This window comes from Mycobacterium sp. MUNTM1, from assembly GCF_054660795.1.
In genome coordinates this window covers 57252-113519 of record NZ_BAAGDE010000010.1, presented here as the reverse complement: position 1 = coordinate 113519, position 56268 = coordinate 57252, and the positions used below count along the sequence as shown (strand labels likewise).

Here is a 56268-nt window from a genome sequence, read left to right as displayed (position 1 = left end):
GGAACATCCCGACCCGCAACTGGTTGCGGCCGAGTTTGCGGTACGGCTCGGTGTCGACGACGCCGTTAGCCCGCAAGATCTTCGCCACGGCCGCGGCGTCGACCTCGTCGGCGAAATCGATGGTGCCCACCACCTGCGAGCGCAGCTTCGGGTCGGTGACGAAGGGCGTGGTGTAGGGCCGCTCCTCGGCCCAGGAGTACAACCGGCCCGACGAGTCCGCCGTGCGCTTGACGGCCCAGTCCAGCCCGCCGTTGCCCAGCATCCAGTCGACCTGCTCGGCCATCAGCGCCAGGGTGCCGACCGCCGGGGTGTTGTAGGTCTGGTCCTTCAGGCTGTTCTCCACGGCGATCGGCAGCGACAGGAAGTCGGGCACCCAGCGGCCGGAGGCGGCGACGGACTCGACCCGGGCCAGCGCGGCCGGGCTCATGATCGCCAGCCACAGGCCTCCGTCGCTGGCGAAGTTCTTCTGCGGCGAGAAGTAGTAGGCGTCGGTCTGCGCGATGTCGACCGGCAGGCCGCCGGCGCCGGAGGTCGCGTCGATGGCGATCAGCGCGTCGCCGGAATCGGCGGGCCGGGCGATGGGCACCGCGACGCCGGTGGACGTCTCGTTGTGCGCCCAGGCGATCAGGTCGACCGAGGGGTCGCTCTGCGGCTCGGGGGCGCTGCCGGCGTCCGCCTTGATGACGACGGGGTCGCCGACGAAGGGGTTCTTGGCGACGGCGGAGGCGAACTTGGAGCTGAACTCGCCGAAGGACAGGTGCAACGACCGCTTGTCGATCAGGCCGAAGGCCGCGGCATCCCAGAACGCTGTCGCGCCGCCGTTGCCCAGGATGACCTCGTAGCCCTCGGGCAGCGAAAACAGGTCGGCGAGCCCGGACCGCAGCCGACCCACCAGATTTTTGACCGGCGCCTGCCGGTGCGAGGTGCCGAACAGTGGGGCGGCGGTCGTGCTCAGCGCCTGCAGCTGTTCGGGCCGTACCTTCGACGGGCCACACCCGAAGCGGCCGTCGCGGGGTTTGATGTCAGCGGGGATCTGGAGCTGGTCAGCCATGCTCATCAGGGTAGTGAGCCGACCTGACGGGTCGGTGCGGCGGCCCGACCGCGGGCCCCCAGCGCACGGGCAAAAGGCCTGCTCGGGTCACCTTGAACGTTTGGCCGGGTGTGATCTGGGGCATAAAAAATTCATGACCACCGGTCAGGTCACAGTGCCGGGACGGGGTCTAGTGAATATCCGGTACCTGCGGTACTGTCTGGACATAGCACGTCCAAATGTAAACCTCGTTGGGGAGGCCTGGATATGGCTAGGACGCGATTAGTCCGGCGTTGGCGAAGCAACATGGAAGTGCGCGACGACGCCGAATACGTCAACATGCTTGCCACACTGTCCGAGGGGTCGGTGCGGCGCAACTTCAATCCGTACACCGATATCGATTGGGATTCACCGGAATTCGCCGTCACGGAAAACGATCCGCGGTGGATTCTGCCGGCGACCGACCCGCTGGGCCGGCATCCCTGGTATCTGGCGCAGTCGGACGAGCGCAAGATCAAGATCGGGATGTGGCGCCAGGCCAATGTGGCCAAGGTGGGGCTGCACTTCGAATCGATCCTGATCCGGGGCTTGATGAACTACACGTTCTGGGTGCCCAACGGCTCGCCGGAGTACCGGTACTGCCTGCACGAGTCGGTCGAAGAGTGCAACCACACCATGATGTTCCAGGAGATGGTCAACCGGATCGGCGCCGACGTGCCGGGCATGCCGCGGGTTCTCAAGTGGCTTTCGCCGCTGGTTCCGCTGGTGGCCGGCCCGCTGCCGGTGGCGTTCTTCATCGGCGTGCTCGCCGGCGAGGAGCCCATTGACCACACGCAGAAAAATGTTCTGCGCGAGGGCAAGTCGCTGCACCCCATCATGGAGCGAGTGATGGCGATCCACGTGGCCGAGGAGGCCCGTCACATCTCGTTCGCCCACGAGTTCCTGCGCAAACGGGTGCCGGAGTTGACCAAGCGGCAGCGGTTCTGGACCGCGCTGTACCTGCCGTTGACCATGAAGGTGCTCTGCCGCGCAATCGTGGTGCCGCCCAAGGCGTTCTGGCGTGAGTTCGACATCCCGCGGGATGTCAAGAAGGAACTGTTCTTCCGGTCGCCGGAATCGCGAAAGTGGCTGAGCGACATGTTCGGTGACGTGCGGATGCTGGCTTACGACACCGGCCTGATGGAGACGCGCTCGGCGCGGTTGATGTGGCGGCTGTGCAAGATCAACGGCAAGCCGTCGCGGTACCGCAGCGAACCGCAGCGCCAGCACCTGGCCGCGGTCCCGGCCGCTTAATAACTGCGAGTCCCTATATGCCGCACGTTATTACCCAGTCGTGCTGTAACGACGGGTCCTGTGTTTTCGCATGCCCGGTGAATTGCATTCACCCGACACCGGACGAGCCCGGCTTCGCCACGTCGGAGATGCTCTACATCGATCCGGTGGCGTGCGTGGACTGCGGCGCCTGCGTGAGCGCATGCCCGGTCGGCGCCATCGCGCCCGACACCCGGCTGGACTCCAAGCAGCTGCCTTTCATCGAGATCAACGCATCCTTCTATCCGGACCGGCCGAAGGGCGAGAAGCTGCCGCCGACGTCAAAGCTGGCCGCGGTGATCCCGGCGGCCGAGGTGCACGCCCGCCGCAGGCCGCTGACGGTGGCCATCGTCGGGTCGGGGCCGGCGGCGATGTATGCCGCCGACGAACTGCTGACCCAGCGGGACGTCTGCGTGAACGTCTTCGAAAAGCTACCCACGCCTTACGGTTTGGTGCGGGCTGGGGTGGCGCCGGATCACCAGAACACCAAGCGGGTCACCCGGCTGTTCGACAGGGTGGCCAGTAATCGCCGGTTCCGGTTCTATCTCAACGTCGAGGTCGGCAACCAGCTGAGCCACGCGGACCTGCTGGCTCATCACCACGCCGTGCTGTATGCGGTCGGTGCGCCCAATGACCGCCGGCTGGACATCGAGGGCATGGGACTGCCGGGGACCGGGACGGCAACCGAATTGGTCGCGTGGATCAACGGGCATCCCGACTTCGACGATCTGCCAGTCGATCTCAGCCACGAGCGGGTGGTGATCGTGGGCAACGGCAACGTCGCCCTCGATGTCGCCCGGCTGCTCACCTCTGATCCCGACGACCTGGCGCGCACCGACATCGCCGACCACGCGCTGGCGGCCTTCCGGGGCTCGGCGGTGCGCGAGGTGGTGATCGCCGCCCGGCGCGGACCCGCTCAATCGGCGTTCACGTTGCCCGAGCTGATCGGGCTCACCGGCAGCTCCGAGGTGGTGCTCAGCGCCGCCGACCATCAGCTGGTGACGGCCGACCTCGCGACCGCGTCGGACGCCTTGACCAGGCGCAAGCTGGAGATCTTGAGCACGCTGGGCGACGATTCGACGCCGTCGGACCGACCCAGGATCAGGCTGGCGTACCGGCTCACCCCGGGCCGGGTGCTGGGCGATCGGCGCGCCACCGGCATCGAGTTCTCCGTCACCGGCTCCGAGGAGACGCGCCTTCTGGAGACGGGTCTGGTGCTGACGTCGATCGGCTACCGCGGCAAGCCGATTCGCGATCTGCCCTATGACGAATCGTCGGGCGTGGTGCCGAACGACGGTGGCCGCGTCATCGACCCCGCCTCCGGGCGGCCGGTGCCCGGCGGGTACGTCGCGGGCTGGATCAAGCGGGGCCCGAGCGGCTTCATCGGCACCAACAAGTCCTGCTCGTTGCAGACTGTGCACGCCCTGGTCGCGGATTTCAACGCCGGCAAGCTGACCGATCCGATCGCCAAACCCGACGCGTTGGCGCGGCTGGTGCGCGAGCGCCAGCCCGACGCGATCGACGCGGCGGGCTGGCGCGCCATCGACGCCGCCGAGATCGCACGCGGCAGCGACGACGGCCGGCCCCGCAACAAGTTCACCGACGTGTCCGCCATGCTCGCCGCGGCGGCCGCCGCGGAACCGGCGCCGCCACAACGACGCCGGCTGCTCGATCGGCTGCTCGGCTAGTCCTGATGGTGGCGACCCGCTGCGCCCGGCGACGCCGCGCTTGCGATCGTCACTAGCCTGCTCCCTGCCCCGACATCGCCGCCGAGATCTCTTCCATGCTGACCTCGCGGACCGGCTGCCCCATCGACCAGTGGTGGCCGAACGGGTCGGCGACCATCCCGTAGCGGTCGCCCCAGAACTGGTCATCCAACGGGGTCACCACGGTGGCACCGGCGTCCAGCGCCCGCTGGAAGCCGGCGTCCACGTCGGTGACGGTCAGGTGGATCGTGACGGGGGTGCCGCCCAGCGACGTCGGCGTCATCGACTTGCCGCCACAGACCTCCGGGAAGTCGTCGTTGAGCATCACCGTAAAGCCGTTGATGCGCACCGCGGCGTGCACCAGTTTGCCGTCGGGACGCGGCACGCGCCCGATTTCCTGGGCCCCGAAAGCCTTGACGTAGAAATCGATTGCCGCGGCGGCGTCGTCGACCACCAGGTGCGGGGACAGTGCCGGTTCGATGTTGATCGCCATGCTGGTTCTCCTTGCTGTCGCGTTCGCCCGTGAGGGATCACCGATATTGACCATGCGTCGCGGCAATTCTCATCGCGCCGCGGCTCATCACACCGGGTTGAAGCTGTTGATCAGCCAGGTCCCGTTGACCTTGGCGAGGCCGACGCTCACCGAGCTGGACGTGGTGGTCGGTGCGGACTGGTCGGCCGACGTTGTCGTCTGTGAGACGAAGACGAGGATGCTCGCCGCGTTGGTGGCCAGGCTTTGAACCCCGGCGCGCTGCACGGTGGCCCTGGTGGTCAGCCGCTTCTGCCGCGCGGTGGGGGCGACCACCTGGCTGGTGAACTGCCGGTAGTAGGTGAGGAAATCGCCGGTCAGCAGCGCGCTGGCGGCGTTGAAGTCCTGTTCGAGCGTGTCCGGTGAATAGCTCAGCACCTTCACCGTTCCCGCGCTCGCGGCCTGGGTGGCGACCTGGCGGTCGACGAGCTGATCCGCCACGGGCGGTGGTCGTCGGCTTTTCAGCTGCATTTCCCAGGCGCCGAGCGCATCGACGCCGACCGTGGCGACGGCGAGGGCGACTACGGCCGCCCACCACATGATGCGTCCCGCCAGAGCCGATCTCATGTCACGAACTCGACCTTGGACACCTTGTAGGTGTCGCCGACCTTTTCGACGCGCATCGCCAACCGCCAGTTCCGTGGTTCTTGCGCCGCGCCGTTGCTGTTGGTGATCTTTGCCGTCGCGGCTACCAGGACCTGGGCCGTGGTTCCGCTGATCGACTCGAGCGCCACGGCGTTCGCGGTCCCTTGGGTGGACACGTTGGAATCCATGACCGTCTTGGTGAAGTCTTCGCGTCTGGCCAGAAAGTCGTCGTGGAATTCGCCGATCGACCCGTCGACGATGCGCTGGATGTCGCTGTCGGCGGATTTCGAGCTCAGGCTGGTGAGCCAGCCCGCGAATTGTTTGGCGTAGTCGACGTACGGCTGCCACTGCGGTGCCGCGGTGGACGGTTGCGGAGGCGGACGCAAGACCTGTGCGGCGGCGAATGCGCCGGCACACAGCAGCAGCACCGTGAGGACCAGCGGCACCAGCACCGCGGTGAGCGTTCTGCGCCTGGGTACCGGTGCCGCCGCCGGATAGGGCGGCATCGGGGGCCACGGGCCGGCGGTCAGGATCGGCGGTGCACCCATCGCGGCCGCGCCCGCCGGCCACGGCGCGGCCGGCGGGTTCCAGTGCACGGCAGCGGTGTTGACCGACTCGCCGAGCGCCTGGGCGAAGTCGGCGCAGCGCGAAAAGCGTTGCGCGGGATCCTTGCTCATCGCCTTCGACAGCACCGGGTCCAGCGGCGCCAGGTCGGGCCGCCGCTGCGCCAGCAGCGGTGGTGGCGCGTTGAGGTGGTTGGCGATGACCGCCGCCGGGCTGGTGTCCGCGAAAGGAGCGACACCGGTCAGCAGGTGAAAAGCTGCGGCGGCCAACGCGTATTGATCGGCACGCCCGTCGAGGGCGCCACCCATCAGCTGTTCGGGCGCCGCGTAGCTGGCCGTGCCCGCGCCATCGGTCGTCATCAATCCGTTGATGTCATCGGCTTTTCGGGCAAGGCCGAAGTCGGACAACAGGATTCGGCGTGGTTCTGCATCGGATCCGGTCAGCAGAATGTTTCCGGGTTTGACAGCACGGTGCAGCACTCCGCGTCGGTGACCGTGGTCGAGCGCGGCCGCGACGGCCGTGACGATCTCCAGCACCGCGCGGGTGGCCATGCCGTGCGGGTGGCGTTCGCGCAACAGGCGCCCGGCGTCGGTCCCCTGCACGTAGTCCATCGCGATCCATAGCCGGCCGTTGAATTCCCCACGGTCGTGTATGGCAACGATATTGGGGTGCCGCAGCGCGGCAGCCAGGTCCGCGTCCCGCTCGAAACGTTCCCGAAAACCGGCCTCACCGGTCAACGACGCGGACAAGATCTTGAGCGCGTCCAGCCGTGGCAACCGGGGATGCCGCGCCACGTAGACGTCGGCCGTCGCGCCCGAGCCGAGTAGCCCCTGAATGGTGTAGCCGGCGAACTCGGCACCATCCCCCAACGTCATTCACCGATACTACTGAGTGAACACCACTACGGGGTGCGCCGCTCGAACGGCTCAGGCGTTGGTGAGACTGCGGTCCCAGCCCTCGACGGATTCCGGGCTGCGCGGGCCGGGGCCCACGTAGATGGCCGACGGCCGGACCAGCTTGCCCAGCCGCTTCTGCTCGAGGATGTGCGCGCACCACCCTGCGGTGCGGCCGCAGGTGAACATCGCCGGCATCATGTTGGCCGGCACCCGCGCGAAGTCCAGCATCACCGCGGCCCAGAACTCGACGTTGGTCTCGATCGCCCGGTCCGGACGGCGCTCGCGCAGCTCGGCCAGCGCCGCCTGCTCCAGCGCGACGGCGACCTCGTGGCGCGGGGCGCCCAGCCGTTCGGCGGTGGCGCGCAGCACCCGGGCCCGCGGGTCCTCCGCGCGGTAGACCCGATGGCCGAAGCCCATCAGCTTGTCGCCGCTGTCCAGGATCTTCTTCACCAGGGCACGCGCGTCGCCGGTGCGCTCGACTTCTTCGAGCATCGGCAGCACCCGCGCCGGCGCCCCACCGTGCAGCGGGCCGCTCATCGCCCCGATCGCCCCGGACAACGAAGCCGCCACGTCGGCGCCGGTCGAGGCGATCACCCGCGCGGTGAACGTCGAGGCGTTCATCCCGTGCTCGGCGGCCGAGACCCAGTAGGCGTCAATAGCTTCGACGTGGCGTGGGTCCGGCTCGCCCTGCCACCGCGTCATGAAACGGGCGGTGACCGTCTCGCATTCGTCGATGACCCGCTGCGGCACGGCGGGCTGGTAGATGCCGCGCGCGGACTGCGCGACGTAGGACAGCGCCATCACCGACGCCCGGGCCAGCTGGTCGCGGGCGACGGAGTCCTCGGTGTCCAGCAGCGGCTTGTATCCCCAGATCGGGGCCAGCATCGCCAGGCCCGCCTGCACGTCGACGCGGACGTCGCCGGTGTGGATGGGCAGCGGGAACGGCTCGGCGGGGGGCAGCCCGCGGCCGAACTTGCCGTCGACCAGCAGCGCCCACACGTCACCGAAGGTGACCTGCTGGGTGACCAGGTCTTCGATGTCGACGCCGCGATAGCGCAGCGCACCGCCGTCTTTATCCGGCTCGGCAATTTCGGTGGTGAAGGCGACCACGCCCTCGAGGCCGGGGACAAAGTCTTCGGGTACCACAGTCATACCGAAAATTCTCGCACCCCCTGATCGGGCCGACGCTACCGGCCGGTAGCAAGCGCCGGTAGCGTTGGCGCGATGGCAGGAACAGACGACGAGCACCTGCAAAGAATGCGTGTGGAGTACGGGTCAGTGGAAAAAGACGGCAGTCCGGATCTCGACGCGGATTGGCTGCGCGACGGCTGGGTTTCGTTGTTGCGCAAATGGATCGACGACGCCGAACGCTCGGGTGTGGCCGAACCCAACGCGTTGGTGCTGGCCACCGTCACCGCCGACGGCCGGCCCGCCAGCCGATCGGTGCTGTGCAAGAGCGTGGACGAGACCGGGATCACTTTCTTCACCAACTATGACTCGGCCAAGGGCGAGGACCTGGCGGCGACGCCCTACGCCTCGGCGACGTTCCCCTGGTACCGGCTCGGCCGTCAGGTCCACGTCCGGGGTCCGGTGAGCAAGGTCACCGCGCAGGCCACCGCGGACTACTGGTCCAAGCGGCCGCGCGGATCGCAGCTGGGCGCCTGGGCGTCGCACCAATCGCAACCGATCGCGTCACGGGCGGCCCTGCTCGACCAGCTGGAGGAGGTGACCGCCCGCTTCGCCGACCGCGAGCAGGTTCCGGTCCCGCCGGGCTGGGGTGGCTATCTCATTGCGCCGGAACTCGTCGAGTTCTGGCAGGGCCGGGAAAATCGATTGCACAACCGCATCCGCATAACCGGAGATCGGGTGGAGCGCCTGCAGCCCTAACCCGCTGATGATGCACGTCGCGCGGCGGCGTGTCGGGATCGATTGTTGGCGTGACCAGCGGACTCGACCCCGGGCAGGCGCCTCATCCTCATAACGACTACCTTTTGCAGTAAGCACCAAGTCAGCAGCCATATCAGCCAGAGCGCAAAGGGGTTCTCGTGGCAGACACCGACGACACCGCCACTTTGAAGTACCCGGGTGGCGAGACCGACCTGCAGATCGTCAGCGCCACCGACGGCGCCGACGGCATCGCGCTGGGCTCGCTGTTGTCCAAGACCGGCTACACGACGTTCGACAACGGGTTCGTCAACACCGCCTCGTGCAAGAGCTCCATCACCTACATCGACGGCGACGCGGGCATCCTGCGCTACCGCGGCATCCCGATCGAGCAGCTCGCCGAGAAGTCGACCTTCATCGAGGTGAGCTACCTCTTGATCTACGGCGAACTGCCGAGCAAGGAGCAGCTGGCCGACTTCACCAAGCGGATCCAGCTGCACACCATGCTGCACGAGGACCTGAAGCGATTCTTCGACGGCTTCCCGCGCAACGCCCACCCGATGCCGGTGTTGTCCAGCGCCGTCAACGCGCTGTCCGCCTATTACCCCGACTCGCTCGACCCGATGGACACCGAGGACGTCGAGCTGTCCACGATCCGCCTGCTGGCCAAGCTGCCGACCATCGCGGCCTACGCCTACAAGAAGTCGGTCGGCCAGCCCTTCCTCTACCCGGACAACTCACTGTCGCTGGTGGAGAACTTCCTGCGCATGACGTTCGGACTGCCCGCGGAGCCCTACGAGGCGGACCCCGAAATCGTTCGGGCGCTGGACATGCTGCTCATCCTGCACGCCGACCACGAACAGAACTGTTCGACGTCGACGGTCCGGCTGGTCGGGTCGTCGCAGGCCAACCTGTTCACCTCCATCTCCGGAGGCATCAACGCGCTGTGGGGCCCACTGCACGGCGGCGCCAACCAGGCCGTGCTCGAGATGCTCGAGAAGATTCGCCAAAGCGACGACGACGTCAGCGAATTCGTGCGCAAGGTCAAGAACCGCGAAGAAGGCGTGAAGCTGATGGGCTTCGGCCACCGCGTCTACAAGAACTACGACCCACGCGCCCGCATCGTCAAGGAGCAGGCCGACAAGATCCTGGCCAAGCTGGGCGGCGACGACGACCTGCTCGACATCGCCAAGCAGCTCGAAGAGGCGGCGCTGACCGATGACTACTTCATCGAGCGCAAGCTCTACCCGAACGTCGACTTCTACACCGGTCTGATCTACCGGGCGCTGGGCTTCCCGACCCGGATGTTCACCGTCCTGTTCGCGCTGGGTCGGCTGCCCGGCTGGATCGCGCACTGGCGTGAGATGCACGACGAGGGCGACAGCAAGATCGGCCGTCCGCGCCAGATCTACACCGGCTACACCGAGCGCGACTACGTCACCATCGACGCGCGCAAGTAGTCGATCCGCAAGCACAGCCGCTAGCGCAGCGAGGCCAGCACCGCCATCGCGGCGTTGTGCCCGCCGATGCCCGACACCGCTCCGCCGCGGCGAGTGCCCGAGCCGCACAGCATGATTCGTTCGTGCGCGGTGGCCACGCCCCATTGCCGCGCCGGGGTGTCCAGCGGCTCGTCGTCCTCGGCGAACGGCCACGCCAGGCCGCCGTGGAAGATGTTGCCGCCGCTCATGCGCAGGGTGCGCTCCAGATCCAGCGTGGTGGTGGTCTCGAGGCACGGCCGGCCCTGGGCGTCGGTCAGCAGCAGGTCTTGAATCGGTTCGGCCAGAACGGAATTCATCGACGCCAACACGTCATCGGTCAGCTGATTGCGCAGCGCGTCGGGATCGGTTCCGTCGAAAAGCGAATGCGGGGTGTGTAGACCGAACACCGTCATCGTCTGCGCGCCCGCGTCGCGCAACTCGTCGGACAGGATGCTGGGGTCGGTCAGCGAGTGGCAATAGGCCTCGCACGGCAGAGGATTCGGCGGTCGACCACCGGCGGCCTGCGAATAGGCCGTGTCCAGTTGCGTCCAGGTCTCGTTGACGTGAAACGTCCCGGCGAAGGCCTGTTCGGGCGTGACGGCGCGGTCGCGCAGCCGGGGCAGCCGCGCCAGCACCATGTTCACCTTGACCTGCGCGCCGGCGGCCCCGGGCGGCGGTTGCTCGCCGAGCAGCCCGGCCAGGACCGTCGGGGTGACGCCGGCCAGGACGAACCGGGCCCGAATCAGGTGGTCTTCGCCGCCGCTGCGATAACGCACCTCCCCGATGGGATCGACAGCGTAAACCTCTGCGCCGGTGGTGATTTCGGCGCCGTGACCCATCGCGGCCGCAGCCAGGGCCGTGGTCACCGCGCCCATGCCGCCGATCGGGACGTCCCAGTCTCCGGTGCCCCCGCCGAGCACGTGATACAGGAAGCAGACATTCTGCGTCAGCGACGCGTCATCGAGGCGGGCGAACGTGCCGATCAACGCGTCGGTCGCCACCACGCCGCGCACCACGTCGTTGCGCACCGCGTCGGCGATCGCGTGTCCGATCGGGTTATCGATCAACGCCTGCCACGCGGCCGCCGCGCGGCGATCGCCGCGTTCCGTCACCTGCCGGCGGGCCGACTTGCGGGTGCGCAGCGGTTCGAGCAATGTCGGCCACAGTGGTTCGGTCACCAGCCGGCAGCGTTGGTAGAAGTCGGCGAACCCCCGCGCATCCCCGGCCGCCCCGATGGCGGCGAAGGTGTCACCGGACGATCCGATCAGCAGCCCGCCGCGGCCGCCGGTCGCCGGGTCGGGGGTGTACGACGAAAACGGCCGCCGGGCCAGTCGCACGTCGGCGCCCAGATCTTTCACGATGCGCGCGGGCAGCAGGCTGACCAGATAGGAGTAGCGCGACACCCGAACGCCGACACCGTCGAAGGCCTGCGCCGAGACGGCGGCGCCGCCGGTGTGTTCCAGCCGTTCCAGCAGGCGCACCCGCAGACCCGCGCGGGCCAGGTAGCCGGCCGCGACGAGGCCGTTGTGGCCGCCTCCGATGATCAGGGCGTCGACGTCGGCCGCGTGATCGCTCAGCTCAGGTAGCCCTCGACCTCGTCGGGCGGGCGCACCTCCGCCTCCCGTGGGTCGCCGCCGGTCTCGCGCAGTGCCCGGCGCTGCCGCAGCAGGTCCCAGCACTGGTCGAGTTCGACCTCCACCCGCTGGAGCCGGTCGTGCTCCTCCGACGTGTCGATGTCCCCGCGCTGCAGCTGGGCACGCTGGGCTTTCTCCTCGGCGACCAGCTCACGGATGACCGCCAGGGTGTCGTTGTCGGTCGGTTTACTGCCGTTGGCCATCGCTCCAGTGTGCCCGACTCGGGAGGGGGTGAATCGGTAGGCTGCATATCGCCTGGCAAATGCGGGCGACATGAGGGAGGGCCGTCGTGAGGATCAAACGGCCCGGCCTGGCCTGGCTGATCGCGCTGGTGGTCATCCCGCTTCTGATCGCCGCAATCGGCTACGAAGTGTCGGCACGATCGCCGTCCGGCCGCGTGTCTTCGGCGCCGTCGACCAGCGCTGGTGCGCCGAGGTTCTCGTTGGCGGCGTTCTCCATGCTCCGCAACGGCAACAGCGTCACCCTGACCGGAGACTTCCCCGACGAGTCCGCCAAAGCGGCGTTGCTGAAGGTGCTGACCGGCGCGCTGCCCCCCGGCCTCGACATCGTCGAGGAGATCCGCATCGATCCCGCCGTCGACGCCCTCGATTTCGCCAAGGCCAAACCCGTTTTCTCCGACAGCGCATCGATCGCCGATTTCGGCCTCACGGTCGGCGGCGACACCATCACGCTCGCGGGCACCGCGGCATCGCCCGAGCAGAAGAACACCATCGACACCGACGCCAAGCGCATCTGGTCCAACCTGAATGTCGTTGACAATCTTGTGGTTAACGCACCGGCGGCGTCGCCGCCGCCCGCCGCCGCGTCGTGCACCAACCTGCAATCGGCGATCAATACCCTGACCGACGGCGCGCTCACCTTCGACTCGAACATCGGCAGTCTGACCGCGTCGGACGAGCAGGTCCTGACCCGTGTCGCCGACAAACTCAAGGCGTGCCCGAACGCGCATGCGGCCATCAACGGCTACGCCGACAGCACCGGCAACACGAGCCTGAACGTGCCGTTGAGCGAGGAGCGCGCGCAAGCCGTCGCGGCATTCTTGGAAGCCCACGGCGTGCCCGGCGACCGGCTGAGCACCAACGGTCTCGGCTCGGCCAACCCGATCGCCCCCAACGGCACGGACGACGGGCGGGCCCAGAATCGCCGGGTCGAAATCGTGGTCAGCTAAGGAGATTCGGCGTGGACTTTCTGATCCAGTGGTTGTGGTACCTGCTCGCGTTCGTGGCGGGCTCGGCCGTCGCCTGGGCGATTGCCACGCTGCTCAACCGCCCGGGGAAGGGGGCCGGACGATGAGTCACGTGCACTGGTGGCTGTTCGGCCTGTCCTTCGGCCTGGGGCTGATGCTCACCCTCACGCTGCTGATGATCCGGGCCAAAAGCCAAGCGCCGGTGTCGAAGTCACCGAGCAACGGGGCGGCGGCGGAGCCCGCCACCACCGCGATCCCGGTCACCGAGAAGCGCACCACGACAATCCCGGTCACCCAACGGCGCACCACGAAGATCCCGGTCGCCCAGGAGACGCCGACCACCAAGATCCCGCCGTCGCCGCGCGCGCCGCACGGCCCGGGCTCGGCCGACGCCGCTCCCGACTAGCTTGGGCCGGGGAGGCGCAGCACCAGCCGCGCGCCACCCAGCGGGCTATTCTCCAGCGCCGCCGTCCCACCGTGCAGCTGAGCCTGTTGGGCCACCAGCGCCAGGCCCAGCCCCGACCCGGAATGGGAGGCGGTCGATCCGCGGGAAAACCGCTCGAACACCACCCGGCGCTCATCTTCGGGCACGCCGCTGCCGTTGTCGTCGATGGCGATCTCCACGCCGGCGCGCGAGCTGACCGCCGACAGCTGCACCTTGGTGGCGCCGCCATGCTTGACGGCATTGGCGATCGCGTTGTCGACGGTCAGGCGCAACCCGGCCGGCAACCCGACGATGATGCAGGTGGGTGAGGGCACCAGCGAAACGTCGACCCCCGGATAGATCCGGGTGGCGTCGTGGGCGGCGCGGTCGAGCAGCTCGGTGATGTCGACGGGAACGTGATCGTCGGACGTCGACAGTTCGCCCTGGGCCAGGCGCTCGAGGGCGGTCAGCGTGGCCTCGATCCGCAACTGGGTGCGGATGACGTCGCTGAGCACCTCTTTGCGCTGTTCGTCGGGCATGTCCAGGGTGGACAGCACCTCGAGGTTGGTGCGCATCGCGGTCAGGGGCGTGCGCAGTTCGTGCGAGGACACGGCGGCGAAGTCGCGGGCCGACGCCAGCGCGTCCTTGGTCCGGTCCTGTTCGGTCCAGATGCGCTGCAGCATCCCGCGCATGGCTTCGGCGATCTCGACGGCCTCGCTGGCGCCGCGCACCGCCACCTGCGGCCGCTCGTCGGCATCGATCGAGCGGGCTTGCTGGGCCAGGCGTTTGAACGGCCGCACCGCGAACGCCGCGAGCAGCCAAGCGAATACCGCCGCCGCGCCGATCGAGAGCGCGCAGATGAGGATCACCCGGCGATGCAGGTTGTTGGTCTGGGCGATCGTGTCGTAGTACGTCGCACCCACCGCCACCGTCGCCGGCTGTGGCGTGGCGACCTCCAAGGTTCGGACGCGATAGCGCACCCCGTTGATGTAGGTGTCGGCATAGCCGACGTCCAGCGGCGGCAGCGTGACGTCCGAGTTGGACTTGACCTGGCCGTCGCGCCGGACGGTGATGACGGTGTCCTGATCGTTGGGGGCGCGCGGGATGTCATCGAGGCCGCGGGGCAGGAACGGGATGGCGAAACCCGCCGCCTCATCCAGGCGGCGATCCAGGCGTTCCTTCCAGGCGCTGGTGATGCCGAACCACACGACCGCTCCCGCGATCACCACCACGATGGCCGTGCCGATGGCCGTCGCGACGGCGACCCGGGCCCGTAGCGATGGCGTACGGGTCAGAATCCGGGACAGGAACTTCATGGGTCGTTCGGGTTGGTTACTGCATGCGCAGTACGAATCCCACTCCGCGGACGGTGTGCAGCAGCCGGGGGCCACCGTTCGCCTCCAGCTTGCGGCGCAGATATCCGATGAACACGTCGACGACGTTGGTGTCGGCGGCGAAGTCGTAACCCCACACCAGCTCGAGCAGCTGCGCGCGGGACAGCACCGCCGTCTTGTGCTCGGCCAGCACCGCCAGCAGGTCGAACTCCCGCTTGGTCAGGTCGACGTCGACGCCGTTGACCCGGGCACGCCGGCCCGGGATGTCGACTTCCAGCGGCCCGACCGTGATGGTTTCCGAGGAGGACGTGGCGGTGGCGCCGCGGCGGCGCAGCAGCGCCTTGACCCTCGCGACCAGCTCGGCCAGCACGAAGGGTTTGACCAGGTAGTCGTCGGCTCCGGCCTCCAGGCCCGCGACCCGGTCGTCGACGGAGCTGCGGGCGGACAGCACGCAGACCGGGACGTCGTTGTCCATGGCGCGCAGCGCCGTGACGACGCTGACGCCGTCCAGCACGGGCATGTTGATATCGAGCACGATCGCGTCCGGGCGCGTCTCGGTGGCGCTGCGCAACGCCTCGGCGCCGTCGACCGCCGTCGACACCTCGAATCCGGACAGCCGCAGACCGCGTTCGAGCGACGCGAGCACATCGGAATCGTCGTCGACGACCAAGACGCGCGGTGAGCTAGCTCCAGTGTCCATGCCGCCCATTTTGCCTGATTGCCGACTATGGCTGTGGGAGGCTACACCGCTGTCTTACCCGGCGGGTTCGCGGCGATGCTCGGGCAATCCGATGTTGCGGTAACGCCGCAACCGGGCGGCCAGCCGCTCGGCGGCGGGCAGCTCGCGCAGAGCCTGCACCTCGACGGCGATGGCCCGCGACAAGCGCTGCGCGAACTCGACCGGCTCATCGGCGGCATCGGGATGCTCCGGCACGATCGCGTCGACAATCCCGGACTTCAGCAGATCGGCCGATCGAATGCCTTGCGCCGCGGCGAGTGCGGCGGCGTGCTCGGTGTCGCGGAACACGATCGCGCTCGCGCCCTCCGGCGGTAGCGGAGCCAGCCAGCCGTGCAACGCGGCCAGCACCCGATCGGCCGGCACCATCGCCAGCGCCGGCCCGCCGCTGCCCTGGCCCAGCAGCACCGACACCGTCGGGGTATCGAGCGTGACCAGCTCGGCCAGGCACTGCGCGATCTGCCCGGCCAGCCCGCCCTGCTCGGCTTCGGCCGACAGGGCCGGCCCCGCCGTGTCGATCACCAGCACCAGCGGCAGTCGCAGCTCGGCGGCCAGCGCCATGCCGCGCCGGGCCTCGCGCAGCGACGCGGGCCCCACCAACCCGCCCGTCAGCCGCTGCTGGCCCAGCACCACCACGGGCTGGCCGGCGAATCGGGCCAGCGCCAACAGTGTGGTGGCGGCCTCTCCCTGGCCGGTCCCGGACAGCAGCACCCGGTCGGTGGCGCCGTGCCGCAGCAACAGCCCCACCCCGGGCCGGTCGGGCCGCCGCGACGCCACCACCGAGTCCCACGCCGCGACGTCGGGCGTCGGTTCGGGCGGCGCCGGCGCGGGCAGCGGCGCGGGAGCGTCGGCGATGACGGTCATGGCCCGGTCGAGCGTGCGGCGCAGCTCATCGAGCCGGACGACGCCGTCGATCACGCCGTGCCGCTGCAGATTCTCCGCGGTCTGCACGCCCTCGGGAAAGGGTTCGCCATAGAGCAACTGATACACGCGCGGCCCGAGGAAGCCGATCAGCGCGCCCGGCTCGGCGACCGTCACATGACCGAGCGAACCCCACGACGCGAACACCCCGCCGGTGGTCGGATTGCGCAGATAGACCAGGTACGGCAAATGCGCCTGTTTGTGCAGCCGGACCGCCGCGGCGATCTTCACCATCTGCAGGAACGCGACCGTGCCCTCTTGCATGCGGGTGCCGCCGGAGCTCGGCGACGCCAACAGCGGCAGGCCCTCGGCCGTCGCCCGCTGCACGGCGGCGGTGATCCGCTCGGCCGCGGCCACCCCGATCGACCCGCCCAGGAAGCCGAACTCGCAGACCACCACGGCGACCCGGCGCCCGAACACGCGCCCCTCGCCGGTGAGCACCGATTCGTCCAGGCCCGTCGCTTCCCGGGCGCCGGCCAGCTCGCCGGCGTAGGACGCGCTGACCGGCACCGCGAGCGGTTCGCTGTCCCAGCGGATGAAGGAATTTTCGTCCAGCACCGCATCGCGGAGTTGACCAGCCGTAATGCGACTCACGTGACGAGGCTATATAGGGTGGCTGCCATGATCGGTGTTACCCAGGCCGAAGCCGTTATGACCATCGAGCTGCAGCGCCCCGAGCGCCGCAACGCCTTGAACTCCCAGCTGGTCGAGGAGCTGCGCGAGGCCGTGCTGAAGGCCGGCGACGGCTCCACCCGCGCGATCGTGCTGACGGGTCAGGGCACGGTGTTCTGCGCCGGCGCGGACCTGTCCGGTGACGCCTTCGCCGCCGACTACCCCGACCGGCTCATCGAGCTGCACAAGGTGCTCGACGCCACGCTGATCCCGGTGATCGGGGCCATCAACGGGCCGGCCATCGGCGCCGGCCTGCAGCTGGCCATGCAATGCGATCTGCGGGTCGTCGCGCCCGACGCGTTCTTTCAGTTCCCGACTTCGAAATATGGTCTGGCCCTGGATAACTGGAGCATCCGGCGACTGTCCTCGCTCGTCGGCCACGGCCGCGCCCGCGCGATGCTGCTCACCGCGGAGAAGCTGACCGCCGACGTGGCGCTGCAGACCGGGATGGCCAACCGCATCGGGACACTGGCCGACGCGCAGGCGTGGGCCGCCGAGGTCGCGGGCCTGGCGCCGCTGGCCATCCAGCACGCCAAGCGGGTGCTCAACGACGACGGCGCCATCGAAGAGGCGGGCCCGGTGCACAAGGAGCTCTTCGACAAGGCTTGGAGCAGCCAGGACGTCGTGGAGGCCCAGGTCGCCCGGATCGAGAAACGACCGCCGAAGTTCCAGGGGGCCTGACAACCATGCGGGGGACGCTACGGCTGGTCGCCGGTACGGCGTCGCTGGCGGCCGGTGGCTGGCTGATGCGGGCGCTGCGCGGCGCGCCCGACGCGCTCGGCGCCCACCCCGCCTCGATCGCGGCGGTGACGGCCGGGTCGCCGCACTACCGCGACGGCGTCTTCGTCAACCTCGAGCCGGCCTCCGACACCAAGATGGACCGCGAGCAGTTGCGGCTCGTCGCGTGGGAGTTGATCGGGAACCGGGGCGGCAGCAGGCCGAAGGGGCCGATCCCGCTGGCGTCGCCGGGGATTCTCGACGCCGACCCGAGCCGGCTGGCCGTCAGCTGGTTCGGCCATTCCACGGCGCTGCTGGAGATCGACGGCTACCGGGTGCTCACCGATCCGGTGTGGAGCGACCGGTGCTCGCCGTCGGACGTCGTCGGCCCGCAGCGGCTGCACCCGCCGCCGATCCAACTCGAGGCGCTGCCCGCCGTCGACGCGGTGGTGATCAGCCATGACCATTACGACCACCTCGACATCGACACGGTGAGGGCGCTGGCCCGCACCCAGCGGGCCCCGTTCTTCGTGCCGCTCGGCATCGGGGCCCACCTGCGCATGTGGGGCATCCCCGAGCACCGCATCGTCGAGCTCGACTGGCATCAGAGCGCCAAGGTCGACGAGCTGACGGTGGTGTGCGTGCCCGCGCGGCACTTCTCGGGACGCTTTCTGGACCGCAACACGACGCTGTGGGCGTCGTGGGCGTTCGTCGGCCCGACGCATCGCGCGTATTTCGGCGGCGACACCGGCTACACCAAGAGCTTCGCGCAGATCGGCGCCGACCACGGGCCGTTCGACCTGACGCTGCTGCCCATCGGGGCCTACAACACGGCGTGGCCCGACGTGCACATGAACCCCGAGGAGGCGGTGCGGGCGCATCTGGACGTCACCGACGGCGGGCTGCTGGTCCCGATCCATTGGGGCACTTTCCGATTGGCCCCGCACCCGTGGGCGGAACCGGTGGAGCGTCTCCTGGCCGCCGCCGCGCCCGAGCGGGTGGACGTGGCGGTGCCGCTGCCCGGTCAGCGCGTCGATCCCGCGGCGCCGCAGACATCCGACCCCTGGTGGCGGCTGTAGATCGGCGCGGCGCGCATCGCACCGCGTTAGGGTTCGCGCATGACCACACGTGCGGCCGCGGCCGCGATCGCCGCGACGCTGCTCGGGTTGACCGGATGCGGTTCCGTGCAGCCGACAGCCGCTCCGCCGTCCACATCGCCTGACCTTCCGCCCAACCAGGTCTCCGGCGTCTCGATACCCGCCGGCCGCATCGATGAGGCCGTCGCCAAGGTCGACGGTCTGGTCAACGACCTGATGAAAAGCACCGGCATCCCGGGGATGGCGGTGGCCGTTGTGCACGGCGGGAAAGTGTTGTACGCCAAAGGCTTCGGCATCAAGGACGTGGGCAAGGGGCAGGGCCAGGACAACAGAGTGGACGCCGACACCGTCTTCCAGTTGGCATCGGTGTCCAAATCCGTGGGCGCGACGGTGATCGCCCACGAGGTCAGCGACAACGTCGTCGCCTGGGACACGCCCGTCGCGTCCAAGCTCCCATGGTTCACGCTCAGCGATCCCTACGTCACCAGCCATGTGACCGTCGGCGACCTGTACTCCCATCGCTCCGGGCTGCCGGACCACGCCGGTGACAAGCTGGAAGACCTGGGCTACGACCGTCGGCAAACGCTGGAGCGGCTCAAGTACCTGCCGCTGGATCCGTTCCGAATCAGCTACGCCTACACCAACTATGGGATCACCGCCGGTGCTGAGGCGGTGGCGGCCGCCGCGGGCAAGCCATGGGAGGAGCTGTCCGACGAGGCGCTCTACCGCCCGCTGGGAATGACCTCGACAAGTTCGCGGTTCGGCGACTTCCTTGCCCGGCCCAACCACGCGGTCAACCACATCAAGATCGACGACACGTGGCAGGCCCGTTTCCAGCGCGACCCCGATCCCCAGTCACCGGCCGGCGGCGTGAGCTCATCGGTGCACGACATGGCGCGCTGGCTGTTGATGTTGCTGGGCAACGGAACTTACGACGGCCGGCGGATCACGTCACCGGAGGCCCTGTTGCCCGCGCTCAGCCCGCAGATGGTGTCATCGCCCGCCAAAACGCCGCAGGCGCGCACCGGCTTCTACGGGTATGGCTTCAACTCCTCGGTGGACTCCTCGGGACGCACCGAGTACAGCCATTCCGGCGCTTTCGATTTGGGGGCGGCGACCAATTTCGTGGTGCTGCCCTCTGAGGACGTGGGCATCATCGCGCTGACCAACGCCGCGCCCTACGGCATCCCCGAAACGCTGACCGCCGAATTCATGGACCTGATCCAGTACGGTCAGATCCGCGAGGACTGGGGTCCCCTGTACAAGAAGGCGATCGGCTGGCTGAACAATCCGGTGGGCTCGCTGGTCGGCAAGCGACCCCCGGCCAACCCCGCCCCGTCCCGACCGCTCGGCGACTACGTGGGCACCTACGGCAGCGACTACTGGGGACCGGCCCTCGTGACCGAACACGACGGCGCGCTGCAGTTGGCATTAGGGCCGAAAAACCGGACGGCCGCCCTCACACACTTCGACGGCGACACCTTCACCTTTGCACTGACGAACGAAAACGCGCCACCCGGAACGGTTTCCAAGGCCACATTTTCCGGGTTCCCCGGCGCCACGCTGAACCTGGAGTATTACGACTCGAACAAGCTGGGAACCTTCACACGATGACACTCGCTCCCGCCCTCGGCCTGACCGACGCCGAAGTCGCGCAGCGCGCGGCCGACGGCAAGAGCAACGCGGTACGAGAACGCGCCACGCGCAGCATCACCGCAATCGTCAGGGCCAACGTCTTCACCCGGATCAACGCGATCCTGGGGGTGTTGCTGCTGATCGTGTTGTCGACGGGCTCGGTGATCAACGGGATGTTCGGGCTGTTGATCGTCGCCAACAGCGTCGTCGGCATGGTCCAGGAGATCCGGGCCAAACAGACGCTGGACAAACTCGCCATCGTGGGGCAGGCGAAACCCTTGGTGCGCAGGCAATCCGGGACCCGGGCGGTGCCGCCCGGGGAGGTGGTGCTCGACGACATCATCGAACTGGGCCCCGGCGATCAGGTCGTCGTCGACGGCGAGATCGTCGAAGAGGCGAACCTGGAGGTCGACGAGTCGCTGCTGACCGGTGAGGCCGACCCGATCGCCAAGGCCGTCGGCGACGCGGTGATGTCGGGCAGTTTCGTCGTTGCGGGCAGCGGCGCCTACCGCGCCACCAAGGTGGGCCCGGACGCGTACGCCACCAAGCTCGCCGAGGAGGCCAGCAAGTTCACCCTGGTGAAATCCGAACTCCGCAACGGCATCAACCGCATTCTGCAGTTCATCACCTATCTGTTGGTGCCCGCCGGCCTGCTTACCATCTACACCCAGCTGTTCACCACGAACGCCGACTGGCGGCAGGCCGTGCTGCGCACGGTCGGCGCGCTGGTGCCGATGGTCCCCGAAGGGCTGGTGCTGCTGACATCCGTCGCCTTCGCGGTCGGGGTGGTCCGGCTCGGTCAGCGCCGGTGCCTGGTGCAGGAGCTACCCGCCATCGAGGGACTCGCGCGTGTCGACGTGGTCTGCGCGGACAAGACGGGGACCCTGACCGAAAGCGGCATGCGGGTGGCGACCGTGGACGAACTCGACCCGACGGGGGAGCGGATCGCCGACGTGCTGGCCTCGCTGGCCGCAGCCGATCCGCGGCCCAACGCGAGTATGCGGGCCATCGCCGAGACCTACCACGAACCGCCGGGCTGGACCGCCACGGCGACAGCACCTTTCAAGTCGGCCACCAAATGGAGCGGCGTCTCGTTCGACGGCCACGGCAACTGGGTGATGGGGGCGCCGGACGTGTTGCTCGAGCCGGCGTCGGCGGCGGCCGAGCACGCCGAGCGGATCGGGGCGAGGGGGTTGCGGGTGCTGCTGGTCGGCGCCGGTGACGTCGCCGTCGACCACCCCGACGCGCCGGGCCGCGTCACCCCCGTCGCGCTGGTGGTCCTCGAACAGAAGGTGCGCCCCGACGCGCGCGCGACACTAAAATACTTTGCCGAACAAGGTGTTTCGGTCAAGGTGCTGTCCGGGGACAACGCGGTCTCGGTCGGCGCCGTCGCCGGCAAGCTCGGGCTGCGCGGCGAGACGATGGACGCGCGCCAATTGCCCTCCGAGCCCGCGCAATTGGCCGACGCGCTGGACACCCACACCACCGTCGGGCGGGTGCGGCCGGATCAGAAGCGCGCCGTGGTGCACGCCCTGCAATCGCGCGCGCACACCGTCGCGATGACCGGCGACGGTGTCAATGACGTGCTGGCCCTCAAGGACGCCGACATCGGGGTCGCGATGGGCGCCGGCAGCCCGGCGGCGCGCGCGGTCGCGCAGATCGTCTTGCTGGACAACAGGTTCGCCACGCTGCCCTATGTCGTCGGGGAGGGGCGCCGGGTGATCGGCAACATCGAACGCGTCGCCAACCTGTTCCTGACCAAGACGGTGTACTCGGTGCTGCTGGCGTTGCTGGTGGGCATGGAATGCCTGCTCTCCAAACCGTTGAAGGCTGACCCGCTGCTGTACCCGTTCCAGCCCATCCACGTCACCATCGCGGCCTGGTTCACCATCGGCATACCGTCGTTCATCCTGTCGCTGGCGCCCAACAACGAACGCGCCCACTCCGGTTTCGTGCGAAGGGTCCTCACGTCCGCGCTGCCCTCCGGGCTGATCGTCGGCACCGCGACGTTCGCCTCCTACCTGCTGGCCTATCACGGTCGCCACGCCACCTTCGTCCAACAGGATCAGGCGTCCACCGCGGCCCTGATCACGTTGCTGATGACCGCGCTGTGGGTGCTGGCCGTGGTCGCCCGCCCCTACGAGTGGTGGCGGGTGGCGCTGGTAATCGCTTCGGGCCTGGCCTATGTCGTGATTTTCAGCCTGCCGCTGGCGCGCAAGGAGTTCCTGCTCGACCCGTCCAATGTCGCGGTGACATCGACCGCGCTGGGCGTCGGGGTGCTCGGTGCGGCCGGCATCGAGGCCACGTGGTGGATCCGCGCCAAAGTGCTGGGTGTGCAGCCGCGGTTGTGGCGCTGAGTGCGCCGAAGTCACCCGCAGTGCGCCGTCCCCGGCCAAGTACGATGCCGGGAAAAGGGAGGGCTCATGGGATTCCTGGACAAGGCGAAGGACCTGTTGTCGCAGAACGCCGACAAGGTCGAAATGGCGATCGACAAGGCCGGCGAGTTCGTCGACGACAAGACGCAGGGCAAATACACCGACACCATCCACCAGGTGCAGGAGCAGGCCAAGAAGGCCACCGGCGCCGCGGACACCGGCGACCAGCAGAACTGAGCAATGGCGAAGCTTTCCGGATCCATCGATGTCCCGCTGCCACCCGAGGTGGCCTGGCAGCACGCCTCGGACCTGTCCCGGTACAAGGAATGGCTGACCATCCACCGGGTGTGGCGCAGCACTCTGCCCGACGAGATCGAAAAGGGCACGGTCGTCGAGTCGATCGTCGAGGTCAAGGGCATGTACAGCCGCATCAAATGGACGGTGGTGCGCTACAAGCCGCCCGAGGGCATGACGCTCAACGGTGACGGTGTCGGCGGGGTCAAGGTCAAGCTGATGGCCAAGGTCGCGCCCAGGGACGACGGCTCCACCGTCAGCTTCGACGTGCACCTGGGCGGTCCGGCGCTGTTCGGCCCCATCGGCATGATCGTCGCCGCGGCGCTGCGCGGCGACATCAACCAATCGCTGGAGAACTTCGTCACGGTGTTCACCCGCGCCGACCCGAGCACGAACGGAGACGGTGGGCCTCATCGCTGATCGCCGGCGTCGATGAGTTTTAGGCTGGGCGGCAGTCGATAGTGTGAAGCCCTTTCCCTCGGGGCCAGGACACCACCAGGAGGTCACCGTGCCCATCCGCGACTGCGCCCCGCTGGGCGCCCCATGCTGGATCGATCTGACCACGTCCGACGTCGCCCGCGCGCAGCAGTTCTACGGCACGGTCTTCGGCTGGACCTTCGAGTCCGCCGGACCCGAGTACGGCGGCTACCTCAATGCCGCCAAGGACGGCCACCCGGTGGCCGGCATCATGGCCAATCGGCCGGAAGCCGGGTCGCCCGACCACTGGGCCACCTACTTTCACACCGCCGACATCGACACCACCGTCGCGGCGGTGCCCGAGGCGGGTGGTGCGGTGTGCATGGCGATGGAGGTGCCCGCCAAGGGCCACATGGCCGTCGCGACCGACCCGGCCGGCGCGGTGTTCGGGCTGTGGCAGCCGCTGGAGCACCGCGGCTTCGAGCTCGTCGGGGCCGCGGGCGCCCCTGTGTGGCACCAGCTGACCACACGCGGCTACAGCGCGGCCCTCGACTTCTACCGCGAGGTTCTGGGGTGGCAGACCGAGACGGTGTCCGACAGCGACGAATTCCGCTACAGCACGGCACGATTCGGTGACGAGCAATTGCTCGGCGTGATGGACGGGGCCGCGTTCCTGCCGCAGGACATCCCGTCGAATTGGGTGATCTTCTTCGGCGCCGAGGACGTGGACAAGACGCTGCGGGTGATCGCCGACAATGGCGGCATCGTGGTGCGCGACGCCGAGGACACCCCGTACGGGCGGCTGGCCGCAGCGGGCGATCCGACGGGCGCGGTCTTCAACCTGTCCTCGCTGCAGACGTAGCGCCTCGTCCGGCGAGCCTCGCGTGCGTTGACGCGGGCCGGTGTGAGAGTCCGTTAACCTCGCTAGCATGACTCGCCGACTGCGCCCCGGTTGGCTGGTGGCGTTTTTCGCCGTCGTGGTGTCGGCCAGCGCATGGTTGCCGTGGCTGCGGACGACCGTCAACGGCGGGGGTTGGGCCAACGCCGTCGGCGGCGCTCACGGCAACCTGGAATTGCCCCGGGGGTTCGGCGCGGGGCAGCTCATCGTGCTGTTGGCCTCGACGTTGCTGGTGGTCGGCGCGATGATAGGCCGTGGACTGTCGGTGAAGCTCGCTTCGGTTGCCGCGCTGCTGATTTCGCTGCTGATCGTGGCGCTGACGGCGTGGTACTACAAGCTCAACGTCAATCCGCCGGTGTCCGCCGAATACGGGCTGTACGTCGGCGGGGGCGCCGCGGTCTGCGCGGCGGCGTGCTCGCTGGTGGCCGTCGTCGCCGCGGCGGCTGCGGGGAGGTCCGGCCGCTGATCGGTCAGGCCGACGGGAACTCGTGCGTCCCCGACGCGCCGCTGGTTTCGGGCTCGTTGACACCGAATACGAAGGGTGCGAAGACAATTTCGCGTCCGTCCGGGTCGCGGAACGTGACCGCCCCGGTGGCCTCCCAGTACGGGTGCTGTTCGACGGGTTCGACGCCGGCCTCGCGCAGGCGCGCGAGGGCGGCTTGTTGCGCCTGCTGGTCGGGAAAATACAGGCACAGCTGTTCGTGACGATCGACCGCGACGGCGTCGACGGCCTCCACGATTTCCATGGTGAGGTTCCAGCTGGGCAATCCGAAGATGGCGCCGTTGCTTCCGTAGCTGTCCCCGAACGTCTCGTAGAGCGGCAGCCCCACCAGATCGCGGTAGAACTGCACTGTTTGCGCGAAATGCGTGGAGCGGCGCGCGAAGCGGATGGCGCCGATCGGCGCGAGCCGAAGCGGCCAGTGCGTGGTGTGGTGGTGCTTGCGGGCGCTCATCACAGCCCGATCGCGCCGGCGGCCGAGTCGGCGGTGTCCCAGCGGCGCAAGTGGGTGCCGGGCGCCCACGTCGAGTGGGTACCGCTGGAAATACGTTCGGGCAGTTGCAGTTTGCACACCGGGCCGTCGCCGACCCGGGCGGCGTCGAACACCAGGCAGTAGGAGGCGTCGGTGTTCATGTCGGTGGTGAGGGTGACCAGGTAGCCGCCGTCCTCACCGGTGGCGCCCACCCGCGGGGCCATCGCGGTCTCGCTGCCGTAGACGCCCTCGCCGAACGAGAACTTTTCCTCGATTCCGGTGCGCAGGTCGTGTTTGACCAGGCCGTCGAACAGAAACCAGCCGGGCCTGCCGGTGGCGGCATAGGTGTAGCGGTAGGCGCCGCCGGCGTGCTCGGGGTTGATGGTGCCGAACTCGGTGATGGTTTCCGAGAGCCGCTCCTCTCGCACCGCGCCGGTGACCAGGTTGAAGCGCCACCGGTGCAGCCGGGCCTGCAGGCGATCCAGGGCGAGGAAGCGAAACAGCTTCTCCCACTTGGTGCCACCGGTATCGAGCGGGGACGGATCGCCCTCGAAGAAGCCGTCGAGCACGATCTCGTCGCCGTCCTCGTAGGCGTTGGTGAAGTGCAGCACGAACGTGGGATCGGCCTCGAACCAGCGAATGTCGCCGGTGGCGCCGCGGCGGGGGATCACCGCGAAGCGCGACGGGAGGTCGGGATAGAAGCGTGGCAGGTGCACATCGTGCTCGAGCAGTTGCGGATCCCAGAACAGCGGGAAATCGTTGAGGATGGCGTAGTTTTCGGTGAACGCCATGTCGTGCGGGAGGCGCGGCCCGGGCAGCGGGACGTCGACATAGTGCGCCAGCTCGTTGCGCTCGTCGACCACGCCGTAGTGCATATACGGCTCTTGCTTGCTGTAGTTGAAGAACAGCAGTTCGCCGGTTCTGTTGTCCACCTTGGGATGTGCCGACACACCCCATTCGCTCGGGAAGCCGCCGTTCCAGGACTCCTTGCCCAGCGTGCCGGCCGAGTACGGGTCGATCCGGTACAGGTCGCCGCACTGGTAGAAGCTGGTCAGTGCGATGCCGCGGTGCACGATGACGTCCGTGCTCGACGCGTCCTTCATCTTCGTGCGTGCGCCCCAGCCCTGCTCGCGCCGGGCCAGTTGCACGGGCTCGGCCAGGCCCGGCCACAGCGGCCCGCCCGCCTCGTTCTCGGCCAGGAAGCCGTCGGTGCGGATGAATCGGTTGCGGTAGAAGGCCTTTCCGTCGCGGAAGCCGACCACGTGCACCATGCCGTCACCGTCGAACGGGTGGTAGGTCTTCAACGCCGGGTGCAGCGGGTTCTCGGTGTTGCGCAGGTATACGCCGTCCAGGTCGCGGGGAATCTCACCCTGGACGGCGATCAGGTCGTCGGCGTCCCACTCGGTGGTCTGGGGACGCCACGGTCCGGTGCGATACGGGTGGTCGTCGTCTTCGGGCAGGGTGGACAGGAACTTGCCGACGATCTCAACATCCATGATCACACGCCTTCGGTGCCGCTGACGACGAAACTCACTGTGGTGGCGGTGCTTCCGCCGAAATTCAGGGTGCCGAACCTCCGGGCTCCCTCGACCTGATATTCGCCCGCGGCGTCGCTGACCTGCTTGGCCGCATCGAGCAGCATCCGCACGCCGGAGGCCCCGACGGGATGTCCGCCACCGATCAGTCCGCCGCCGGGGTTGATCGGCATCCGGCCGCCGATCTCGATCTCACCGTTCTCGATCGCCTTCCACGACTCGCCCGGGCAGGTCAGCCCGATGTGGTCGATCGCCAGATACTCGCTCGGGGTGAAGCAGTCATGGACTTCGAATCCGTCGACGTCGTCGAGGCGGCGCTGCGCGCGGCGCAGCGCGTCGAGCACCGCGGCCCGCACATGGGGCAGGACGTACGGGTCGCCATCGGCGCGGTCCAGTTTCTGTTGCAGCCCCAGCCCGACGGTGCGATGCCCCCAGCCGTCGATGCGGCCGATCGGGCGCGCACCGGGGTGCTCGCGCAGATAGGCGTCGTTGACGAGCGCCAATCCCGCACCGCCGTCGGTCATTTGGCTGCAGTCGAATCGGCGTAACCGTCCCTCGGTGATCGGGTTGGTGGCGTCGTCGTCGGTGATCGGCTCGGGGACCGTCCAGTCGCGGGTCTGCGCGTTGGGGTTGCGCCGCGCGCTGGCGAAGTTCAGCTGGGCGATGGCGCGCAGGTGCGCGTCGTCCAGCCCGTACCGACGGTCGTACTCGTCGGCCACTTGGGCGAACATGGACGGCCACAGGTAGCGGGCGTCTGCCCCTTCGTGACCGGTCCACGCGGCGGCGCCCAGATGCTGCGCGGCGGTGTCGCCGGGGACGGTCTTCTCCAGCTCGACGCCCACCACCAGCGCACTGTCGTAGGCGCCCGAGCGTAGATCCGCCATCGCCGACAGCGCCGCGACGCTGCCGGAGGCGCACGCCGCTTCGTGCCGCGAGGCCGGCGTATCCCAGAGGCCGTCACACACCGTGGCCGGCATCGCCCCGAGGTGGCCCTGCCGCGCGAACATCTCGCCGAAGGCGTTGGCGACATGCACCACCCCGATGTCTCCCGCATCGACCCTGGCGGCGGTCAGTGTGGCGTCGACGACCTCGGCCGTCAGCGCGGCGAAGTCGCGGCCTTCTCTGGAGAGGTTGCGAGCGAAATCGCTTTGATAACCGCCGAGAATCCATACGCCGGGCGACCGGTCCATACGCCGACGGTACTCCCGCACCGCGGGGTTGTTGAGGCCTTCGGCGACCCGAGCCCAACCCGTCTAGGTCGGTGAAGGGACCCCGAAAAAGGGCGGCCCCGTCGGCTCTCGGGCTGAACCGACGGGACCTAGACGGGTGCGAAGGCCGGCCGACGCACTCGCCTCTGTTGGATCATTGCCACCGATGACGGTCGACAAACATGCTGACCCAATCTGTTTGAGTGTGACACGCCTTTCGCGTTGCGCCGGCCGAATGGCGAATCTCGTTTTGCGTGTGTGCAACAGCGTGCCCCACGGTTCCGCGCGCGAAAGGCTGAGCTGCGGCAATGTGGTGCGCCCGTACCGAACCGGATCGGCGGCTCGCGCAGGTATTCGGCGAGCGCTGCGCCGCCCGCCCAGCAAAGTCGTCGTCGCTTCCCCTCGCACCCGGCGGCCCGCGCCCCGCGGCCGCGCGACCGGGTGAAGGGGTGCCCGACTCGTAGCGACAGGTCGGTTTCGGGAGAACGGCCGTCCCGGCGCCGGTCGAGCCGGTCCGGGTCCATCCTGGCACCGCCCCGCCAGCCGAACAGTCCAGTGTGGCCGCGGCCGCGGCAAAGTCGATCACGCCTTCCAACTGGTCATATGGACGGTGAGCTAATCGTCGCGAAGGTGCGTCGCGGGCGGGGATCGCTGCGTTGCGACACGGTCACGGATGCATACCTATCAGCTCATCACTGGTCACATTTGCCCCGCAGATCACTATCGTCACATGGGCCAGCTGAAGGACGTCATCGCGGTGTCCTACCCCTCGAAAGGTGCTACATGTCGGCGTTTCTGCGAAGTGTGTCGCTATCGATGGCGTCGGCGGCCGCTATCGGATTCGTCCTCGTGGTGGGGCCCGCGCCAATCGCAAACGCCACACCGTGCGGGGCACCCGAGGCCAACGTGGATCCGCCCGCCGCGCCGCCGGCCATGCCCGCACCCCAGCCGGTCGTCCAGCCGCCAGTCGGGCGCAGGCCCACGCACACGAATGACCAGGCCCCGCTACCGCGGCTGGGTCCGCTGATCTCGTCCTTGCTCAAGCCGGCCGCGCCGGGCCGGCAGTACTCCGCACCGGTGCACCCGCGAGCCGAGGGGCCCGACCCGTCCGCGCCGATGTACCCGCAAGCCGAGGTGTTGCCGCCCGGACCCAATCCTCCGGCACCCGGCGTCCCGCCGAACGCCAACCAGCTGCGCCCGAACGCCGCGCCCGTGCCGCGGCCGCAGCCACAGCCGCAGCCCGAGCCGGGACCGCCGCCCCCGTCGATCGCCGGGGCTCCGACGTCGCTCGTCGACTGGGTGACCGGACCGAACGGCCCCAACAAGACCCTGCAGCGTTTCAGCATCTCCGGCACCGACCTCGGGATCGCCTGGGACAACGGCGATCCCGGCAACCGCCAGGTACTGATGGCCTTCGGGGACACCTTCGGCTACTGCAAGGTGCACGGCCAGCAGTGGCGCTACAACACCCTGTTCCGCAGCAACGACCACGACCTGTCGAAGGGCATTCACATCGCCGACGGTGTGCCGAACGACCGATACTCCGGCTCGCCGGTGTGGGCGCCGGGACTTTCCAAGCAGGTCGTCAACACCATCCACAAGGCGGCGCACGAGACGGGCATCATCCCGACCGCGGCGATGTCGATGGGCAGAACCCAGTACATGAGCTACATGTCCATCCGGCAGTGGGGCCGTGACGGCGAATGGTCGACGAACTACTCGGCGATCGCCCGGTCCAACGACAACGGCCAGAACTGGGGGATCTTCCCGACCACCATCCGCACGGCCTCGCCGGATGCCATTCCGGGAGCGGGGTTTACGCCGGGAAATGAAAACTTCCAGATGGGCGCGTTCCTGAAGGGTAACGACGGTTACCTCTACCAGTTCGGCACCCCGTCGGGGCGTGGCGGCGCGGCGTTCCTCTCGCGCGTCCCACCGAATCAGCTGCCCGACCTGACCAAGTACCAGTACTGGAACGGCGACAACGGCGGTCACTGGGTGGCGAACAATCCCGGCGCGGCGACGCCGATCTTCCCGGGGCCGGTCGGCGAAATGTCGGCCCAGTACAACAGTTATCTCAAGCAGTACCTGGTGCTCTACACCGACGGCGGCAGCAACGACGTCGTGGCACGGACCGCGCCGACGCCGCAAGGGCCCTGGAGTCCCGAGCAGCCGCTGGTGTCGTCGTTCCAGATGCCCGGCGGTATCTATGCGCCGATGATCCATCCCTGGTCGTCCGGACGAGACCTGTACTTCAACCTGTCGCTGTGGTCGGCATACGACGTGATGCTGATGCACACCGTGCTGCCGTAAAGCCGTTGCCGTCGAACAACGATGGCCGAGTGAGAGGAGGGCGACGATGATCGCCTTGGAGTATCACGACAACTGTTGCGGCCTCGCCGATCCGCTCACTCCTCTCGCCGCGGCGGCGTTGCCCGACGATGTGCCCGAGTCGTCGGCGGGTGAGCTGTCCCGATCGGAGGGCGTCGGCGCCGCGGACGCCCACACGGTGTTCGACGGACACCGGCCGGATTTCTGGACGGTGGGAAGGCCGGGGCTCCGAGACATCGAGGTGTGCATCGAAGGGACCCGCGCCGACGGCGCGATCAGCCTGGGCCTGGTGGTCAACGGCCTGGACTGCAGTGGTGTTCCGATCGACCAGGCGCTTTCGCTCGCAGACGCCCGGGGGGATGCGGGCGTCTGCGGCGTCAGCTGCCGGGGAGGCGGCCACCTCAAAGCCAGTTAGCCAGCGGCTGAGGGCTTTTCGCGGCGCCACCGTCGCCGATACGCGTCAGGGGGTATCGGCTACGGCGGCGGCGGAAACCACCGCTTGCCGTCCGTGGTCCATCCGCAGGGCAGGTAGTTCCAGTGTGCCGGCGGGTTGGGATCGAAACTGAGGCACTTCGGTGCGTAGAACGACGGGGCGGGGGGAGGAGGCGGCGCCGGTTGGTTCTCGGCGCGGGCGACAGCCCCGCTGAGCATCACGGCCCCAACGGCCATCAGTGTCGCGATCAGCTTCCGCATCGCAGGCTCGGCTCGTGCCCTACGAAGCGACGGGCGCTACGTTTCTTCCTTCACACGCACGGTATAGATGCTAGTCCTCTTCCCCGCACTTTGTGGGATATGAATTCGTCCGACGTAGGGCGCCGCGCGGCGGCCCGACGCATCGATGCGTTCGACGGCGCCGCAGAAAAGACATAAGCGTAAGCGCGGTCGATGAACGCAAACTGGACAGGGCGTGACAACGAAAAGTACGATCGTGTTCAGTCATCTACTGGTAGAGCGGGGATTTTGTTGCGGCACATGGCCGTGCAAGCAGGAGCATTGCAATGACGCCTCTCGGCGGGAGCTCACCGTCGGTGTGTGCGGCGAGTACTGCACCACGCCGCCAGGCTCACTCTGCCCTGCCCGTCCGTCACCTCGCGCACGCGCGCCCGTGCCTCGCCACGGTTGTCTGTGAGCAAACACGCCAAGATAGCTGGCACGCAATCGAAGTCATCGCCAGCGTGCACAGTCGCCGGGTTGAGTCCTACCTGCAGCGCCGCCGGCACCGCCCGTGGCGCAACCGGGGATCCTAGCCTTCGACCGCGAGCTGTTTCTGCCGTGATCGGCGTTGCACAGCAACTCCAATGACGTCCGCATGTCGCCCACGGCCTACCGGGCCGTGGCCACGTGTAGGTCGCACCGGTTAATCCATCGAATGCCGTGTGCCACAACATGAATGCCGCCTAGCCAGGCCGGCGCGTGCAGAGCACGCGGGCCGGTCAATCGGCATAGCGGCTCTGGGTTCGTCAGCGCGTCGGGCGGCGTGATTCCCAGAGCTCCGGCTTATCAGATCAAGATGCGCGCGGCGCAGGTGCGATCGGCGCGCGAATAATACGAGGTGTAGCAATGGATTTCGGAGGCTTGCCGCCCGAGGTCAACTCCGGCCGAATGTACGCCGGTCCCGGGGCGGCGCCGATGCTGGCCGCGGCCGCGGCGTGGGACGGATTGGCCGCCCAGTTGCACTCCGCGGCGGCATCGTACGAGTCGTCGATCGCGAACCTGACCGGTAGCTGGCAGGGTCCGTCGTCGAGCCTGATGGCAACCGCGGCGGCGCCGTACACGGCGTGGATGAGCGCGACCGCCGCCCAGGCCGAGCAAACCGCTAATCAGGCGCGAGTCGCGGTCGCCGCCTATGAGGCCGCATTCGCAGCGACGGTGCCGCCGCCGACCGTTGCGGCCAACCGCGCCCGGCTGATGGCCCTGACCGCGACCAACTTTCTGGGGCAGAACACTCCGGCGATCATGGCCACCGAGGCCGAGTACGCCGAGATGTGGGCCCAGGACGCGGCGGCGATGTACGGCTATGCCGGCTCCTCGGCGACTGCCACGCAGATGGCGCCATTCAGCGAGCCGCCGCAGACCGCCAGTTCGGGCGGGACGGCGGTACAGGCCGCGGCCGTCGCGCACGCGACCAGTGGCTCTGTCGCGACGAACACGCAAACCGCGCTGCCGCAGCTGATGTCGGCTGTGCCGCAATCGCTACAAAGCCTGACCACACCTACCGCGGCTGCCGCCGACCCGCCGTCGCTGTTGTCAGCATTCGACTCGGCGCTCACCGGTCCGCTGGGCCCGGTGTCGCTGTTCGGCATCGGCGGTAGCCCATATCTGTTGGGGGTCGAGAACTACCTGGTGCCCCAGAACGTGGCGAATGTGAACAGCGCCCGACAGCGGTTGGACCGCGACCGATCGGCGCTTGGCAGGCTGCGCGGCGGGCTGGATTCGGAGACGCGGGTGGTCAGCTCGCCCGGAGCGGGCGGAACCGGAGTGTCAACGGGAATCGGCCGTGCCGGCGTGGTCGGGCGGTTGTCGGTGCCGCAGGGGTGGGCCGCTGCCGCTCCGGAAGTCCGGCCGGTCGCCGTCGTCTTGCCGCAGCCCGCTGTTGTCGGCACTCCGGTGGCGCTTGCGGCAGAGGGCCAGGGATCGCTGTTCGGCAACATGGCGGCGTCCGGGCTCGCCGGGCGCGCCGTGGCCGCCGCCGGCGGTGGTTCTGCCGGCGGGATGGGCCTCGGGGGCAACGCATTCGGGAGGGCGGCTACCACCGCCACGATCATCGTCATCAATGCCGACGACGCGCAGGAATAGCCGCGGTCGCCAATATCGAGGAGCAGCAATGGATTTTGGAGCATTACCGCCGGAAATCAACTCCGCCCGGATCTACGCCGGGCCCGGCTCCGGGTCGATGTTGGCCGCAGCGTCGGCATGGGATGGATTGGCCGCCCAGTTGCTTTCTGCGACAACAGCGTACGAGTCGGCGATCTCGAATCTATCCAGCGGTTGGCAGGGTCCGTCGGCGGAAGCGATGACGGCCGCGGCGGCGCCATTCGCGGAGTGGATGAGCGCCACCGGCGCGCAGGCCGAGCGGGCAGCCGCCCAGGCCAGAGCGGCGGCGGCGGCCTATGAGACCGCGTTCCTGGAGACCGTGCCCCCAATCGCGATCGCGGAGAACCGTAGTCAGCTCGCATCACTGGTGGCGACCAACGTCCTCGGCCAGAACACCGCCGCCATCGCGGCCACCGAGTCGGAATACGGGCAGATGTGGGCGCAGGACGCCGCCGCCATGTACGGCTACGCGGGTTCGTCGGCAATCGCCGCGCGGATGTCACCGTTCAACCCGGCGCCGCAAACCACCAATCCCGTTGGGGCTGTTGGTCAATCGGGAGCGGTCGCCCAAGCCGCCGGCGCAGCGCCCGGCAACGCGCAATCTGCCTTGGCGCAACTGATGTCGACGACCCCGCGGACCCTCCAAGGCCTCGCTTCGCCCGCCGCGGCCCCGTCGTCGCAGGCGTCGTCACTGGCGACGTGGCTGAATAACCTCAATTCCACGCCGTTGGCGAGGATCGCCGCGAACGTCGAGTTCGTCACCAAGGCCATCCGTCCGGTCAACGACACGTTGCTCAGCCTCAGCCTGGGCATGGTGGCGACGGCGCGCACCTGGAGCGACACGGCAGTCGAACTGGAGGGGCCGCTGTTCGCCAGCCTGGGTTCGAGCACGCAGGCGATGGGGGCAGCGGGCGCGTCTGCCGTATCGGCGAGTGCAGGCAGCGCGGGTCTCGCGGGGGCGTTGTCCGTACCGCCGGGCTGGGCCGCCGCCAGTCCCGGAATCAAGCTTGCCGCCACCGTCCTGGAGTACACCAGCACCGGCGCCGCGCCGACGGTCGCGAGTGGCCTCTCGGGTCAGATGGCATTGGCCGGCTTGGCCGGCAGCGCCCTGGGTGGGGCCGCGCCCCGCGCGTTTACCGGTAGCGCCGTGCGCGGCTTGGGCCGCCGCCCGTCGGACAACGACAGCAAAACTCCGGACAAGCTCAAGACCGTCCTCGCGGAATTGCAGGAGACACCCGAGGCCGTGCAGCACTGGCACACCGACAAAGCGCATCTGGAAAGCTTGTTGGATCAACTGGCCAAGAAGCCGGGCGTGCACGCCGTGCATCTGTCCTCGGCCGACAAATCCAAGGCCACACCGCCCCGGGCCACCTGGGGATGACGATGTCTCGGATGAGGTAAGACAGTGCCTAGGCGGCGCGGTGGCGATGCCACGGCAAGGCCGCATTCGGCTCGCGATTCCCGGTCGGCAGGTGAGATACGGAAGCCAACGTCGCCTCGCCGCTCAGCGCGCGACGCCCGGTGGTGCGGCGGATCCACCACGCGGCCGCCATGGCCGCGGCGGCCACCGCGAGGGCCGACACGATCACGGCGTCTCCCAGGGCGAGCAGCAGGATGGTGCCCGCGATCACCCACAGCGTCTCTGCTATGGGAAAACGGGCGAGCGGGCGTTGGCGAATGATGGTCTGCCGCATGTCAGCCTCGCTAGGTGATGGTCACCGCCTGAACTAGTGACTGCAAAATGCAACACCTGAGCGGCCCGAAGGCTGCCCGCGCCGGGGCCCGAGGTGACCCAACTCACTACCGCTTATGCCGTCGAGGCGGCGGCGCGTTTCTGGTTCGCCAGCGCGGCAAGACCCATGCCGAGGAACACCGCCGCGCCGCCACCGGTCACGATCGCACCGACCGGTCGCAGCGTCTCGCGCCGGAGGCCGCGCAGGGTCGCGACGATGTCGAGGGCGTCGGCGAGCAGCCCAAGTTGCAGTGCGCGGGTGCGCAGCCGCGGTGATGCGGGATCCGCGACGGCCAGGGCCAGGGTCAGTTCGCGAGACCCGAAGAGTTGGGTGAGAAGCGGCTGGTTCGCAGAACCCAGTCCAAACAGGTGAGCAGCTCTGATCGGGACCGCCCAGGAGGCCACGCCGGTGGCGAAGCGCAGTGCGGCGAATGTCGGGATGAGGGCGCTGTTCGGTGTGGTGGTCATGGGACCATCCTCTTCCGGCGAGCCGTCGATGCATACCTCGAAGGACCGACTAGATCCCCGGAGACGGCGAAGTGCCGCCTCGGCAGGATTCTCTGCTTGCCAGTGGTTGTCGTCAGCCGTTGTCGCGCATCGCGTTTCGCTATCGCAGCCACATCAGCGCCGCAGCACGACGAGGGGGCAAACCCGTCGAGTACTCTCCGATTGCGGACTGGGACGCGCGGGATGGCCGCACTCAGCAGATTCCTAACTGATTCTTGGGAGATTCCCGGCTTGCCTCTCAGCAGATGACAAGAGGCGTGGTGGAGGATCGATCCATGGTCGACCCCTCCGCCCTCGTCGCAGCCCGCATCATCGAACACTCTGCCGCGTATCTGAAATGCGGTCACTGCCAACGAGTGGTCACCAACGCTACTGCGGTGATCCGGCGGTTACCCGGGATCGATGTGGTGTTATGCCACGACTGCCAGTTTGAACGGCTGACCGCACCGCTGCTCGTGACGTGCGCGGAAGTCCAGGAGGGCGACGCGAGCGCGGTCGCCCGACTTGCCTGACGTGCCCCCGGCAGGATTCGAACCTGCGACACCGGCTTTAGGAGAGCCGTGCTCTATCCCCTGAGCTACGGGGGCGGACGCGCCTGAGCTTACCGGCACGCCCGCCGGTAAATCGCCACGGCGGTCAGCGCAGTTCGGCGATCACCTTCGAGAAGTTGTCGATGTTGTTGTCCTGCACGGTGAAGGACGACACGCCGTACTTGTCGCGGTAGGCGAGCAGCGTGTCGGCGATCTCGCGCGGCGAACCGCTCAGCACCGAGGGCTGCGACAGGATCTGCTCGTCGGTCAGGTCCGGCGCGTAAGTGCGGGTCAGCTTGAGGTCGGGCTCGGTCTCGCCGACCCGCGGCATCGCCGTGATGGCCAGGTTCAGCTCGAGCGAGTCGAACCGGTCTCCCGCAGCCGTGCGGACGAAGTCCACGCGTTCGGCGAACGGGTCCTCGACGTCGCGCACTTTGGACCCGGTCAGCCCGATGATGTCGGCGTTGCGGGCGGCGATCGTCAGCACCCGGTCGCCATTGCCGGCGATGATGAGCGGCGTCGACGGGTGGTGCTCTTTCAGGTACTTCGTCATGTGTTCGAGGTAGTCGACCCGGGCGCCGGCGCTGGGATACGGGATCTCCGCGGCCTCGAACTCTTCCCGGACGTAGCCGGTGCCCAGCCCGATCTCCAGGCGGCCGTCGCTGAGCAGATCCAGGCCCTGCATGTCCCGGCTGAGCAGGGCCGGCTTGTAGAACGCGGAGTTGAGCACGTACATGCTCAGCCGCAGCGTCGTGGTGACCATCGCGACGGCGGTCAGCGTCGGGAACGGGGCCGCGGCACCCAAATGGTCGGGCACACAAAGAATGTCGAAGCCGGCGTCCTCAGCCCGCTTGGCCTTGTCGAGCAGTGCCTCGCGCGACTTGAAGAACCGCATGCTCATTCCAAAGCGAAAATCCTTGGCCACCAACAATCTCCGTTCAACGATCCGACATTGACCAACTACGGGCGGCCCGCGCCAACCCTTGGATCAGGGCGCTGGTGACCGACGACAAACCGTCATCGCCCGGCAGCGGGCTGCGCGGGCTGATCCCCCTGACCCGCGCCGAGAGCTCCAGTTGCGTTCCGCCGTCGGACACCCGGTTCACCGGGTTGCGCGGATGCAGGCCCCGCAATTCCGGCGGGATCTCGTCGAGGTCGGTGATCACCTGGTAGCCGGTGAGTTGAACGTGCCGGGTCAGGTGCGCGGCCAGCGCCCGGTTGCGGCCGCCCGCCAGCAGCTGCGTGCTGCGACCGTCGCGCCCGTACCCGTGCAGGGACACCGCGACGTCGACGTGGTCGAGGAACTCGGCGAGCCGCGGCGACTCGGCCGGGTCGAACAGGGCCGACGGAAGGTGATGCGGATAGGCGTCGGGGTGGCGCACCAAGTACACCGAGGCGCCGGCGGCCTCGGCGGCACGCTCGGCGATCACGTCGGTCATCTCTTCCAGCCCACCGCCGTGGATCGCGAGAAAGCCGAAGCGCGAACGCAATTGGCTGCTCTCGGTCACCCCGGTCTCGCTCAGCAACTCCGAAAGTGACTGTGGCCCAGGCTCGGACGCCGACAACGATTTCGGGGTGGGCCAGCCGGCGGGGTCCCAGCGGCGCAGGAAGTCGACCCAGCGCTGCGGCAACCCGTGCTGCGTGGCGCCGTCGATGATCTTGGGCAGGTAGCCCGGCCGGGGCGGGCCCGGCGTCACGCGATGGTCGATGTAGACCCAGGCCGGCTCCGGCCCGTGGTCGGTGTGCACGGTCAACTCGTCGCGCCGGTAGCGCACCGGAACCCCCTCGGCGCTGTCCAGCGTCGCCAGGTCGCCGTCGGAGATCCGCCACACCGCCCCGTACACCTGGTTGCCGGCGAGCGGTTCGACGGTGGCCACGCCGCGCTGGTTGATCAGCCAGTCGTGATCGGGCAGCACGGCAGGCCGCGGATGCGCGGCGTCGGGACAGCGTTGCGCCATCTGCCTGACGCATAGGTTCGACCCGTATGCGAAGTAAAGGTGCCGGAGGGCCGGCATTCAGCCCGTCACCGTCAGCCAGATGAGCACCACGTTAAGCAGACTAATCAATACGCCGACGGCCCAGCCGAGAATCGTCGTGATGCGGTGATTGGCGTCGCCGCCCATCAGCCCGCGATCGCTGGTCAGCTTGATCAAAGGCAGCACGGCAAAAGGTATTCCGAACGACAACACGACCTGCGACAGCACGAGTGCGCGGGTGGGGTCGAATCCCACCGCCAGGATCACCAGGGCGGGCACCAGGGTGATCACCCGCCGCACCACCATGGGAACCGACCGGTGCAGCAATCCCTGCATGATCATGGCGCCGGCGTAGGCGCCCACCGACGACGACGCCAGACCCGACGCGAGCAACCCGACGGCAAACAGCACCGCAATAGTCGCGCCCAGCGTGTTGTGAATCGCGGAATAGGCGCCCTCGATGGAGGCGCTGACGTCGCGATGCTGCAGGTTGACCGCGGCGATCACCAGCATCACGGCGTTCACCGTGCCGGCCACCGTCATCGCCAGCACGACGTCCCAGCGGGTGACGCGCAGCAGCAGGCGCCGGTGTGAGCCCTCATCGGGATGCCCGTGGCGGTCCAGGACGAGGCCCGAATGCATGTAGACCGCGTGCGGCATCACGGTGGCACCGAGAATGGCGGCCGCCAGCAGCACGCTTTCGGTGCCGCGGAACCGGGGGATCAGTCCGCCGAGCATCTCCTCCGGCGGGGCCGTCTTGACGAAGAAGCTCGCCGCGAACCCGATCGCGATGACCAGCAGCAAGCCGGTGATGACCCGCTCGAAGATGATCTGGCCGCGCCGGTCCTGAATCCCCAGCAGCAGCAAGGCAACCAGCCCGGTGATCAGCCCGCCGGCCAGCAGCGGCAGGTTGAACAGAATGTGCAACGCGATGGCCCCGCCGACGACCTCGGCCGCGTCGGTCGCGACGGCCACGAGTTCGGCCTGGGCCCAGTAGACCAGCCGCGCGGCGCGGCCCATCCGCTTGCCGATCGTGGCGGGCAGGGAGCGCCCGGTGACCAGCCCCAGCTTCGCCGACAGGTACTGCACCAGGCCCGCCAGCACGTTGGCCACGACGATGACCCACAGCAGCAGATAGCCGTACTGCGAGCCGGCGCTGACGTTGGCGGCGACGTTTCCCGGGTCGACGTAGGCGATCGCGGCGACGAACGCGGGCCCGAGCAGATACCAGTTGCCCTTGAGCGAGCCCTGGGTGCGCTGCCCCAACGTGTCGACCTCGATTCACTTCACCGAATAAGAAAGTGAGGGTAGTCGAACATCTCGGCGCGGCCCGCAGCGGCACGGCGTTTCCCGCCCTCGGGCCTCACCGCGGGAGGTAGAGCCCCTTGCCGGTGACCAGCGGCAGGTCCAGGGTCGTCACGATGCCGGGCTGGGCCTCCACCACCGCGGGGATCGCGTTGACGACGCGCATCGCGGTGGCCACCAGGCCGGCGTGGTTGTGGTCGCCCTTGCGGCTGCTCAGGCGGACATCCATGGCATACGACGGTTCGCCGGTGATCTCGATGCGGTAGGAGCCGCCCTCCTGGGCGGGCTGCGGCCATTCCGGGCACAGATCCCCGCGCAGCCGGGTGACGTGTTCGAGGACGACGACGGGGTCGCCGTCGACCATGCCGAACACCTCGAAGCGCAGCGCCGCGGCGGTGCCCTTGGCGATATGACCCGAGGCGATCTCGAAGTCCTCGGGGGCGGGAACGCGGACGTAGTCCTGGGTGACCTCATCGAGCGAAATGCCCAATCCCGCTGCCATTTGCCGGATCACCGAGCCCCACGCCAGGCTGAGTACGCCAGGTTGTAGCAGCATGGGCAGCTCGTCCAGCGGCTTGCCGAAGCCCATCACGTCGAACATGACCGCGGCGCTGTCGTACGTGGCGTAGTCGACGATCTCCATGCACCGAATCTGCTGGATGCTCTGGCAGGTACCCGCCAGCGCCAGTGGCAGCAGATCGTTGGCGAAGCCGGGATCGATACCGTTGACGTAGAGGCTCGAATTCCCTTCTTGCGCGGCGTCTTCCAGCGGCTTGATGAGCTCCTCGGGGATGACCTGCCACGGGTACTGCAAAAAGACCGGGCCGCTGCCGACAATGTTGATTCCCGCCGCCAGGACGCGCCGGTAGTCTTCGAGCGCCTCGGGCAACCGGTTGTCGGCGAGCGCGTTGTACACGGCGCATTGAGGACCGGTAGCCAGCACCGCATCCAGGTCGGTACTGGCGAGCACACCGGTCGACTCGCTGAGCCCCGCAAGCTCCGCCGCGTCCTTGCCCGCCTTGGCGTCCGAGGACACCCAGACGCCCCTCAGGTCGAACTCCGGATTGGTGATGAGCGCGCGCAGGGCGTGAATACCGACGTTGCCGGTGCCCAATTGGACGACGGGAATGGGCATGACGTGCTCCTTAGCGGTCGGGGGTCACAGGTCCGGGACGGGGATGTCGAGGTTGGGGAAGGTCAGGCCGCCGTCGACCTCGAGCGTCTTGCCGGTCAGGAAGTTTCCGGCCGGTGACGCCAAATACACTGCGGCAGCTGCGATGTCGACGGGGTCGCCGAGGCGGCGCATGGGCGTCACCTTCTCCATCGGCTCGCGCAATTCGTCGTTGGAGGCCACCACGTCAAGCGCCGAGGTCAGGATCGAGCCGGGAGCGATGGCATTGACCCGGATGCGCGGGCACAGGTCCAGTGCGGACGACCGGGTGTAGTGCGCCAGCGCGGCCTTCGCCGTGGCGTACGCCGCGAAACCACGCCCGGCCAGCCGGCCCATGGTCGAGGTGATGTTGATGATGCTGCCGCCGCCGGAGTGCTCCAGCATCAGCGGGACCGCCGCGATGGTGAGCGCGTGGGCGGTGGCGACGTTGAAGGTGAAGGCGTCCTTGAGGTCCTTCGTCGAGGTGGTCAGCAGCGTGTTGGGCATGGTGCCACCGACGTTGTTGACGACGATGTCTAGTTTCCCGAACGCCTCGACGGCCTTGCCTGCCAGCTCTGCGGTGGACTCGGGATGGGCCAGGTCGGCCGCCACGACGTGGGCCCGCCGCCCCACGGCGCGGACCTGTTCTGCGACGGCTTCTAGTTGCGACTCCGTGCGTGAGGAGATGAGGACATCGGCGCCCGCCTCGGCGAAGGCCAGCGCGATGGCCGCCCCGAGACCGCGGCCTGCACCAGTGATGACGGCGACTTTGTCGTCGAGACGGAACCTGTCAAGGATCATGGCGGCCTCTCTTCATTTCGGTGTCAGCCGACACGGTAGCAAGCCGCGCCGTCTCGGATCGGGCATTTCTGTAACAGGTTCTACTTTTGCACACGGGTGTGGCGATGCGGCTCGCAGCGCTCGTTTGCGCCGGGCGACCATTCGCCCGCCGTTAACCTTGGTGCGGTTAGCTGAACGGCGACGATCATGTTTGGTCTTCACCGTGAGGAAGTAACTTGAGGCGCAACCGATTTGGTGCCGCATTGAGCGTCCTGACGGCCGGTGCGCTGGCGTTGTCGGGGTGCGGTGGCCACGAAGCATGGGGGAGCGGGGCAGCCCCGCCGGGCCACGTCGATTGCGGTGGAAAGCAGGCGCTGAAGGCCAGCGGATCGACCGCCCAGGCCAACGCGATGACCCGCTTCGTCGGCTCGTTCGAGCGGGCCTGCCCCGGCCAGACGCTGAACTACACCCCCAACGGCTCGGGGGCGGGCATCGGTGAATTCACGGGCAATCAAACCGATTTCGCAGGTTCGGACTCACCGCTGGCCCCCATCGAATACTTCGCGGCCCAGGCGCGATGCGGTTCGCCGGCGTTGAACCTGCCGGTGGTGTTCGGCCCGATCGCCATCACCTACCACGTCACGGGCGTCAGCTCGCTGGTCCTGGACGGCCCCACCACCGCCAAAATCTTCAAGGGCGCGATCACCGCCTGGAACGACCCCGCGATCGGGGCGCTGAATCCCGGCACCGCGCTGCCCGCCGAGCCCATCCACGTGATGTTCCGCAGTGATCAGTCCGGCACCACGGACAATTTCCAGAAATACCTGGACTCGGCGTCCGACGGCGTGTGGGACAGGGGCATCGGCAAGGCCTTCAACGGCGGGGTCGGTGAGGGCGCCGAAGGCAACGGCGGCACGTCGGCGGCGGTGAAGGCGACCGAAGGATCGATCAGCTACAACGAATGGTCGTTCGCGTCGGCGCAGAACCTGACCATCGCCAGGGTCGTCACCTCGGCCGGCCCCGACCCGGTGTCGATCGGTGCGGAGTCGGTCGGCCAGACGATCTCCGGCGCCACCCTGACCGGGCGGGGCAACGACTTGGTCGTCGACACCTACTCGTTCTACAAGCCGACCCGGCCCGGCTCCTATCCCATCGTGTTGGCCACTTACGAGATCGTGTGCTCGAAATATCCCGACCCGCAGGTCGGTGCGGCGGTAAAGGCGTTCCTGCAGAGCACCATTGGCGATGGACAAAACGGATTGGCGGCCAACGGGTATATCCCGGTGCCCGCGTCCTTCAAGTCACAGCTGGCGGAGTCCATCAACGCCATCTCGTGAGGCGAGACGGCGCCCGCGGCGCACCGTGAACCCCCATTGGCGTTCTTTGCTGTCGGGGCGTGCCGATGCGCTGTCGGGTCCGGCTGCCGCGCACGTCGCCGCCCGGTGCCATCGCGTTCAGCGGCGAGCGCCGAACAATTTGCTCAACGTTCACCTTGTTACTGTTAGCTTCGTGGCTGCGAGGCGGCTGGTCGGGCGCAGTGGCTATCGACCGGCGGCGATCCTGTTTCATCCCTACCGTAAGGAAGCGAATTGAAACTCAACCGATTTGGCGCCGTGCTGAGTGTCGTGAGCGCCGGCGCGCTGGCGTTGTCGGCATGCGGAAGCGACAACAACGGGACCGGCGCGAGCGCAACGAACGGCTCCTCGTCGGGCAACGTGAGCTGTGGCGGCAAGAAGGCCCTCAAGGCCAGCGGCTCCACGGCCCAGGCCAACGCGATGACCCGATTCGTCAACGCGTACGAGCAGGCCTGCCCCGGCCAAACGCTGAACTACACGGCCAACGGGTCCGGCGCGGGAATCAGCGAATTCAACGGTAAGCAAACGGATTTCGGTGGTTCGGATTCGCCGCTGGCGGCCAACGAATACGCCGCCGCGCAACAGCGGTGCGGTTCGCCGGCGCTGAACCTCCCGGTGGTCTTCGGCCCGATCGCCATCACCTACAACGTCGCGGGACTCAGCTCACTGAGCCTGGACGGCGCCACGGCTGCCAAGATCTTCAACGGCGCGATCACGACGTGGAACGACCCCGCGATCCAGGCGCTCAACCCGGGAGCCACCCTGCCGTCCGAGCCGATTCACGTCGTGTTCCGCAACGACGAATCCGGCACCACAGACAACTTCCAGAAGTACCTCGACGCCGCCTCCAACGGCGCGTGGGGCAAGGGCGCCGGCAAGACGTTCAAGGGCGGCGTCGGCGAGGGAGCAAAGGGCAACGACGGCACCTCGGCGGCGATCAAGGCGACCGAAGGCTCCGTCACCTACAACGAGTGGTCATTTGCTCAGGCGCAGAAACTGAACATGGCCAAGATCATCACCTCGGCCGGCCCGGACGCGGTGTCGATCAGTGCCGACTCGGTGGGCAAGACGATTGCTGGAGCCAAGATCGCCGGCCAGGGCAACGACCTGGTGCTGGACACGCTGTCCTTCTACAAGCCGACCCAGGCCGGCTCCTACCCCATCGTGCTGGCCACCTACGAGATCGTCTGCTCGAAGTATCCCGACGCCCAGGTCGGTACGGCGGTCAAGGCGTTCCTGCAGAGCACCATCGGTGCCGGGCAGAACGGCCTGTCCGACAACGGCTACATCCCCATCCCTGACGCGTTCAAGTCGCGGTTGTCTGCTTCCATCAACGCCATCACATAACCTGAAGTGGTCGTGACACGAGGAACAGCAATCAGCCCGTCGACCGCGGAAAAGCCGGCACTAACTGCGCTGAGTCAGCACGTGGGGCGGCGGGCTGATCGCCTGTTCAAGTTGATGGCCGCCGCCGCCGGCTCGACGATCGTGGTCGCCATCCTGTTGATCGCGGTCTTCCTGTTGCTGCGCGCCGTCCCGTCGTTGCGCGTCAACCACGCGAACTTCTTCACCAGCGCCATGTTCAGCACCAGCGACCCGAACAGGCTCGCGTTCGGCATCCGCGACCTGCTCATGGTCACGGTGCTCAGCTCGCTCAGCGCGCTGGTGCTGGCCGTCCCGGTCGCGGTCGGCATCGCCGTGTTCCTCACCCAGTACGCGCCGAAGCGGCTGGCGCGCCCCTTCGGCGCGGTGGTGGACCTGCTGGCCGCGGTGCCGTCGATCATCTTCGGGCTGTGGGGAATCTTCGTGCTCGCACCCCAGATCGAGCCGGTGGCCGCGTTTCTCAACCGGCACCTGGACTGGCTGTTCCTGTTCAAGCAGGGCAACGTCTCGCTCGCCGGTGGCGGCACCATCTTCACCGCCGGCGTCGTGCTCTCGGTGATGATCCTGCCCATCGTGACGTCCGTCTCGCGCGAGGTGTTTCGGCAGACCCCGCACATCCAGATGGAGGCGGCGCAGGCGCTGGGCGCCACCAAATGGGAGGTGGTGCGGATGACCGTGCTGCCGTTCGGACGCAGCGGTGTCATCGCGGCCTCGATGCTGGGGCTGGGCCGAGCGCTGGGTGAGACCGTGGCGGTGCTGATCATCCTGCGTTCGGCCGCCCGCCCGGGTAACTGGTCGCTGTTCGACGGCGGCTACACGTTCGCCTCGAAGATCGCGTCGGCGGCCGCCGAGTTCAGCTCACCGCTGCCGACGGGGGCCTACATCTCGGCGGGATTCGCGCTGTTCGTGCTGACGTTCATCGTCAACGCGCTCGCCCGCGCGATCGCCGGCGGCAAGGTCAACGGATGACCCGCGCCGGCGACGATGCAGAGCGAAGCGATGAGGAGCGGCGCTCGTGACGGTTGAAGCCCTGGACCGGCCGGTCAAGGTCGAGGTGTTCCGGCCGCTGAGCTTCCGGCGCCGGATCACCAACAACGCCGCGACGGTTTTCTTCCTCGCCTCGTTCTGCGTCGCGCTGGTGCCGCTGATCTGGGTGTTGTGGATCGTGGTCGAACGCGGCTGGTACGCCGTCACGCGGTCGGGCTGGTGGACCCACTCGCTGCACGGCGTGCTGCCGGAACAGTTCGCCGGCGGCATCTACCACGCGCTGTACGGCACGCTGGTGCAAGCCGGGGTGGCCGCCGCCCTGGCCGTGCCGCTGGGCCTGATGACCGCGGTGTTCCTGGTGGAGTACGGATCCGGGCGCCTGGTGCGACTGACGACGTTCATGGTCGATGTGCTCGCCGGGGTGCCCTCGATCGTGGCGGCGCTGTTCATCTTCAGCCTCTGGATCGCCACCCTGGGCTTCCAGCAGAGTTCGTTCGCGGTGTCGCTGGCTCTGGTCCTGCTGATGCTGCCGGTGGTGGTGCGCTCCGCCGAGGAGATGCTGCGGCTGGTGCCCGACGACCTGCGCGAGGCCAGCTACGCGCTCGGCGTGTCCAAGTGGAAGACCATCGTGCGGATCGTCTTCCCGATCGCGATGCCCGGCATCGTGTCCGGAATCCTGTTGTCCATTGCGCGGGTCATCGGCGAGACCGCGCCGGTACTGGTGCTGGTCGGCTACAGCCGCTCAATCAACGTCGACATCTTCCACGGCAACATGGCGTCACTGCCGCTGCTGATCTATACCGAACTCACCAACCCCGAACACGCTGGTTTCCTGCGGATCTGGGGTGCGGCGCTGACCCTGATCATCATGGTCGCCGTCATCAACATCGTCGCGGCGTTGATCCGCTTCCTGGCCACCCGCAACCGCTGACCCGACGGCGGGTCAGGACTTCGACGACGCCTTCTTGGCGGCTGTCTTCTTCGCGGGGGTCTTCTTGGCCGGAGCCTTCTTGGCGGGTGCCTTTTTCTCCGCGGCCTTCTTCGCGGGCGCCTTGCCGTTGCCGGAACGCGCCTTCACGCTGGCCTCCAGCTTGGCGAGCAGATCCGAGACGTCCTCGGTCTCGTCCAGCTCCTTCGGCTGCTCCTCGGTGGTAAACGCTTCTCCGCCTTCAAGTTTGGCCTGAACCAGCTCGTGCAGCTGTTCTTGGTAGTCGTCGTGGTAGCGGTCGGGGTTGAAGTCTTCGGCCATCGAGTCCACCACCTGGCCGGCCATCTTGAGTTCGGCCGGCTTGATCTCGACCTTCTTGTCCAGGATGGGGAAGTCCGGGTCGCGGATCTCGTCGGGCCACAACAAGGTGTGGATCACCATCACGTCGCGCTTGCCGAAGTCCTTGACGCGCAAGGCCGCCAGCCGGGTCTTGTTGCGCAGCGTGAAGTGGACGATCGCCATGCGGTCTGTCTCGGCAAGCGTCTTGGCAAGCAAGACATAGGATTTCGACGACTTCGAGTCCGGCTCCAGGAAGTAGCTGCGGTCGAACAGCATCGGGTCCACGTCGCTGGCCGGCACGAACTCCAGCACTTCGATCTCGCGGCTGCGTTCCTCGGGCAGCGTGGCGATGTCGTCGTCGGTGATGATGACCATCTGACCGTCGTCGGATTCGTAAGCCCGGGCGATGTCACGGTATTCGACCGCCTCGCCGTCCACCTCGCAAACGCGTTGGTAGCGGATGCGGCCGTTGTCCTTGGCGTGCACCTGGTGAAACTTGATGTCGTGGTCTTCGGTGGCGCTGTACACCTTGACCGGGACGTTCACCAGTCCGAACGCGATGGAACCCTTCCAGATGGAGCGCATGCAAGTCAGTATGCCCGTAGGGCTGCTGGCAAAACAGCACGACAGGGCTACGACCTGGGATTGTCCGCCCGGTCTTCGCCTATCGGGGTATGCGCTTAACGATGCGAAGCCGCGTCCAACGCAGCCCGATCCGGCAGGTCAGCTCCCGCGCGAGCGACGGTCAGCGCGGCGGACAGGCTCGCCGCATCCAGCGCCGTCGTCAGCGCGTCCACCGTGATCCCGCGCAAGTCGGCGCGCCGGTCGCCGCCCAGCGATCCCGATTCCCACAGCGCGTCGAGCAGACCGGCCATGAACGAGTCACCGGCGCCGACGGTGTCGACCACGCGCACCGCGCGCGTCGGCACCCGGGCGACGCCCGCCGCGCAGAAGGCCACCGCGCCCCGGTCGGCCATCGTCACCGCCACGATGGCCGGACCCAATCGCAGCCACGTTTGCGCGAGCTGCTCGGGCGGGCGAGCGGGGTCGATCCAGCGCAGGTCTTCCTCGCTGACCTTCACGATGTCGCTGCGCTCGATGAGGTGATCGATGCGTTCGACGGCCAGTTCCCGGTCGGCGATCAGCGACGGCCGAACGTTGGGATCGAAGGTGACCGTGGCCGAGACCCGATAGGTGTCGATCAGCGCCGCGACCGCGAGGCAGCCCGGATCCTGCACGGCGGCAATGGATCCGGTGTGGACGAAAAGAGGCGGGGCGACCGGCGGTGTCCCGGAGAGCCGCCAGTCCAGATCGAACACGTATTCGGCCGACCCGTCTTCGGCGATGGTCGACCGTGCGGTCGGCGTGCGCTGCGCGGTCCGGCTTTCCGAAACCAGTTGTACGCCTGCCGCTTCGACGTAGTCGACGATGCGTCGACCGTAGGGGTCGTCGGCGATCGAGGTCAGGAAGTCGACCTGGCGGCCCAGCCGGCCGAGTCCGACGGCGACGTTGAGCGGACTGCCGCCGACATGTTCGTCGCTGCCGACGATGTCGATCAGCGACTCGCCGATCACCAGCCCGCGGCTCATCGCACCAGGGCATCCAGCGTCGCGCGAGCTCCCTTGCTGTGCAACGAATCCAGCGCCCACAGGTACGCCTCGACGAAGCGTGGCTGATGGGCGAGATCCCCGAACACGTCCGTATTTTCGATGAACGCGGTCGGGTGGTCTCGTTGCGAGCGGGCGATCGGCACCAAGGTATCGGCCAGTTGGTCCACCACGTCGATCGGTGCCTCGTACTCGTCGACACCCTCGGTGTAGCGGGCCCAGCTTGCCACCACCGCCGATGCCAGCCGGACGGGCCCACCGCTCGCCAGGTTGTCGCGGATCACCGGCAACAGGAACTTGGGGATGCGATCCGACGAGTAAGCGCACAGCCGTTCGATGCTATCGGCAACTTCCGGGTTGGCGAACCGCGTCATCAATGTATCGGTGTACTCGACCAGATCGATTCCGGGCACGTCGTTCATTGTCGGGATAGCCTCGGAATTCCAGTAAGCGCGAAGCAATTCGGCGAGCGGCCGGTCGCTGATCGCGTCGTGGACGAACTGATGCCCGGTCAGGTAAGCGAAGTAACACAGGCACTGATGTGCGGCGTTGAGCAGCCGCAGCTTCATGGCCTCGTAGGGGGCCACGTCGTCGACCAGCAACACCCCCGCTTCTTCCAGCGGTGGCCTGCCGTCGGCGAAGTCGTCTTCCAAAACCCACGCCGCGTATGGCTCGGTCAGCACCGGCCACTGGTCGTCGATGCCGAAATCGTGCCGGACCGCCGCCGCCGCCCGCGGCGTGACGGCCGGGGTGATCCGGTCGACGGTCGAATTCGGGAATCGGGTGTTCGCCGTGATCCATTCGGCCAGGCCGTCGCAATCTTGCGCTGCCGCCAGGACAGTGTCCCGCGCGACGTGGCCGTTGTTATCGACGTTGTCGCAGGAAACGATCGTCGGTGAGCCGACGCCGCGGTCGCGGCGGCGCGCCAGGGCTTGTGTGATCAAGGAAAACGCCGGTCCGCCGGGCTGGTATCCGCCCTCGGTGATCGTCAGCGAGATGATCCGGGTGCTGGGTGCCGCGAGCAGTTCGATCACCGCCTCGGGATCGTCGGGCGCATAGCGGTAGTCGATGATCGACCCGATCACCCGCGCCTCGCGGCTGCCGTCGTTGTGCTCGACGACCAGCGTGTACAGGCCGTCCTGAGCGCGCAACACGTCGCGCATCCGGCGGTCCACGGGCAGCACCCCGACTCCGCAGATGCCCCAGTCCCGCGCCAGGCCTTGCTCGAGCAGCTGGTCGATGTAGACAGCCTGATGTGCGCGGTGAAAACCGCCGACACCGATGTGGACGATGCCGACGCTGACGCCAGCGCGGTCATAGCGGGGCGTCGGGACCGGTAGCCACCCTGCCACCGTGGCATTGCTGAGTTTCGTCGGGTGTTTGGTACGTGGTGGCGACAGCGCCATGGCATAGTTCTGCGTCACAGGGTCCTCATCTCACGACAACAACGCATCCGCCAAGGGGCGCCACGAACCGCGTCCGGATCCAGCTCGTGTCGACGGCACGCCTTGTTTGATTACATTGATTTCCTGCGGACTTGACTACCCCAAGCCAAGGCCAGACAACCAATTTCTGGATGGATTGGTCCGGGTCATCACGGCCGACGACAGCAGGACATCAGCAAGAGCACGCCACGAATCGGTGATCGCGACTGCGCCGGCTTCGATCAATTCTGTACGGCGGCAGTCCCGTTCGTCGGGCAGCACGAACATCAGGTTGCCGACGGTGGCATAGCCGGCCGCGACGGCGGACTTCACGCCGGCCACGGAGTCTTCGATGGCCAGCCCCTGTTCGGCCGCGACGCCCAATACCTGGCCGCAATGCAGATACACCGCCGGATCGGGTTTGCTTGTCGGCACCGGAAGAGAATCCTCCGCACTGAAGGTCACCGCTTCCGGCAGGAGCGAGTCGAGGCCGGTGGCGATGAAGCAGGCACGCAGACGCTTGGTGGCGCTGGAGCTCACGGCCGCGAGTGCGTAGCGCGCCGCGAGATCGCGCAGCGGCTCGAGCACCCGCGGATCGGGGGTCAGGGTCGCGGCCAGGTGGGCGGTGACCCGTTCACGCTCGTCGCGCACCCACTGCTCGAGTTCGTCGACGCACAGCGCGTTGCCGCTCGCCACGTCGCCCGCTGACGCGACCACCGCGGCGGGGCGGCCCTGGGCCAACGTCTGGTTGAGCGGCACCTCGCACTGCACCGCCAGGTCGAGAGCCGTGGTACGGAAGTTCTTCCCCACGGCGCGCTTGCGCAACTCCTCGGAGCTGAGCGGGGAGCTCACGCCGAACCTGGCCAGGAAACGATTGGTCACCTCGGTCGATGCTTCGAACGCCGGCCTCTCCGACCCGAACAGGTTGTCATCGGCGTCGCAGAGCAGGGTGGTGACCGGCGCCGGGTCGAATTCGCGCACGAAGGTCAAGCCCGCGGTCATCGTGCCACCAACTCCCGATGGTCGTGTCGCAGCGCGTCGCGCAGCGTGGGCAACACGCCGCGCGCGTCGATGTCCGCGATCATGTCGCCGAGGCGCTCCGCGAAACCGGGTACCGCCCGCACCTCGGCGAACATTTCGTGCCCCAACAGCGGATCGGGATTGCTGCTCGCCATGTTGGCCAACCTAGCCACCGGTATCGCCTGCGAGTCCTCGAGGCGCAGCTTTCGCCCCTGGAGGTCGTGGCCGCGCATGTAACGCGCCCACCCGGCGACCGCCAACATCAGCAGGGTGTGCGGCCTGCCCTGCGCGATCGCCTCCTGCAGGGAGGGGAGCACGAACGTCGCGATCTTGCTGGTTCCCCGGCGGGCGAGCCGAGACAGCTGGTCGCTCATACGGGGATTGCTGAGCCGGTCGAGCAGGGTGCGCCGGTAATCGGGTGTGTTCATCCCGGGCACCGGGGGCAGCAGCGGCTGGATCTCGTCACGCAGCAGCTTTTCGACGAAGTCGAAGATGATGCGGTCGCGCAGCGCTTCGTCGGTGCGCTGGTAACCGGCCAGGATGGCCAGGCACGCGAGCGCGATGTGGCTTCCGTTGAGAAGCCGGGTCTTGATCAGCTTGTGGTCGCTGACGTCGGCCACGAACTCGGCGCCGACCTCATCCAGCGGCGGCCGGCCGTTGCTGAAGGAGTCCTCGATCACCCACTGGCAGTACGGCTCGGTCACGACGGGCCATTTGTCGGCGACGCCGAACGTCTCCTCGACGAACTTGCGCTCCGACTTCGAGGTCTGCGGGGTGATGCGATCGACCATGGTCGACGGAAACGCGACGTACGTGTCGATCCAGCGGGCCAGCCCGGGGTCTTTCAGCGCGGCGAACGACACCAGCGCGGTCCTCGCCGGCTGGGTGTCACCGGGGATGTTGTCGCAGCAGAGCACGGTGAACGGAGCGATACCGGCGTGGCGGCGCCGGTCCAGCGCTTCGGCCAGGTACCCCCACGCGGTCGCGTAGTTGCCGGACGCGACGAGGTCGGCGCGCACGTCGGGGTCATCGGCGTCGAACTCGTCGGTGACGGGATTGAGGAAGTATCCGTTGCCGGTGATGGTCAGGCTGACAATGCGGGTTTGAGGATCGGCGAGGGCGGCGCGAACGGCTGCCCCGTCGTTCGGTGCGTAGTGCACGGAGCCGATCGAACCGACGACGCGGGCAGTTTGGCGATCGTGTCCTTGCTGGACCACGGTGTACAGCCCGTCCTGCGCCGACAGCAAGTCTTTGACGTCCGGGGAGTGGAGGCTGACGCCGGTAACCCCCCAACGATCTGAGATGCCCGAGCGGGCGAGGTCGTCGAAGTAGACGGCCTGGTGCGCCCGGTGGAAGTTGCCCGCACCGATGTGGACGACTCCGCGGCCGAGGGACGACCGATCGTAGGTTGGAACGTCGATTCTCCGGGAATGCAGTCGTAGGGTCGCATCGCTGAGTGGGACGCCGCTGTTTCGACGCCACGGGGAGGGGATCACGTCAAACATTCAGTGTCTGTGCCCCGGGTCGATCGCCAATCAACGTGTTCGTGGGTCATGTCACAAAATAAATCGGCGATGTGACGATTAGCCGTGGTCAAAGCGGTTAACACGCGCGAAACGCGTAGTTTGACAACATGGCACCGCGCGTGAAACTGACCAACGCCGAGAAGGTGCTCTATCCCGCCACCGGGACCACGAAGCGCGACGTCTTCGACTACTACACGCGCATCGCTGAGGTGATGATCCCGCACATCGCCGGGCGGCCGGCCACGCGCAAGCGCTGGCCCAACGGCGTCGACGAAGAATCGTTTTTCGAGAAACAGCTGGCCTCGTCGGCGCCCGACTGGCTGCCGCGCGCCAGCGTGACGCACCGGTCCGGGACGACGACGTATCCGATCATCGACAGCGTCGACGGGCTGGCGTGGATCGGCCAACAGGCCGCGCTGGAGGTCCACGTGCCGCAGTGGCGCTTCGTCGCGGAGTGGACCCGCAGCCGGGCCGAAGAACTGAAGCCCGGCCCGGCGACCCGCCTGGTGTTCGACCTCGACCCGGGTGAAGGCGTCACGATGGCCCAACTGGCCGAGGTGGCGCGCGCCGTCCGCGAACTGATCACCGGAATCGGGCTGACCACCTATCCGCTCACCAGCGGCAGCAAGGGCCTGCACCTCTACACGCCGCTGCAGGAGCCGGTGAGCAGCAAGGGCGCCACGGTGTTGGCCAAACGCGTTGCGCAGCAACTGGAAAAGACGATGCCTACCCTGGTGACGTCGACCATGACCAAGAGTCTGCGGGCCGGAAAGATCTTTCTGGACTGGAGTCAGAACAACGGCGCCAAGACCACCATCGCGCCGTACTCGCTGCGCGGACGTCAACACCCCACCGTTGCGGCGCCCCGCACCTGGCAGGAACTCGACGACCCGTCGCTGCGCCAGCTGCGTTATGACGAAGTGCTGGACCGGGTCGCCCGCGACGGCGATCTGCTGGCACCGCTGGACGAGGACGCACCGGCCCCGGACCGTCTGAGTAGATACCGCAGCATGCGTGACGCGTCGAAAACCCCTGAGCCGGTCCCTGCGGCGAAACCGGCTACGGGGCAAGGGAATAGCTTCGTCATCCATGAACACCACGCCCGCCGGCTGCACTACGACTTCCGGCTGGAACGCGACGGCGTGTTGGTGTCCTGGGCGGTGCCGAAGAACCTGCCCGAAACGACCTCGGTGAACCACCTGGCGGTCCACACCGAGGATCATCCGCTGGAATACGGCGGGTTCGAGGGCATCATCCCGAAGGGCGAGTACGGCGCCGGGAAGGTGATCATCTGGGACTCCGGAACCTACGAGGCCGAAAAGTTCAATGACTCCGCCGAAAAAGGGGAGGTCATCGTCAATCTGCACGGCAGCAAGATCTCCGGGCGCTACGCGCTGATTCAGACCAACGGCGACCAGTGGCTGGCGCACCGGATGAAAGATCAGAAGGTCTTCGACTTCGACACCATCGCCCCCATGCTGGCCACCCACGGTTCGGTGACGGCGCTGAAGGCGGGCCAGTGGGCGTTCGAAGGCAAATGGGATGGCTACCGGCTGCTGATCGAGGCCGACCACGGCGCCATCCGGATACGGTCGCGGCGCGGCCGCGAAGTCACCGGCGAATATCCCGAACTCCGTTCGCTCGCAGAAGGTCTCGCGGAGCACCACGTGATCCTCGACGGCGAGGCCGTCGTCCTGGACGCCTCGGGTGCGCCCAACTTCCACGAGATGCAGAACCGCGGCCGTGGCTCGCGCGTCGAATTCTGGGCGTTCGACGTGCTCTACCTCGACGGCCGCTCGCTGCTGCGGGCCAGGTACTCAGACCGGCGTAAGGTGCTGGAAATGCTCGGCGCCGGCAGCGATCTGATCGTTCCCGAGCTGCTGCCCGGCGACGGCGCGCAGGCGCTGCAGCACTCCGGCAAGCGCGGCTGGGAGGGGGTGATCGCCAAGCGGCGTGACTCCACCTACCAGCCCGGCCGGCGCTCGTCGTCCTGGATCAAGGACAAACATTGGAACACCCAGGAAGTCGTCATCGGCGGCTGGAAGGCCGGGGAAGGCGGACGCAGCAGCGGCATCGGCTCACTGCTGATGGGCATCCCGACCGCCGACGGCCTGCACTTCGCGGGCCGCGTCGGCACCGGGTTCACCGAACGCGACCTGAGCAACCTGAAGAAGACGCTGGCGCCGCTGCACACCGACAAATCCCCCTTCCACCCATCGCTGCCCCGCAGCGAAGCCCGGGGCGTGACGTACGTCGAGCCGGTTCTGGTCGGGGAGGTGCGCTACAGCGAGTGGACACCGGATAACCGGCTACGCCAATCGAGCTGGCGGGGGCTACGGCCGGACAAGGAAGCAAGCGAGGTGGTACGCGAGTGAAATGGGTTAGCTACCAAGGTGATGACGGCGAGCGCGTCGGAGTCCTCTCCGGCGACACCATCCACGCGCTGCCGGCGGGCGTGACGCTGCTCGACCTGATCGCCCGAGGCGCTGACGGATTGCGGCGGGCGGGGGAGGATGCGCAGCGGTCCCCGGCGGCGACCGTATCACTGGCCGACGTGCGATTGCTGGCGCCCATCCCGCGCCCGCCGTCCATCCGGGATTCCCTGTGCTTCCTCGACCACATGCGCAACTGCCAAGCCGCGCTGGGCGCCGGGCGCCTGCTCGCCGACAGCTGGTATCGCATCCCCGCGTTTTACTTCGCCTGCCCGGCAACCGTTTTAGGGCCCTACGACGACGCGCCGATGGCACCCGGAAGCGCTTGGCAGGACTTCGAATTGGAGATCGCCGCGGTGATCGGGTCCGGCGGCAAGGATCTCAGCGTCGAGCAGGCCGAACGGGCGATCATCGGCTACACCATCTTCAACGACTGGTCCGCGCGCGACCTGCAGCAGATGGAAAGCCAATTGGGAATCGGGCAGGGCAAGGGCAAGGACAGCGGTGTCACGCTGGGTCCCTACCTGGTGACCCCCGACGAGCTCGAGCCCTACCGCCACGGCGCCAAACTGGACCTTCAGGTCACCGCCCTGGTCAACGACACCGTCATCGGTACCGGGTCGACGGCCCAGATGGATTGGACCTTCGGCGAAGTCATCTCCTACGCCTCGCGCGGTGTCACGCTCAACCCCGGCGACGTCATCGGCTCCGGGACGGTGCCCACCTGCACGCTGGTCGAGCACCTCAATCCCGGTGCGCTGGAATCGTTTCCCGGATGGCTACGCGACGGCGACGTCGTCACGCTCCAAGTCCAGGGTTTGGGGGAGACCCGGCAGACCGTCCGCGCGAGCAGTGCGCCACACGCGTTGGCCGCGCGGCCCAACCCGGACGCCGCGCCCAGTGCGCCGCGGGTCAACCGGGCACCGGCCCGGGTGCCCTACACCCGTGGGCTGCATCAGGTCGCCGACCGGGTGTGGGCATGGACGCTGCCGGACGGGGGCTACGGGTGGAGCAACGCCGGGTTGATCGCCGGTGAGGGCGCGTCCCTGTTGGTGGACACCCTGTTCGACCTCGCGCTGACCCGCGAGATGCTCACCGCGATGCGGCCCATCACCGGGTCCGCACCGATCACCGACGCGTTGATCACCCACTCCAACGGCGACCACACCCACGGTAACCAACTACTCGACGCGTCGGTGCGCATCATCGCCGCGCAGGGCACCGCCGAGGAGATCGAGCACGGGATGGCGCCCGAGATGCTGGCCATGGCGCAAACCGCCAATTTGGGGCCGGTGGCGACCCCGTACACGCGAGAACGCTTCGGGCACTTCGACTTCAGCAACATCACGCTGCGCAACGCCGATCAGACCTTCGAGCGCAACCTGTCCGTCGCGGTAGGTGGGCGGCGAATCGACATACTGAATCTGGGTCCCGCGCACACGGCCGCCGACTCGGTGGTGCACGTGCCCGACGCGGGGGTGCTGTTCGGCGGCGACCTGCTCTTCATCGGCTGCACGCCCATCGTGTGGGCCGGCCCGATCGCCAACTGGGTCGCGGCGTGCGACACGATGATCGCGCTGGATGCGCCGACGGTGGTGCCCGGCCACGGCCCTGTCACCGATCCGGACGGAATCCGCGCGGTGCGCGGCTATCTCGTGCACGTCGCCGAACAGGCCGAGGACGCCTACCGCCGGGGCTTGTCGTGGGCCGAGGCCGCCGACACCATCGACCTCGGCGAGTACGCCACGTGGCTGGACGCCGAGCGCGTCGTCGTCAACGTGTATCAGCGATACCGTGAACTCGACTCGCAGACACCGCAATTGGAGGTCATGGCCCTGCTGGTGATGCAGGCCGAGTGGCTGGCCAAGCGGTCCGCGTGACGTGGCGCCTGCGCGCCGGCTAGAGCCGCACCGCCCTGACGAAGCTGATCGTGGCGGCGGGAACCCGATGCTCGGCGGGCCCGAGTTCCGGTAGGCCCGCGGCGGCAAACAGGTCGGTGAGCCGAAAGATCGTGGTATCCCAGCCGTTTGCCGCCAGGTGTGCGGCGACGTCGGTGTGCTCACCCGGGTAGGCCAGGCCGGCGA

52 protein-coding genes, 1 tRNA gene and 1 pseudogene (2 of these 54 running past the window's edge) are annotated in these 56268 nt (G+C 67.9%); 26 read left to right on the top strand and 28 right to left on the bottom strand.

Annotation, left to right across the window (positions count from 1 at the left end; all coding sequences use genetic code 11):
• Window positions 1–1057, bottom strand: partial view of a phosphoserine transaminase gene (serC, locus tag ACYQ8K_RS08330; RefSeq protein ID WP_459968001.1) — the 5' portion only. Its footprint begins 68 nt before the window's first position; the window shows 1057 of its 1125 coding nt (coding positions 1–1057); it begins with the start codon at window positions 1055–1057; the stop codon falls past the left edge of the window.
• A 240-nt stretch (window positions 1058–1297) separates the two neighbouring features.
• Between serC and ACYQ8K_RS08325 the strand changes: the two genes are divergently transcribed.
• Window positions 1298–2323 carry an AurF N-oxygenase family protein gene (locus ACYQ8K_RS08325; protein WP_459968000.1) on the top strand — a complete coding sequence of 342 codons (1026 nt, stop codon included), beginning with the start codon at window positions 1298–1300 and terminating at the stop codon, window positions 2321–2323.
• 17 nt (window positions 2324–2340) lie between these two features.
• The gene (locus tag ACYQ8K_RS08320) at window positions 2341–4029 is read left to right on the top strand and encodes a 4Fe-4S binding protein (protein WP_459967999.1); all 1689 of its coding nucleotides are present in this window, start codon (window positions 2341–2343) and stop codon (window positions 4027–4029) included.
• A 52-nt stretch (window positions 4030–4081) separates the two neighbouring features.
• On the opposite strand, the gene ACYQ8K_RS08315 is transcribed toward ACYQ8K_RS08320, so the two are convergent.
• The 4 genes from ACYQ8K_RS08315 to ACYQ8K_RS08300 form a co-directional block, all read right to left on the bottom strand.
• Window positions 4082–4540 (bottom strand): VOC family protein, encoded by a 459-nt coding sequence (locus tag ACYQ8K_RS08315; RefSeq protein WP_459967998.1) that lies wholly within the window; start codon window positions 4538–4540, stop codon window positions 4082–4084.
• A gap of 87 nt (window positions 4541–4627) precedes the next feature.
• A complete protein-coding gene (locus ACYQ8K_RS08310) occupies window positions 4628–5143 on the bottom strand; it encodes a hypothetical protein (protein ID WP_459967997.1) in 516 nt (171 codons plus the stop codon).
• Window positions 5140–6600 (bottom strand): serine/threonine-protein kinase, encoded by a 1461-nt coding sequence (locus ACYQ8K_RS08305; RefSeq protein WP_459967996.1) that lies wholly within the window; start codon window positions 6598–6600, stop codon window positions 5140–5142. The genes ACYQ8K_RS08310 and ACYQ8K_RS08305 overlap by 4 nt, the downstream gene beginning before the upstream one ends.
• Before the next feature lie 51 nt (window positions 6601–6651).
• Window positions 6652–7773 (bottom strand): citrate synthase 2, encoded by a 1122-nt coding sequence (locus ACYQ8K_RS08300; RefSeq protein WP_459967995.1) that lies wholly within the window; start codon window positions 7771–7773, stop codon window positions 6652–6654.
• Between the two features lie 72 nt (window positions 7774–7845).
• Between ACYQ8K_RS08300 and pdxH the strand changes: the two genes are divergently transcribed.
• Together pdxH and ACYQ8K_RS08290 are read left to right on the top strand one after the other, a co-directional pair.
• Complete coding sequence (pdxH, locus tag ACYQ8K_RS08295; protein WP_459967994.1) at window positions 7846–8508, top strand: pyridoxamine 5'-phosphate oxidase; 663 nt, start codon at window positions 7846–7848, stop codon at window positions 8506–8508.
• 158 nt (window positions 8509–8666) lie between these two features.
• The gene (locus ACYQ8K_RS08290; RefSeq protein WP_459967993.1) at window positions 8667–9965 is read left to right on the top strand and encodes a citrate synthase; all 1299 of its coding nucleotides are present in this window, start codon (window positions 8667–8669) and stop codon (window positions 9963–9965) included.
• 20 nt (window positions 9966–9985) lie between these two features.
• Here the strand turns inward: ACYQ8K_RS08290 and ACYQ8K_RS08285 are convergent, their stop codons facing one another.
• Both ACYQ8K_RS08285 and ACYQ8K_RS08280 read right to left on the bottom strand, forming a co-directional pair.
• Window positions 9986–11560, bottom strand: a complete 1575-nt coding sequence (locus tag ACYQ8K_RS08285; protein WP_459968021.1) for a phytoene desaturase family protein — start codon at window positions 11558–11560, stop codon at window positions 9986–9988.
• Entirely contained in the window at window positions 11557–11820 is a 264-nt protein-coding gene (locus ACYQ8K_RS08280) for a DUF2630 family protein (protein WP_459967992.1), read from the bottom strand. Before ACYQ8K_RS08280 ends, ACYQ8K_RS08285 begins: the two co-directional genes overlap by 4 nt.
• Before the next feature lie 86 nt (window positions 11821–11906).
• Here ACYQ8K_RS08280 and arfA point away from each other — a divergent pair, with 86 nt between their 5' ends.
• From arfA to arfC, 3 genes and pseudogenes are all read left to right on the top strand, one after another.
• Window positions 11907–12806 (top strand): channel-forming protein ArfA/OmpATb, encoded by a 900-nt coding sequence (gene arfA / locus ACYQ8K_RS08275; protein ID WP_459967991.1) that lies wholly within the window; start codon window positions 11907–11909, stop codon window positions 12804–12806.
• A gap of 11 nt (window positions 12807–12817) precedes the next feature.
• Window positions 12818–12898 (top strand): annotated as a pseudogene (arfB, locus tag ACYQ8K_RS08270) (channel accessory protein ArfB); the annotation flags it as partial.
• Between the two features lie 29 nt (window positions 12899–12927).
• On the top strand, window positions 12928–13230 hold the full coding sequence (gene arfC / locus ACYQ8K_RS08265) for a channel accessory protein ArfC, sunset domain variant (protein WP_459967990.1): 303 nt from the start codon (window positions 12928–12930) through the stop codon (window positions 13228–13230).
• On the opposite strand, the gene ACYQ8K_RS08260 is transcribed toward arfC, so the two are convergent.
• From ACYQ8K_RS08260 to ACYQ8K_RS08250, 3 genes are read right to left on the bottom strand one after another with little or no spacing between them, the layout of a single operon-like run.
• Window positions 13227–14564, bottom strand: coding sequence for a sensor histidine kinase (locus ACYQ8K_RS08260; protein ID WP_459967989.1), 1338 nt, complete (start codon window positions 14562–14564; stop codon window positions 13227–13229). The genes arfC and ACYQ8K_RS08260 overlap by 4 nt on opposite strands.
• A 16-nt stretch (window positions 14565–14580) precedes the next feature.
• Entirely contained in the window at window positions 14581–15291 is a 711-nt protein-coding gene (gene prrA / locus ACYQ8K_RS08255; protein WP_007777113.1) for a two-component system response regulator PrrA, read from the bottom strand.
• Window positions 15292–15336: 45 nt separating this feature from the next.
• Window positions 15337–16833: a carboxyl transferase domain-containing protein gene (locus ACYQ8K_RS08250; RefSeq protein ID WP_459967988.1), complete on the bottom strand. Its 1497-nt coding sequence runs from the start codon at window positions 16831–16833 to the stop codon at window positions 15337–15339.
• 27 nt (window positions 16834–16860) lie between these two features.
• On the opposite strand from ACYQ8K_RS08250, the gene ACYQ8K_RS08245 reads away from it, so the two are divergent.
• The 8 genes from ACYQ8K_RS08245 to ACYQ8K_RS08210 all read left to right on the top strand — a co-directional run bounded on the left by ACYQ8K_RS08245 (window position 16861) and on the right by ACYQ8K_RS08210 (window position 24810).
• Window positions 16861–17592, top strand: a complete 732-nt coding sequence (locus ACYQ8K_RS08245; protein WP_459967987.1) for an enoyl-CoA hydratase — start codon at window positions 16861–16863, stop codon at window positions 17590–17592.
• A 5-nt stretch (window positions 17593–17597) separates the two neighbouring features.
• Window positions 17598–18707, top strand: a complete 1110-nt coding sequence (locus ACYQ8K_RS08240) for an MBL fold metallo-hydrolase (RefSeq protein WP_459967986.1) — start codon at window positions 17598–17600, stop codon at window positions 18705–18707.
• A 39-nt stretch (window positions 18708–18746) separates the two neighbouring features.
• A complete protein-coding gene (locus ACYQ8K_RS08235) occupies window positions 18747–20339 on the top strand; it encodes a serine hydrolase (RefSeq protein WP_459967985.1) in 1593 nt (530 codons plus the stop codon).
• Entirely contained in the window at window positions 20336–22717 is a 2382-nt protein-coding gene (locus tag ACYQ8K_RS08230) for a cation-translocating P-type ATPase (RefSeq protein WP_459967984.1), read from the top strand. Before ACYQ8K_RS08235 ends, ACYQ8K_RS08230 begins: the two co-directional genes overlap by 4 nt.
• 66 nt (window positions 22718–22783) lie before the next feature.
• Window positions 22784–22972: an antitoxin gene (locus tag ACYQ8K_RS08225; protein WP_007777099.1), complete on the top strand. Its 189-nt coding sequence runs from the start codon at window positions 22784–22786 to the stop codon at window positions 22970–22972.
• A 3-nt stretch (window positions 22973–22975) separates the two neighbouring features.
• Window positions 22976–23449 carry a type II toxin-antitoxin system Rv0910 family toxin gene (locus ACYQ8K_RS08220; RefSeq protein ID WP_459967983.1) on the top strand — a complete coding sequence of 158 codons (474 nt, stop codon included), beginning with the start codon at window positions 22976–22978 and terminating at the stop codon, window positions 23447–23449.
• 88 nt (window positions 23450–23537) lie between these two features.
• Window positions 23538–24308 carry a VOC family protein gene (locus ACYQ8K_RS08215; RefSeq protein WP_459967982.1) on the top strand — a complete coding sequence of 257 codons (771 nt, stop codon included), beginning with the start codon at window positions 23538–23540 and terminating at the stop codon, window positions 24306–24308.
• 67 nt (window positions 24309–24375) lie between these two features.
• Window positions 24376–24810, top strand: coding sequence for a hypothetical protein (locus tag ACYQ8K_RS08210; RefSeq protein ID WP_459967981.1), 435 nt, complete (start codon window positions 24376–24378; stop codon window positions 24808–24810).
• 4 nt (window positions 24811–24814) lie between these two features.
• Here the strand turns inward: ACYQ8K_RS08210 and ACYQ8K_RS08205 are convergent, their stop codons facing one another.
• From ACYQ8K_RS08205 to ACYQ8K_RS08195, 3 genes are read right to left on the bottom strand one after another with little or no spacing between them, the layout of a single operon-like run.
• Window positions 24815–25297: a VOC family protein gene (locus tag ACYQ8K_RS08205; protein ID WP_459967980.1), complete on the bottom strand. Its 483-nt coding sequence runs from the start codon at window positions 25295–25297 to the stop codon at window positions 24815–24817.
• A complete protein-coding gene (locus tag ACYQ8K_RS08200; RefSeq protein ID WP_459967979.1) occupies window positions 25297–26811 on the bottom strand; it encodes a carotenoid oxygenase family protein in 1515 nt (504 codons plus the stop codon). The genes ACYQ8K_RS08205 and ACYQ8K_RS08200 overlap by 1 nt, the downstream gene beginning before the upstream one ends.
• Window positions 26812–26813: 2 nt before the next feature.
• Window positions 26814–28040, bottom strand: a complete 1227-nt coding sequence (locus tag ACYQ8K_RS08195; RefSeq protein ID WP_459967978.1) for an acetyl-CoA acetyltransferase — start codon at window positions 28038–28040, stop codon at window positions 26814–26816.
• Between the two features lie 801 nt (window positions 28041–28841).
• Between ACYQ8K_RS08195 and ACYQ8K_RS08190 the strand changes: the two genes are divergently transcribed.
• Both ACYQ8K_RS08190 and ACYQ8K_RS08185 read left to right on the top strand, forming a co-directional pair.
• Window positions 28842–30371, top strand: a complete 1530-nt coding sequence (locus tag ACYQ8K_RS08190; RefSeq protein ID WP_459967977.1) for a DUF4185 domain-containing protein — start codon at window positions 28842–28844, stop codon at window positions 30369–30371.
• A 46-nt stretch (window positions 30372–30417) separates the two neighbouring features.
• Window positions 30418–30804, top strand: a complete 387-nt coding sequence (locus ACYQ8K_RS08185) for a hypothetical protein (protein WP_459967976.1) — start codon at window positions 30418–30420, stop codon at window positions 30802–30804.
• Between the two features lie 59 nt (window positions 30805–30863).
• On the opposite strand, the gene ACYQ8K_RS08180 is transcribed toward ACYQ8K_RS08185, so the two are convergent.
• Window positions 30864–31082, bottom strand: coding sequence for a hypothetical protein (locus tag ACYQ8K_RS08180; protein WP_459967975.1), 219 nt, complete (start codon window positions 31080–31082; stop codon window positions 30864–30866).
• Between the two features lie 867 nt (window positions 31083–31949).
• On the opposite strand from ACYQ8K_RS08180, the gene ACYQ8K_RS08175 reads away from it, so the two are divergent.
• Together ACYQ8K_RS08175 and ACYQ8K_RS08170 are read left to right on the top strand one after the other, a co-directional pair.
• Complete coding sequence (locus ACYQ8K_RS08175) at window positions 31950–33185, top strand: PPE family protein (protein ID WP_459967974.1); 1236 nt, start codon at window positions 31950–31952, stop codon at window positions 33183–33185.
• Window positions 33186–33213: 28 nt separating this feature from the next.
• Window positions 33214–34584 (top strand): PPE family protein, encoded by a 1371-nt coding sequence (locus ACYQ8K_RS08170; protein ID WP_459967973.1) that lies wholly within the window; start codon window positions 33214–33216, stop codon window positions 34582–34584.
• A 28-nt stretch (window positions 34585–34612) separates the two neighbouring features.
• Here ACYQ8K_RS08170 and ACYQ8K_RS08165 read toward each other — a convergent pair whose 3' ends face one another.
• Together ACYQ8K_RS08165 and ACYQ8K_RS08160 are read right to left on the bottom strand one after the other, a co-directional pair.
• Entirely contained in the window at window positions 34613–34897 is a 285-nt protein-coding gene (locus ACYQ8K_RS08165; protein ID WP_459967972.1) for a hypothetical protein, read from the bottom strand.
• A 113-nt stretch (window positions 34898–35010) separates the two neighbouring features.
• Window positions 35011–35403 carry a hypothetical protein gene (locus ACYQ8K_RS08160; RefSeq protein ID WP_459967971.1) on the bottom strand — a complete coding sequence of 131 codons (393 nt, stop codon included), beginning with the start codon at window positions 35401–35403 and terminating at the stop codon, window positions 35011–35013.
• A 314-nt stretch (window positions 35404–35717) separates the two neighbouring features.
• Here ACYQ8K_RS08160 and ACYQ8K_RS08155 point away from each other — a divergent pair, with 314 nt between their 5' ends.
• Window positions 35718–35954: a hypothetical protein gene (locus ACYQ8K_RS08155; RefSeq protein WP_459967970.1), complete on the top strand. Its 237-nt coding sequence runs from the start codon at window positions 35718–35720 to the stop codon at window positions 35952–35954.
• A gap of 2 nt (window positions 35955–35956) precedes the next feature.
• Here the strand turns inward: ACYQ8K_RS08155 and ACYQ8K_RS08150 are convergent.
• The 6 genes from ACYQ8K_RS08150 to ACYQ8K_RS08125 form a co-directional block, all read right to left on the bottom strand.
• Window positions 35957–36029 (bottom strand) — tRNA-Arg (locus tag ACYQ8K_RS08150).
• Between the two features lie 49 nt (window positions 36030–36078).
• Window positions 36079–36903, bottom strand: coding sequence for an LLM class F420-dependent oxidoreductase (locus ACYQ8K_RS08145; RefSeq protein WP_459967969.1), 825 nt, complete (start codon window positions 36901–36903; stop codon window positions 36079–36081).
• A 7-nt stretch (window positions 36904–36910) separates the two neighbouring features.
• Window positions 36911–37987: a poly-gamma-glutamate hydrolase family protein gene (locus ACYQ8K_RS08140; protein ID WP_459967968.1), complete on the bottom strand. Its 1077-nt coding sequence runs from the start codon at window positions 37985–37987 to the stop codon at window positions 36911–36913.
• Entirely contained in the window at window positions 37988–39229 is a 1242-nt protein-coding gene (locus ACYQ8K_RS08135; RefSeq protein ID WP_459968020.1) for an Nramp family divalent metal transporter, read from the bottom strand.
• Between the two features lie 82 nt (window positions 39230–39311).
• Window positions 39312–40388, bottom strand: coding sequence for an NAD(P)H-dependent amine dehydrogenase family protein (locus ACYQ8K_RS08130; protein ID WP_459967967.1), 1077 nt, complete (start codon window positions 40386–40388; stop codon window positions 39312–39314).
• A 24-nt stretch (window positions 40389–40412) separates the two neighbouring features.
• The gene (locus tag ACYQ8K_RS08125; protein ID WP_459967966.1) at window positions 40413–41204 is read right to left on the bottom strand and encodes an SDR family oxidoreductase; all 792 of its coding nucleotides are present in this window, start codon (window positions 41202–41204) and stop codon (window positions 40413–40415) included.
• Between the two features lie 215 nt (window positions 41205–41419).
• On the opposite strand from ACYQ8K_RS08125, the gene pstS (ACYQ8K_RS08120) reads away from it, so the two are divergent.
• From pstS (ACYQ8K_RS08120) to pstA, 4 genes are all read left to right on the top strand, one after another.
• On the top strand, window positions 41420–42520 hold the full coding sequence (gene pstS / locus ACYQ8K_RS08120; protein WP_459967965.1) for a phosphate ABC transporter substrate-binding protein PstS: 1101 nt from the start codon (window positions 41420–41422) through the stop codon (window positions 42518–42520).
• 252 nt (window positions 42521–42772) lie between these two features.
• Complete coding sequence (pstS, locus tag ACYQ8K_RS08115; protein ID WP_459967964.1) at window positions 42773–43885, top strand: phosphate ABC transporter substrate-binding protein PstS; 1113 nt, start codon at window positions 42773–42775, stop codon at window positions 43883–43885.
• A 30-nt stretch (window positions 43886–43915) separates the two neighbouring features.
• Window positions 43916–44890: a phosphate ABC transporter permease subunit PstC gene (pstC, locus tag ACYQ8K_RS08110; RefSeq protein ID WP_459968019.1), complete on the top strand. Its 975-nt coding sequence runs from the start codon at window positions 43916–43918 to the stop codon at window positions 44888–44890.
• Window positions 44891–44936: 46 nt separating this feature from the next.
• Entirely contained in the window at window positions 44937–45839 is a 903-nt protein-coding gene (pstA, locus tag ACYQ8K_RS08105) for a phosphate ABC transporter permease PstA (protein WP_459967963.1), read from the top strand.
• Between the two features lie 12 nt (window positions 45840–45851).
• On the opposite strand, the gene ku is transcribed toward pstA, so the two are convergent.
• The 5 genes from ku to ACYQ8K_RS08080 form a co-directional block, all read right to left on the bottom strand.
• Window positions 45852–46760, bottom strand: coding sequence for a non-homologous end joining protein Ku (gene ku, locus ACYQ8K_RS08100; protein ID WP_459967962.1), 909 nt, complete (start codon window positions 46758–46760; stop codon window positions 45852–45854).
• A gap of 95 nt (window positions 46761–46855) precedes the next feature.
• Window positions 46856–47764 carry a carbohydrate kinase family protein gene (locus ACYQ8K_RS08095; protein WP_459967961.1) on the bottom strand — a complete coding sequence of 303 codons (909 nt, stop codon included), beginning with the start codon at window positions 47762–47764 and terminating at the stop codon, window positions 46856–46858.
• Window positions 47761–49188, bottom strand: a complete 1428-nt coding sequence (locus ACYQ8K_RS08090; RefSeq protein ID WP_459968018.1) for a mannitol dehydrogenase family protein — start codon at window positions 49186–49188, stop codon at window positions 47761–47763. Before ACYQ8K_RS08090 ends, ACYQ8K_RS08095 begins: the two co-directional genes overlap by 4 nt.
• Window positions 49189–49323: 135 nt before the next feature.
• Window positions 49324–50208 carry an HAD family hydrolase gene (locus tag ACYQ8K_RS08085; RefSeq protein ID WP_459967960.1) on the bottom strand — a complete coding sequence of 295 codons (885 nt, stop codon included), beginning with the start codon at window positions 50206–50208 and terminating at the stop codon, window positions 49324–49326.
• Complete coding sequence (locus tag ACYQ8K_RS08080; RefSeq protein ID WP_459967959.1) at window positions 50205–51731, bottom strand: mannitol dehydrogenase family protein; 1527 nt, start codon at window positions 51729–51731, stop codon at window positions 50205–50207. Before ACYQ8K_RS08080 ends, ACYQ8K_RS08085 begins: the two co-directional genes overlap by 4 nt.
• A 128-nt stretch (window positions 51732–51859) precedes the next feature.
• Between ACYQ8K_RS08080 and ACYQ8K_RS08075 the strand changes: the two genes are divergently transcribed.
• Both ACYQ8K_RS08075 and ACYQ8K_RS08070 read left to right on the top strand, forming a co-directional pair.
• Entirely contained in the window at window positions 51860–54127 is a 2268-nt protein-coding gene (locus tag ACYQ8K_RS08075) for an ATP-dependent DNA ligase (protein ID WP_459967958.1), read from the top strand.
• Window positions 54124–56064: a fumarylacetoacetate hydrolase family protein gene (locus ACYQ8K_RS08070; protein WP_459967957.1), complete on the top strand. Its 1941-nt coding sequence runs from the start codon at window positions 54124–54126 to the stop codon at window positions 56062–56064. The genes ACYQ8K_RS08075 and ACYQ8K_RS08070 overlap by 4 nt, the downstream gene beginning before the upstream one ends.
• Window positions 56065–56083: 19 nt before the next feature.
• Here ACYQ8K_RS08070 and ACYQ8K_RS08065 read toward each other — a convergent pair whose 3' ends face one another.
• Window positions 56084–56268 carry the end of a class I SAM-dependent methyltransferase gene (locus tag ACYQ8K_RS08065; protein ID WP_459967956.1) on the bottom strand. The gene runs 733 nt beyond the window's last position, so 185 of the gene's 918 nt are visible here — the last part of the coding sequence; its start codon lies beyond the right edge, outside the window — the gene reads right to left on this strand; its stop codon occupies window positions 56084–56086.

Coding starts and splice junctions, on each gene's coding strand:
- ACYQ8K_RS08190 (WP_459967977.1), top strand. CDS start 28,842: ATGTCGGCGTTTCTGCGAAGTGTGTCGCTATCGATGGCGTCGGCGGCC.
- ACYQ8K_RS08310 (WP_459967997.1), bottom strand. CDS start 5,143: ATGAGATCGGCTCTGGCGGGACGCATCATGTGGTGGGCGGCCGTAGTC.
- ACYQ8K_RS08165 (WP_459967972.1), bottom strand. CDS start 34,897: ATGCGGCAGACCATCATTCGCCAACGCCCGCTCGCCCGTTTTCCCATA.
- ACYQ8K_RS08235 (WP_459967985.1), top strand. CDS start 18,747: ATGACCACACGTGCGGCCGCGGCCGCGATCGCCGCGACGCTGCTCGGG.
- ACYQ8K_RS08140 (WP_459967968.1), bottom strand. CDS start 37,987: ATGCCGGCCCTCCGGCACCTTTACTTCGCATACGGGTCGAACCTATGC.
- ACYQ8K_RS08225 (WP_007777099.1), top strand. CDS start 22,784: ATGGGATTCCTGGACAAGGCGAAGGACCTGTTGTCGCAGAACGCCGAC.
- ACYQ8K_RS08320 (WP_459967999.1), top strand. CDS start 2,341: ATGCCGCACGTTATTACCCAGTCGTGCTGTAACGACGGGTCCTGTGTT.
- ACYQ8K_RS08260 (WP_459967989.1), bottom strand. CDS start 14,564: ATGAAGTTCCTGTCCCGGATTCTGACCCGTACGCCATCGCTACGGGCC.
- ACYQ8K_RS08305 (WP_459967996.1), bottom strand. CDS start 6,600: ATGACGTTGGGGGATGGTGCCGAGTTCGCCGGCTACACCATTCAGGGG.
- ACYQ8K_RS08185 (WP_459967976.1), top strand. CDS start 30,418: ATGATCGCCTTGGAGTATCACGACAACTGTTGCGGCCTCGCCGATCCG.
- ku (WP_459967962.1), bottom strand. CDS start 46,760: ATGCGCTCCATCTGGAAGGGTTCCATCGCGTTCGGACTGGTGAACGTC.
- ACYQ8K_RS08175 (WP_459967974.1), top strand. CDS start 31,950: ATGGATTTCGGAGGCTTGCCGCCCGAGGTCAACTCCGGCCGAATGTAC.
- ACYQ8K_RS08170 (WP_459967973.1), top strand. CDS start 33,214: ATGGATTTTGGAGCATTACCGCCGGAAATCAACTCCGCCCGGATCTAC.
- ACYQ8K_RS08195 (WP_459967978.1), bottom strand. CDS start 28,040: ATGGACCGGTCGCCCGGCGTATGGATTCTCGGCGGTTATCAAAGCGAT.
- ACYQ8K_RS08180 (WP_459967975.1), bottom strand. CDS start 31,082: ATGCGGAAGCTGATCGCGACACTGATGGCCGTTGGGGCCGTGATGCTC.
- ACYQ8K_RS08075 (WP_459967958.1), top strand. CDS start 51,860: ATGGCACCGCGCGTGAAACTGACCAACGCCGAGAAGGTGCTCTATCCC.
- ACYQ8K_RS08315 (WP_459967998.1), bottom strand. CDS start 4,540: ATGGCGATCAACATCGAACCGGCACTGTCCCCGCACCTGGTGGTCGAC.
- ACYQ8K_RS08085 (WP_459967960.1), bottom strand. CDS start 50,208: ATGACCGCGGGCTTGACCTTCGTGCGCGAATTCGACCCGGCGCCGGTC.
- ACYQ8K_RS08300 (WP_459967995.1), bottom strand. CDS start 7,773: ATGACTGTGGTACCCGAAGACTTTGTCCCCGGCCTCGAGGGCGTGGTC.
- ACYQ8K_RS08205 (WP_459967980.1), bottom strand. CDS start 25,297: ATGAGCGCCCGCAAGCACCACCACACCACGCACTGGCCGCTTCGGCTC.
- ACYQ8K_RS08220 (WP_459967983.1), top strand. CDS start 22,976: ATGGCGAAGCTTTCCGGATCCATCGATGTCCCGCTGCCACCCGAGGTG.
- ACYQ8K_RS08325 (WP_459968000.1), top strand. CDS start 1,298: ATGGCTAGGACGCGATTAGTCCGGCGTTGGCGAAGCAACATGGAAGTG.
- ACYQ8K_RS08155 (WP_459967970.1), top strand. CDS start 35,718: ATGGTCGACCCCTCCGCCCTCGTCGCAGCCCGCATCATCGAACACTCT.
- ACYQ8K_RS08280 (WP_459967992.1), bottom strand. CDS start 11,820: ATGGCCAACGGCAGTAAACCGACCGACAACGACACCCTGGCGGTCATC.
- ACYQ8K_RS08160 (WP_459967971.1), bottom strand. CDS start 35,403: ATGACCACCACACCGAACAGCGCCCTCATCCCGACATTCGCCGCACTG.
- ACYQ8K_RS08245 (WP_459967987.1), top strand. CDS start 16,861: ATGATCGGTGTTACCCAGGCCGAAGCCGTTATGACCATCGAGCTGCAG.
- ACYQ8K_RS08200 (WP_459967979.1), bottom strand. CDS start 26,811: ATGGATGTTGAGATCGTCGGCAAGTTCCTGTCCACCCTGCCCGAAGAC.
- ACYQ8K_RS08125 (WP_459967966.1), bottom strand. CDS start 41,204: ATGATCCTTGACAGGTTCCGTCTCGACGACAAAGTCGCCGTCATCACT.
- ACYQ8K_RS08130 (WP_459967967.1), bottom strand. CDS start 40,388: ATGCCCATTCCCGTCGTCCAATTGGGCACCGGCAACGTCGGTATTCAC.
- ACYQ8K_RS08095 (WP_459967961.1), bottom strand. CDS start 47,764: ATGAGCCGCGGGCTGGTGATCGGCGAGTCGCTGATCGACATCGTCGGC.
- pdxH (WP_459967994.1), top strand. CDS start 7,846: ATGGCAGGAACAGACGACGAGCACCTGCAAAGAATGCGTGTGGAGTAC.
- ACYQ8K_RS08080 (WP_459967959.1), bottom strand. CDS start 51,731: ATGTTTGACGTGATCCCCTCCCCGTGGCGTCGAAACAGCGGCGTCCCA.
- prrA (WP_007777113.1), bottom strand. CDS start 15,291: ATGGGCGGCATGGACACTGGAGCTAGCTCACCGCGCGTCTTGGTCGTC.
- ACYQ8K_RS08210 (WP_459967981.1), top strand. CDS start 24,376: ATGACTCGCCGACTGCGCCCCGGTTGGCTGGTGGCGTTTTTCGCCGTC.
- ACYQ8K_RS08240 (WP_459967986.1), top strand. CDS start 17,598: ATGCGGGGGACGCTACGGCTGGTCGCCGGTACGGCGTCGCTGGCGGCC.
- arfC (WP_459967990.1), top strand. CDS start 12,928: ATGAGTCACGTGCACTGGTGGCTGTTCGGCCTGTCCTTCGGCCTGGGG.
- ACYQ8K_RS08090 (WP_459968018.1), bottom strand. CDS start 49,188: ATGGCGCTGTCGCCACCACGTACCAAACACCCGACGAAACTCAGCAAT.
- ACYQ8K_RS08230 (WP_459967984.1), top strand. CDS start 20,336: ATGACACTCGCTCCCGCCCTCGGCCTGACCGACGCCGAAGTCGCGCAG.